Annotated in this window: 50 protein-coding genes (2 of these 50 cut by a window edge); 22 read left to right on the top strand and 28 right to left on the bottom strand. The window is 71.8% G+C overall.

Annotation, left to right across the window (positions count from 1 at the left end; translation table 11 throughout):
• Positions 1-4663: the 3' portion of a diguanylate cyclase gene (locus tag ACGFIO_RS12900; RefSeq protein ID WP_392825812.1), read on the top strand. The gene continues 605 nt to the left of window position 1, outside the view; 4663 of the gene's 5268 nt are visible here — the last part of the coding sequence; its start codon lies off the left edge, out of view; it ends in the stop codon at positions 4661-4663.
• Between the two features lie 13 nt (positions 4664-4676).
• On the opposite strand, the gene ACGFIO_RS12895 is transcribed toward ACGFIO_RS12900, so the two are convergent.
• Both ACGFIO_RS12895 and ACGFIO_RS12890 read right to left on the bottom strand, forming a co-directional pair.
• Complete coding sequence (locus ACGFIO_RS12895; protein WP_392825810.1) at positions 4677-7415, bottom strand: ATP-binding protein; 2739 nt, start codon at positions 7413-7415, stop codon at positions 4677-4679.
• Positions 7382-7585 (bottom strand): hypothetical protein, encoded by a 204-nt coding sequence (locus ACGFIO_RS12890; RefSeq protein ID WP_392825808.1) that lies wholly within the window; start codon positions 7583-7585, stop codon positions 7382-7384. Before ACGFIO_RS12890 ends, ACGFIO_RS12895 begins: the two co-directional genes overlap by 34 nt.
• Positions 7586-7800: 215 nt before the next feature.
• Between ACGFIO_RS12890 and ACGFIO_RS12885 the strand changes: the two genes are divergently transcribed.
• The gene (locus ACGFIO_RS12885) at positions 7801-10755 is read left to right on the top strand and encodes a glycosyl hydrolase 115 family protein (RefSeq protein WP_392825805.1); all 2955 of its coding nucleotides are present in this window, start codon (positions 7801-7803) and stop codon (positions 10753-10755) included.
• Between the two features lie 39 nt (positions 10756-10794).
• On the opposite strand, the gene ACGFIO_RS12880 is transcribed toward ACGFIO_RS12885, so the two are convergent.
• Positions 10795-11508: a polysaccharide deacetylase family protein gene (locus tag ACGFIO_RS12880; RefSeq protein ID WP_392825803.1), complete on the bottom strand. Its 714-nt coding sequence runs from the start codon at positions 11506-11508 to the stop codon at positions 10795-10797.
• Between the two features lie 135 nt (positions 11509-11643).
• Here ACGFIO_RS12880 and ACGFIO_RS12875 point away from each other — a divergent pair, with 135 nt between their 5' ends.
• A complete protein-coding gene (locus ACGFIO_RS12875; protein ID WP_392825800.1) occupies positions 11644-12846 on the top strand; it encodes a glycoside hydrolase family 27 protein in 1203 nt (400 codons plus the stop codon).
• Between the two features lie 63 nt (positions 12847-12909).
• Here the strand turns inward: ACGFIO_RS12875 and ACGFIO_RS12870 are convergent, their stop codons facing one another.
• A complete protein-coding gene (locus ACGFIO_RS12870) occupies positions 12910-13758 on the bottom strand; it encodes an alpha/beta hydrolase family protein (RefSeq protein WP_392826414.1) in 849 nt (282 codons plus the stop codon).
• A 218-nt stretch (positions 13759-13976) separates the two neighbouring features.
• Positions 13977-14447: a type IV pilin protein gene (locus tag ACGFIO_RS12865; RefSeq protein ID WP_392825798.1), complete on the bottom strand. Its 471-nt coding sequence runs from the start codon at positions 14445-14447 to the stop codon at positions 13977-13979.
• Positions 14448-14599: 152 nt separating this feature from the next.
• Between ACGFIO_RS12865 and ACGFIO_RS12860 the strand changes: the two genes are divergently transcribed.
• Positions 14600-17947 carry a TIR domain-containing protein gene (locus ACGFIO_RS12860; protein WP_392825795.1) on the top strand — a complete coding sequence of 1116 codons (3348 nt, stop codon included), beginning with the start codon at positions 14600-14602 and terminating at the stop codon, positions 17945-17947.
• Between the two features lie 221 nt (positions 17948-18168).
• Here the strand turns inward: ACGFIO_RS12860 and phoU are convergent, their stop codons facing one another.
• Positions 18169-18813, bottom strand: coding sequence for a phosphate signaling complex protein PhoU (phoU, locus tag ACGFIO_RS12855; RefSeq protein WP_392825794.1), 645 nt, complete (start codon positions 18811-18813; stop codon positions 18169-18171).
• A 432-nt stretch (positions 18814-19245) separates the two neighbouring features.
• On the bottom strand, positions 19246-19833 hold the full coding sequence (locus ACGFIO_RS12850; protein ID WP_392825792.1) for a hypothetical protein: 588 nt from the start codon (positions 19831-19833) through the stop codon (positions 19246-19248).
• 1499 nt (positions 19834-21332) lie between these two features.
• Here ACGFIO_RS12850 and ACGFIO_RS12845 point away from each other — a divergent pair.
• From ACGFIO_RS12845 to ACGFIO_RS12835, 3 genes are all read left to right on the top strand, one after another.
• Complete coding sequence (locus ACGFIO_RS12845) at positions 21333-22088, top strand: hypothetical protein (RefSeq protein ID WP_392825789.1); 756 nt, start codon at positions 21333-21335, stop codon at positions 22086-22088.
• A 1288-nt stretch (positions 22089-23376) separates the two neighbouring features.
• Positions 23377-23928, top strand: a complete 552-nt coding sequence (locus ACGFIO_RS12840; protein ID WP_392825788.1) for a hypothetical protein — start codon at positions 23377-23379, stop codon at positions 23926-23928.
• Positions 23929-24378: 450 nt separating this feature from the next.
• Positions 24379-24945, top strand: coding sequence for a GNAT family N-acetyltransferase (locus ACGFIO_RS12835; RefSeq protein ID WP_392825786.1), 567 nt, complete (start codon positions 24379-24381; stop codon positions 24943-24945).
• 305 nt (positions 24946-25250) lie between these two features.
• Here the strand turns inward: ACGFIO_RS12835 and ACGFIO_RS12830 are convergent, their stop codons facing one another.
• Both ACGFIO_RS12830 and ACGFIO_RS12825 read right to left on the bottom strand, forming a co-directional pair.
• Positions 25251-26759, bottom strand: coding sequence for an FG-GAP repeat domain-containing protein (locus ACGFIO_RS12830; RefSeq protein WP_392825784.1), 1509 nt, complete (start codon positions 26757-26759; stop codon positions 25251-25253).
• 81 nt (positions 26760-26840) lie between these two features.
• Positions 26841-27842 (bottom strand): RNA polymerase subunit sigma-70, encoded by a 1002-nt coding sequence (locus ACGFIO_RS12825; protein ID WP_392826412.1) that lies wholly within the window; start codon positions 27840-27842, stop codon positions 26841-26843.
• Here ACGFIO_RS12825 and ACGFIO_RS12820 point away from each other — a divergent pair.
• Both ACGFIO_RS12820 and ACGFIO_RS12815 read left to right on the top strand, forming a co-directional pair.
• Positions 27841-28398 (top strand): dihydrofolate reductase family protein, encoded by a 558-nt coding sequence (locus tag ACGFIO_RS12820; protein WP_392825782.1) that lies wholly within the window; start codon positions 27841-27843, stop codon positions 28396-28398. The genes ACGFIO_RS12825 and ACGFIO_RS12820 overlap by 2 nt on opposite strands.
• A gap of 11 nt (positions 28399-28409) precedes the next feature.
• Positions 28410-29123, top strand: a complete 714-nt coding sequence (locus ACGFIO_RS12815; RefSeq protein ID WP_392825780.1) for a class I SAM-dependent methyltransferase — start codon at positions 28410-28412, stop codon at positions 29121-29123.
• On the opposite strand, the gene ACGFIO_RS12810 is transcribed toward ACGFIO_RS12815, so the two are convergent.
• The 5 genes from ACGFIO_RS12810 to ACGFIO_RS12790 all read right to left on the bottom strand — a co-directional run bounded on the left by ACGFIO_RS12810 (position 29095) and on the right by ACGFIO_RS12790 (position 33243).
• A complete protein-coding gene (locus ACGFIO_RS12810; RefSeq protein WP_392825778.1) occupies positions 29095-30312 on the bottom strand; it encodes an RNA polymerase sigma factor in 1218 nt (405 codons plus the stop codon). The two genes, ACGFIO_RS12815 and ACGFIO_RS12810, sit on opposite strands and share 29 nt — an antisense overlap.
• Positions 30309-30647 carry a YciI family protein gene (locus tag ACGFIO_RS12805; RefSeq protein ID WP_392825776.1) on the bottom strand — a complete coding sequence of 113 codons (339 nt, stop codon included), beginning with the start codon at positions 30645-30647 and terminating at the stop codon, positions 30309-30311. Before ACGFIO_RS12805 ends, ACGFIO_RS12810 begins: the two co-directional genes overlap by 4 nt.
• 95 nt (positions 30648-30742) lie before the next feature.
• Positions 30743-31441, bottom strand: coding sequence for an SGNH/GDSL hydrolase family protein (locus tag ACGFIO_RS12800; RefSeq protein ID WP_392825774.1), 699 nt, complete (start codon positions 31439-31441; stop codon positions 30743-30745).
• 1 nt (position 31442) lies between these two features.
• A complete protein-coding gene (locus tag ACGFIO_RS12795; protein WP_392825771.1) occupies positions 31443-32444 on the bottom strand; it encodes an alpha/beta hydrolase in 1002 nt (333 codons plus the stop codon).
• Positions 32434-33243 carry a hypothetical protein gene (locus ACGFIO_RS12790; RefSeq protein WP_392825769.1) on the bottom strand — a complete coding sequence of 270 codons (810 nt, stop codon included), beginning with the start codon at positions 33241-33243 and terminating at the stop codon, positions 32434-32436. Before ACGFIO_RS12790 ends, ACGFIO_RS12795 begins: the two co-directional genes overlap by 11 nt.
• Before the next feature lie 87 nt (positions 33244-33330).
• On the opposite strand from ACGFIO_RS12790, the gene ACGFIO_RS12785 reads away from it, so the two are divergent.
• Positions 33331-35079 (top strand): phosphatidylglycerol lysyltransferase domain-containing protein, encoded by a 1749-nt coding sequence (locus ACGFIO_RS12785; RefSeq protein WP_392825767.1) that lies wholly within the window; start codon positions 33331-33333, stop codon positions 35077-35079.
• Here ACGFIO_RS12785 and ACGFIO_RS12780 read toward each other — a convergent pair.
• Together ACGFIO_RS12780 and ACGFIO_RS12775 are read right to left on the bottom strand one after the other, a co-directional pair.
• Positions 34993-35667 carry a response regulator transcription factor gene (locus ACGFIO_RS12780; RefSeq protein WP_392825765.1) on the bottom strand — a complete coding sequence of 225 codons (675 nt, stop codon included), beginning with the start codon at positions 35665-35667 and terminating at the stop codon, positions 34993-34995. The genes ACGFIO_RS12785 and ACGFIO_RS12780 overlap by 87 nt on opposite strands.
• Positions 35664-36083: a hypothetical protein gene (locus tag ACGFIO_RS12775; protein ID WP_392825763.1), complete on the bottom strand. Its 420-nt coding sequence runs from the start codon at positions 36081-36083 to the stop codon at positions 35664-35666. Before ACGFIO_RS12775 ends, ACGFIO_RS12780 begins: the two co-directional genes overlap by 4 nt.
• A 41-nt stretch (positions 36084-36124) precedes the next feature.
• Here ACGFIO_RS12775 and ACGFIO_RS12770 point away from each other — a divergent pair, with 41 nt between their 5' ends.
• The 6 genes from ACGFIO_RS12770 to ACGFIO_RS12745 all read left to right on the top strand — a co-directional run bounded on the left by ACGFIO_RS12770 (position 36125) and on the right by ACGFIO_RS12745 (position 40638).
• Complete coding sequence (locus ACGFIO_RS12770) at positions 36125-37465, top strand: sensor histidine kinase (RefSeq protein ID WP_392825762.1); 1341 nt, start codon at positions 36125-36127, stop codon at positions 37463-37465.
• 77 nt (positions 37466-37542) lie between these two features.
• A complete protein-coding gene (locus tag ACGFIO_RS12765) occupies positions 37543-37920 on the top strand; it encodes a DUF2089 domain-containing protein (RefSeq protein WP_392825759.1) in 378 nt (125 codons plus the stop codon).
• Positions 37917-38177 carry a hypothetical protein gene (locus ACGFIO_RS12760; protein WP_392825756.1) on the top strand — a complete coding sequence of 87 codons (261 nt, stop codon included), beginning with the start codon at positions 37917-37919 and terminating at the stop codon, positions 38175-38177. Before ACGFIO_RS12765 ends, ACGFIO_RS12760 begins: the two co-directional genes overlap by 4 nt.
• A gap of 263 nt (positions 38178-38440) precedes the next feature.
• Positions 38441-38860 carry a hypothetical protein gene (locus ACGFIO_RS12755; protein ID WP_392825754.1) on the top strand — a complete coding sequence of 140 codons (420 nt, stop codon included), beginning with the start codon at positions 38441-38443 and terminating at the stop codon, positions 38858-38860.
• A gap of 276 nt (positions 38861-39136) precedes the next feature.
• Positions 39137-39895 carry an ABC transporter ATP-binding protein gene (locus ACGFIO_RS12750; RefSeq protein ID WP_392825752.1) on the top strand — a complete coding sequence of 253 codons (759 nt, stop codon included), beginning with the start codon at positions 39137-39139 and terminating at the stop codon, positions 39893-39895.
• A complete protein-coding gene (locus ACGFIO_RS12745; RefSeq protein WP_392825750.1) occupies positions 39892-40638 on the top strand; it encodes an ABC transporter permease in 747 nt (248 codons plus the stop codon). The genes ACGFIO_RS12750 and ACGFIO_RS12745 overlap by 4 nt, the downstream gene beginning before the upstream one ends.
• A 159-nt stretch (positions 40639-40797) precedes the next feature.
• Here the strand turns inward: ACGFIO_RS12745 and ACGFIO_RS12740 are convergent, their stop codons facing one another.
• Complete coding sequence (locus tag ACGFIO_RS12740) at positions 40798-41241, bottom strand: ATP-binding protein (protein ID WP_392825748.1); 444 nt, start codon at positions 41239-41241, stop codon at positions 40798-40800.
• 211 nt (positions 41242-41452) lie between these two features.
• On the opposite strand from ACGFIO_RS12740, the gene ACGFIO_RS12735 reads away from it, so the two are divergent.
• Positions 41453-41839 (top strand): hypothetical protein, encoded by a 387-nt coding sequence (locus tag ACGFIO_RS12735; protein WP_392825746.1) that lies wholly within the window; start codon positions 41453-41455, stop codon positions 41837-41839.
• Positions 41840-41876: 37 nt separating this feature from the next.
• Here the strand turns inward: ACGFIO_RS12735 and ACGFIO_RS12730 are convergent, their stop codons facing one another.
• Positions 41877-43415 (bottom strand): phospholipase D-like domain-containing protein, encoded by a 1539-nt coding sequence (locus ACGFIO_RS12730; RefSeq protein WP_392825743.1) that lies wholly within the window; start codon positions 43413-43415, stop codon positions 41877-41879.
• Between the two features lie 69 nt (positions 43416-43484).
• Here ACGFIO_RS12730 and ACGFIO_RS12725 point away from each other — a divergent pair, with 69 nt between their 5' ends.
• Positions 43485-44357 carry a helix-turn-helix transcriptional regulator gene (locus ACGFIO_RS12725; RefSeq protein WP_392825742.1) on the top strand — a complete coding sequence of 291 codons (873 nt, stop codon included), beginning with the start codon at positions 43485-43487 and terminating at the stop codon, positions 44355-44357.
• Positions 44358-44415: 58 nt separating this feature from the next.
• Here ACGFIO_RS12725 and ACGFIO_RS12720 read toward each other — a convergent pair whose 3' ends face one another.
• The 3 genes from ACGFIO_RS12720 to ACGFIO_RS12710 form a co-directional block, all read right to left on the bottom strand.
• A complete protein-coding gene (locus ACGFIO_RS12720) occupies positions 44416-45246 on the bottom strand; it encodes an SDR family oxidoreductase (protein WP_392825739.1) in 831 nt (276 codons plus the stop codon).
• 71 nt (positions 45247-45317) lie between these two features.
• Entirely contained in the window at positions 45318-45953 is a 636-nt protein-coding gene (gene lepB, locus ACGFIO_RS12715; protein WP_392825737.1) for a signal peptidase I, read from the bottom strand.
• 49 nt (positions 45954-46002) lie between these two features.
• A complete protein-coding gene (locus ACGFIO_RS12710; RefSeq protein WP_392825735.1) occupies positions 46003-46557 on the bottom strand; it encodes a TetR/AcrR family transcriptional regulator in 555 nt (184 codons plus the stop codon).
• An 85-nt stretch (positions 46558-46642) separates the two neighbouring features.
• On the opposite strand from ACGFIO_RS12710, the gene ACGFIO_RS12705 reads away from it, so the two are divergent.
• Complete coding sequence (locus ACGFIO_RS12705) at positions 46643-47830, top strand: MFS transporter (protein WP_392825733.1); 1188 nt, start codon at positions 46643-46645, stop codon at positions 47828-47830.
• 39 nt (positions 47831-47869) lie between these two features.
• Positions 47870-48160 carry a hypothetical protein gene (locus ACGFIO_RS12700; protein WP_392825730.1) on the top strand — a complete coding sequence of 97 codons (291 nt, stop codon included), beginning with the start codon at positions 47870-47872 and terminating at the stop codon, positions 48158-48160.
• A 10-nt stretch (positions 48161-48170) separates the two neighbouring features.
• Here the strand turns inward: ACGFIO_RS12700 and ACGFIO_RS12695 are convergent, their stop codons facing one another.
• Complete coding sequence (locus tag ACGFIO_RS12695) at positions 48171-49661, bottom strand: M1 family metallopeptidase (RefSeq protein WP_392825729.1); 1491 nt, start codon at positions 49659-49661, stop codon at positions 48171-48173.
• Positions 49662-49839: 178 nt separating this feature from the next.
• Between ACGFIO_RS12695 and ACGFIO_RS12690 the strand changes: the two genes are divergently transcribed.
• Positions 49840-50754, top strand: coding sequence for an NADP-dependent oxidoreductase (locus tag ACGFIO_RS12690; protein ID WP_392825728.1), 915 nt, complete (start codon positions 49840-49842; stop codon positions 50752-50754).
• Here ACGFIO_RS12690 and ACGFIO_RS12685 read toward each other — a convergent pair.
• Positions 50741-51205: an Lrp/AsnC family transcriptional regulator gene (locus tag ACGFIO_RS12685; RefSeq protein ID WP_392825725.1), complete on the bottom strand. Its 465-nt coding sequence runs from the start codon at positions 51203-51205 to the stop codon at positions 50741-50743. The genes ACGFIO_RS12690 and ACGFIO_RS12685 overlap by 14 nt on opposite strands.
• Positions 51206-51285: 80 nt before the next feature.
• Between ACGFIO_RS12685 and ACGFIO_RS12680 the strand changes: the two genes are divergently transcribed.
• Positions 51286-52548, top strand: a complete 1263-nt coding sequence (locus tag ACGFIO_RS12680) for an APC family permease (protein WP_392825724.1) — start codon at positions 51286-51288, stop codon at positions 52546-52548.
• A gap of 73 nt (positions 52549-52621) precedes the next feature.
• On the opposite strand, the gene ACGFIO_RS12675 is transcribed toward ACGFIO_RS12680, so the two are convergent.
• The 5 genes from ACGFIO_RS12675 to ACGFIO_RS12655 form a co-directional block, all read right to left on the bottom strand.
• A complete protein-coding gene (locus ACGFIO_RS12675) occupies positions 52622-53332 on the bottom strand; it encodes a response regulator transcription factor (RefSeq protein ID WP_392825722.1) in 711 nt (236 codons plus the stop codon).
• Positions 53333-53659: 327 nt separating this feature from the next.
• On the bottom strand, positions 53660-54178 hold the full coding sequence (locus tag ACGFIO_RS12670) for a LytR C-terminal domain-containing protein (RefSeq protein ID WP_392825719.1): 519 nt from the start codon (positions 54176-54178) through the stop codon (positions 53660-53662).
• A 59-nt stretch (positions 54179-54237) separates the two neighbouring features.
• Entirely contained in the window at positions 54238-55026 is a 789-nt protein-coding gene (locus ACGFIO_RS12665) for an oxidoreductase (RefSeq protein WP_392825718.1), read from the bottom strand.
• Positions 55027-55030: 4 nt separating this feature from the next.
• A complete protein-coding gene (locus ACGFIO_RS12660; RefSeq protein ID WP_392825716.1) occupies positions 55031-55819 on the bottom strand; it encodes an alpha/beta hydrolase in 789 nt (262 codons plus the stop codon).
• A gap of 21 nt (positions 55820-55840) precedes the next feature.
• Positions 55841-56673, bottom strand: the 3' portion of a protein-coding gene (locus ACGFIO_RS12655) for an ATP-binding protein (RefSeq protein ID WP_392825713.1). 1882 nt of this gene lie beyond the right edge of the window; the window shows 833 of its 2715 coding nt (coding positions 1883-2715); its start codon lies off the right edge, out of view; it ends in the stop codon at positions 55841-55843.

Genomic DNA, 56673 nt, shown 5'->3' with positions numbered 1-56673 from the left:
CGGCCAGCCGCCGTACGTGGCCGAGGACGCCGGTGAGCTGATCCGGCTGCACGCCACCGCGCCGATCCCACACGCGCACGGCGCGTCCCCGACGCTCGCCTCGATCATCGTCACGTTGCTGGCCAAGGACCCGGACGACCGCTACCAGAGCGGCGAGAGCCTGGAGGCCGACCTGCGCCGCCTGGCCGCCGACCCGGGTGCGCGGTTCACGGTGACCGCCGGTCGGCGCGCCACCCCGTCGGGCCGCCCGGACCGGATGGTCGGCCGCGACCAGGAGATGGTCGACCTGGCCAACCGCTGGTTGAAGGCCCGGGCCGGAGCCGGCGGCGCGGCCGTGGTGGAGGGGCCGGCCGGTGCGGGCAAGACCCGGCTGGTACGCGAGCTGACCACCGCCGTGGCCAAAGACGGCGACCTGGTCCTCTACGGCAAGTGCGTCGCCGACGACCCGGTGCCGCTGGCCCCGCTGCGCGGTGCGGTCGAACGGTTCCTCCGGACCGTCGAGCGGCTCCCCGAACCCGAGCGGGCCGAGGCGGTCGGCCGGCTGCGCCAGGCGGCCGGGCGAGGCGGCCCGCTCCTGCGGACCCTGTCACCGCTGCTGGCCGACCTGGTCCACGCACCCGAGATCACCGAGCTCAACCGGCACGAGCAGTTCGTCAGCGCGGTCGCCGCGTTCCTGATCGGGCTGGCCGACGAGTTCCAGGCCGCCGTCCTGCACATCGACGACGTGCAGTGGCTGGACGGGCCGACCCGCCGGGTGCTGCAGCTGATGACCAGCCGGCTCACCGGCACCCCGCTGCTGGTCATCGCCACCAGCCGGGACGACGCGGAAAGCCTGGCCGGGCTGGACCGGTTCGGCACCGACATGGACGCCACGCTCGACACCCGGATCAGCCTCGGACCGCTCGCCCAGGAGGCCGTGACCGAACTGATCGCCGAGCACCTGGGCGCCGTCCGGCTGCCCGAGGAGCAGGTGGTGGAGCTGGCCGTCCGGGCCGGGGGCAACCCGTTCACGATCGGCGAGTACGTGCGGGCCGTGCTGGACGCCGGGCTGGTCACGCCGACCTGGGACGGCTGGCTGCTGGACCGGGTCGGGCTGGACCGCATCGAGCTGTCCGGCGACGACGCCGTCGACCTGGTTCTGCAGCGCATCGACGGGCTCGGCCCGGACAGCCGCGGGCTGCTGGCGGCGGGCGCGGCGGGCGGCCGGTGGTTCTCCACCGACCTGGTGGCCTCGGTCTGCTCGGTCGACCCGCGCCGGGCCCGCGGACTGCTGGCCGAGGCCGAGTCCCGCCGGCTGGTGACCAGCGCCGGGCCGGACGGCTACCGGTTCCCGCACGACCGCATCCGTGAGGCGCTGCTGGTCGGGGTGGACGCCGCCGCGCTGCGGCGGCTGCACCAGCGGATCGCCGAGCTCCTGGACGCGGCCGGCGACCCGCGCTACGTCTACGCGACCGCCCGGCACTACGCGCTGGGCGAGACCGGCTCCCGGCCGCAGCGGGTCTACCTGACCGGGTTCGCGGCCGGCCGGCTGGCGCTGACCGAGCACGCGCCGGCCGAGGCCCGCGAGTTCCTGGAGGCGGCGGCCCGGGCCGCCCAGGACGCCCGGATCACCCCGACCTCCGAGTTCCTGTTCGCGCTGGGCACCAGTTGTGCCCGGACCGGGCGGTTCGACGACGCCCTGCAGCACCTCGACCACGCGTTGAGCATCGAGCCCGACCGGGTCCGCCGGGCCGAGATGCTGGCCCACGTGGCGCAGGTGCACAACCACGCGTGGAGCCCGGACCGCGCCTTCGACGCGGTCTGCCTGGGGCTGGCCGAGCTGGGCACGCGGTTGCCGCGCAGCCGGGTCGGGCTGGGCCTGACCACGCTGGCCTCGGTGGTGCTGGGGCTGCTGGCCGGGCGTACGAAGATCGGGTTCGGCACCGCGCAGGGCCGGCAGCGGGAGCGTTACCGGCTGCAGGCGATCCTGTTCGACATCGCCACGTTCGCGCTGTCGATGCGGATGCGCCGGGCCATGCGCGCGCTGATCAGCCTGCGCGCGCTCTATCCGATCAACCGGCTCGGCCCGGGCCGGGAGTACGCGCAGCACATGGCCGGCCTGGGCGTGATCGCCGACGTGGCCGGCCGGCCGGGGCTGGCGACCCGGCTGTACGACCGGGCCGCCACCGTCGCCGCCGGTGTCGGTGACCCGGAACTGGCCGGCTACGTCGAGTGGAAGCGTGGCGCCGGCAGTCACATGGGTGGCCGCGACGACGATGGGCACGTCTGGGGCCGGGCCCTCACCGACCACGAGCGGTGGCTGGAGCTGGGCGACTACCTGACCGGCGTGTCGACCGTGTGCATGCAGTACTTCAAACGTGGCCGTACCGCCGACGCCGAGGCCTGGTACCAGCGGGCCCGGGCCCGGCTCGGCCCGGAGGCGGAGGCCGAGGGCGCGGCGATCCGGGCGGTGGCGGCGGTCATCGCCGCGCAACGCGACCGGCCGGGGGACGCCGCGACGCACATCGAGGCGCTGGGCCGGTTCCTGCGGGCCAACCCGGACAACCCCATGCAACTGATCAATCTGTACGGTGCCCGGCTGGTCGCCCTGGTCGAGCAGGGCCGGCTGGGCGAGCAGTTCGACCGGCTGACGGCCGAGTTCGCCGGTCTCGGCATCAAGCCCCGGGCGATGGTCCCGGAGCAGCGGGTCTACTTCGTCTACGAGGCGCTGGGCCGGTTGGCCCGGTGCCGTCGGGCCGCCGCGGTCCCGGCGGCCGAGTCGGTCGCCCGGGCGACGCCCTCGCCTGTGGCCGAGGCGGCCGAGGCGGTCGACCGGCTGCGGACGATGGCCGACAGCAAGCCGATGCGGGCGTTCTACCAGGTCGCCCGGGCCGATCTGGACGTCCTCGGCGGCCGGCCGGAGGAAGCCCTGCGGGCCCTGGCCGACGTCGAGGTGCGGCTGCTGCCGCTGGACGCGCCGTTGATCGAGTACGAGGCGGCCCGGGTCCGGGCCCGCGCGCTGACCGCCTTGGACCAGCCGGCCGCGGCGGCCCATCAGGCCCTGGTGGCCCGGACGATCGCCGCCGAGCAGCAGTGGCCGCAGCGCGTCCGGTGGGTCGCCGACGAGTTCGGTGCCGGCGCGGACGCCCCGGCCGAGCCCGGCCCGCCCGGGGCCCGCCAGGACTCCGGTGACCGGGCCGAGCCCGGTGCGGCCCGTTACCGCCGCCGGCTCGAGGCGTTGCAGCAGGTCAGCCTGGCCTCGGCGACGATTCTGGACCCGCGCGGGCTGGCCCGGGTCGCGCTCGACGAGACGTTGCGGATCCTCGGCGCGGAACGCGCGTACCTCTTCCTCCTCGATCTCGATCTGAACCAGCTGGTGCCGCTGGTCGGGCAGGACGCCGAGGGCAACGACATCCGGCAGCTGACCGGGTACAGCTCCACACTGGTCGACCGGGTCCGGCACTCGGGCGAACCGCTGGTGGTGACCGGCAGCGAGGAGGGCGTGGCGCTCGGGTCACAGAGCGTGCGGGTGCACGGCCTGCGCAGCATCCTGATCGCGCCGCTGAAGTTCGACGGGCACCTGCGCGGCGTCGTCTACCTCGACAGCCGGGTCGCGAAGGGCGTGTTCACGAGCGACGACGTCGACATCCTCAAGGCCATCACCAACCATGTGGCGGTGTCGCTGGAGACCGCGCGGGCGGCCCAGCTCGAGGTGGCGGTGCAGGCCGCCCGGCGGCAGCGGGACGTGGCCGAGACGCTGCGGGCGGCGATGGCCGACCAGAGCTCGTCGCTGGACCCGGACGAGGTGATGCGCCGCCTGCTGACCAGCCTGACCCAGACGCTCGGCGGCGACTCGGCGGCGCTGCTGACGTTCGCCGGGGACGAGACGTTCGTGGTGGCGGCCACGCACGGCGCCGCCGCTGAGGCCGGGACGGTGCTGCACTCCGTACCCTTCGAACTGCTCGAACTGGCCGGGCCCAGGCTGGGGCGGATGTCGCTGGGCGGGCTGCTCGGGGCGGCGCGGATCTGGTGGGCGATTCCGGTGGCCGAGCGCGGTGCGCCGGTGGGTGTGCTGCTGGTCGGGGCCGGGCGGGACGACGAGATGACCGACGCCCGGACGCAGATCGCGGCCGCCCTGGCCGAGCAGGGCATGACGGCGTACGAGAACGCCCGGCTGTTCAGCCAGGTGCGGCGGCTGGCCACGGTGGACGGTCTGACCGGGCTGTTCAACCGCAACCATTTCTTCAGCGAGGCGGAACGGCAGCTGGACCAGAGCCGGCGCCGGGGCCGGGCGATCGCCGCGATCATGGTCGACATCGATCACTTCAAGCGGATCAACGACACGTACGGCCACCCGGTCGGCGACGAGGTCATCCGGATGGTCGCCGACCGGCTCGGTGCCGCGGCGCACCCCGACGACGTGATCGGCCGTTACGGCGGTGAGGAGTTCGCGATCGTGACACCGCATCCGGCGTACGCGTCCGACCTGGCCGAACGCCTGCGCCACGTGGTCGCCGACGATCCGGTGCCGACGGCCGCGGGCGACCTGCCGGTGACGATCAGCGTCGGCCTGGCCCACCTCGTCGACTCGGACGGCGACCTGCGCCCGGTGCTGGCCCGCGCCGACGGTGCCCTCTACGAGGCCAAGCAGGCCGGCCGTAACCGGGTCCGGACGGCCGCCTGAGTCCCGGCCCGGCTCAGCTTCCGGAGATCGCGCCGCCGACCTCGGTGCGGGACGAGACGCCGAGTTTGCGCAGGATGTTGGAGACGTGCACGGCGGCCGTCCGGGGGGAGATGTAGAGGCGGCGGGCCAGCTCGGTGTTGGTCAGCCCGTCGCTGATCAGCACCGCCACCTCGCGTTCGCGCGGGGTCAGCGCGGCCGGCCCGGTGACCGCGGCCGGCGTTCCGGCCGGGGCCAGGCCGAGCCGGGCGCGGACCTCGTCGAGTGCGGCCACCCGCCACCCGGCCCAGTCGGCCAGCAGGGCCTCGGCCGCCTCGACCTGGGCGGTGGCCTCGGCCCGCCGGTCGGCCGCGAGCAGGCAGCGGGCGGCGCCGACCCGGACCGTGCCGCGGGTCGCCGGTCCGAGGATGTGCGCCTCGGTGATCGACAGGTAGCCGGTCAGCGCCTCGGCGGGCCGGCCGTGCGCCTCGGCCACCTGCGCCTCGACCAGCGTCCGGTAGCTGTCGTAGACCTCGGCGTCGAGCAGGGTGGCGGCCATCGCGTCGAGCCGGTCGACCGGCAGGCCGAGGGCCAGCGCGGCCGAGATCAGGTCGTGGGCCTGTTCGCCGCTGCGCCACGGCTGCTCGGTCAGGGCTTCGAGGAACTCGCCCAGGGCGGCTTCGGCCCGGGGCCGGTCGGAGCGGCGGCAGGCGACGTTGAAGGTCAGGCCGGGCAGGGTCGGGGCCGGGTTGTTGGGCACGGTGGCCAGGTCGGCGATCAGGTCCTCGACCCGGTCGAGTTCGCCCGCCTCGAGGCAGAGGCCGGCCAGGAACACGCCGTGGTAGTCGGCCCAGCGGCCCCGGCGCAGGTAGCCGCGGTCCTGCTGGCGGCCCTCCTCGAGGGCGGCGATGGCGCCGCGCAGGTCGCCGGCCCGGATCGCGAGCCGGGCCCGGCCCTGGAAGTAGGTGGCCACCGCCAGCGTCTCGAAGCCGGCCCGTTCGGCGTCGACGCGCATCCGTTCCAGGATCTCGGCGTGCTCGGCCGGGTCGGCCGGCGGCTCGCCGTGCACCAGCGTGTTGAGGGCCCGGGCGGCCAGCACCCACTCGCCCGCCCGCTCGGCCTCGTCGACCAGCCCGGAGAGGATCTTGCGGCCCTCGGCGGCGTCCTGCGGACGCTCGGTGAGCGTCGAGCCCTTCTCGACCAGGGCGGTCAGCCGGACGCTGGGCAGGTCGAGCTGCTCGGCCAGGGCCAGGGCGCGGTCCGACCAGAGCAGCGCGGCGTCGAGGTCGTCGCGCAGGTAGGACGACTGCGCGATGGCGGTCATGGCCCGGGCCTGGTCGGCGCCGGGCGGCAGCTGGGCGATCAGTTCCTCGATGTCGTGGGTCAGGGCGACCATCTCGGCGAACTCGCGGGACTCCCAGGCGATGCGGACCAGCTGGTAGAGCGAGCGGGCCCGGTCGGTGGTGGTGGACGCGAGGTCGCGCCAGCGCCGGCCGTAGCGCAGGGCGTCGTCGAGCAGGCCGGCCAGCCAGGCCGCGCGGGCGGCGCCGGCCAGCAGGTCGGTGTCCTCGGGCACCTCGTCCAGGTCCATCTCGGCCAGTTGCAGGGCCTGGTAGGCGGAGCCGATGGAGAGGTAGAGCTGGGTGCCGGCGCGGGCGGCGGTGACCAGGTCGTCGTAGCGGCCGGCGCCACGGGCGTGGTGGGCGACCATGGCCGGGTCGGATCCGCCCTCGCTCAGCAGTACGTCGAGGGCCGTCTCGTGCAGCCGCCGGCGCTGGCGGGCCAGCATCTGGTCGGCGATCGCCTCGCGTACCAGCGCGTGCCGGAACGCGAACTCGTCGTCGCCGGACTCGACCAGCACGCCGCGGGTGACCAGGTCGCGCAGCACGGCGATGAGCTCGTCCTCGCCGGCCCCGGTGACGCCGGCCAGCAGATCGAACGGGACGCGCTGGCCGAGCACGGCGGCGGCCTCGACGATCCGGTGGCTGACCGGCTCGAGCTCGTCGACCTGGCGGCGCAGCACGTCGGCCAGCCGCCACGGCAGCGGTTCCGCGACCAGCGCCTCGAGGTCGTGGGCGGACGTGGCCCGCAGCAGCTCCTCGAGGAAGAACGGGTTGCCGCCGGTGCGGTGGTGCAGGGCCGCGGCGGCGCGCATCGGTGCCAGGGTGCCGGTGGCCGCGGCCAGCATCGCGGCGGTCTCGGCCGGGGTCAGGCGGTCCAGGCGTACGTGGGTGACGGTGTGCCGGCGTTCCATCCGGGCCAGCAGCCCGGCCACCGGGTGGCGGTGGGTCACCTCGTCGGGCCGGTAGGTGCCGATCAGCAGCCGGGCGCCGGGCTGGTCGGCGATCCGTTCGAACAGTGCCGCGCTCTCCGAGTCGGCCCAGTGCAGGTCCTCGAAGACCAGGATGGCGGGGGCGTCGCCGATCAGGTCGGCCAGCAGGGTCAGGCCGGTGTGCAACCGTTCGACCGGGCTGCGCCGGGCGTCGGCCAGGGCCGCGAGCTGGCTTTCGTCCACCTCGGACCGTCCGTCGATGGCGTCGAGCAACACTTCGTACGGCCGGGACAGCGACCCGGGTTCGGCCTGGCCGACCAGCACCACGGTGTCGGCCGGCACGGTGGCCAGCAGTTCGCGCACCAGCCGGGTCTTGCCGATGCCGGGCTCGCCGGCGATCAGGGCGACGGCCGGTTCCCGGGCCGAGGCGAGCCGCGCCAGCCGGCGTAGCTCGCCCTGCCGTCCGATCATCACCGGGCCGGCACCGCCGCGGATGGTTCGCACGAGGCCAGGTTACCGGTGGGCCGCCGTTGGGCGGTCGTCACTCGGCCGGGGCGCCGAGCCCTGCGGGCGTCGCGGGCGCGGGCCAGCAGGCGCCAGCGGTCGGCCTCGTCGACCAGGTCGCGGTGCCGGTCGCCGGCCAGCGTCAGCATCAGGTCCGGGTGGGTCATCATGGCACTTCTCCTCTGTCCGCCGTTGATGTCCCAATCCTCGGCCGGCGGGGGAGTCGCCACATCGGAACCGCCTACGTATCTTGCCTGGTCAGAGTGCTTTAGGCGGGGCGCTCAGGCGGTCTAGGCATACCTATGCGGAGCCTTGACTGAATCGACATCGGTCTCTACCTTGCGAAGGGTGTCCGGAATGTTTCCGGAAGTTTCGGGGAGGCCGCATGCCCACCGTCGCGCCGCTGCTCGCCCTCACGCTGATCGCGCCACTGCCCGCGGTCCCCGCCACACCCACCGGCCACCCCGGTCCCACCGGCGGTTACGTCGCCTTTCGGGACGGGCCCGGCCACTTCCCGGTGGTCGCCGGCCGGCGGGCCGCCCCGATCGTGGTCAGCACCGCCGACCACGCCGGCGTCATCCGGGTCACCGACGACCTGCGGTCGGACCTCGGCCAGGTCAGCGGTGTGCGGCCGGCCGTCGCCTACGACCGGGTGCCGGCCGGCGCCGAGCCCGTCATCATCGGCACGCTGGGCCGGAGCCCGCTGATCGACCGGATCGTCGCCCGCGGCCGGCTCGACGTCCGGGACCTGCGCGGCAAGTGGGAGACCACTATCGAGCAGGTGGTGACCGACCCGCTGCCGGGCGTAGGCCGGGCCCTGGTGATCGCCGGCAGCGACCAGCGCGGCACCATCTATGGCGCCTACGACCTGTCCCGTGCGATCGGGGTCTCGCCCTGGTCGTTCTGGGACGACGTACCGGCCGCCCGGCACGACGCGATCTACGTACGGCCGGGCCGGCACACCCAGGGCACCCCGGCCGTGAGGTACCGCGGGTTCTTCATCAACGACGAGAACCCGGCCACCGGCACCTGGGCGCCGCGCTACTTCGGACCGGGCAAGGAGCCGGGCCACCCGGGCGGGCTCAACGCGGCCTACTACGCCAAGGTGTTCGAGACCATGCTGCGGCTCAAGGCCAACTATCTGTGGCCGGCCGTCTGGGGCCGCGCGTTCGCCGAGGACGACCCGCTCAACCACGCCACCGCCACGCTGTACGGGGTGGTGATGGGCACCTCGCACGAGGCGCCGATGATGCGCGGCATCGAGGAGTGGAACCGGCATCCGAGCGGCACCGGCGAGTGGAGCTTCGTCCGCAACGCCGCCGCGATCAAGGCGTACTGGCGGGACGGTGCGCGGCGCATGAAGGACGAGAACATCGAGGGCGTCATCACCCTCGGCATGCGTGGCAACGGCGACGTCAGCCTGCCCGACGGCGACGGCATCGAGCTCATGTCGTCCATCATCGACAGTCAACGGCAGATCCTGCGGGAGACCGGGCTGATCGACCGGCCCCAGGTGCAGACCCTCTACAAGGAGGTGCAGCGTTACTGGGACCAGGGCTACCGGCCGCCGGACGACGTGACAGTGGTCTTCTGCGACGACAACTGGGGCAACCTGCGCAAGCTGCCGGACGCGTCGCTGCCCGCGCGCGGTGGCGGCTACGGGATGTACTACCACTTCGACTACGTCGGGGCCGGCCGCAACTACAAGTGGGCCGACACGGTCAACCTGACCAACAACTGGGAGCAACTGCACCGGGCGTACACCTCGGGGGTCGACCGCCTGTGGATGGTCAACGTCGGCGACCTCAAGAACGAGGAGGCGCCGACCCAGTTCTTCCTGGACTACGCCTGGAATCCGGCCGCGGTCCCGGTCACCGGCATCGAGAGCTGGCTCCGGGCGTACGCCGCGGAGAATTTTGGTCCTGCTCTTGCTCCGGTGGTGGCCGATCTGCTGCACGAGTACGCCACGCTGCAGTCCCGCCGCAAGCCCGAACTGCTGAACCGGCGGATCACCGGGGAACCGCCGGAGGTCGTCTTCGATGATCAGGGCAACCCGTTCAGCCTGACCGCCTACCGCGAGATGGATCGGGTGACCGGGCAGTGGCAGGCGCTGGCGGCCCGGGCCGACCGGGTGCGCGGGCTGGTCCCGGCGGCCCGCCAGGACGCCTTCTACCAGCTGGTCTATTACCAGATCAAGGACACGGCGCTGGTGTACGCGTTGCGCCAGGCCCAGTTCACCAACATCGAGTACGCCGAGCAGGGCCGCGCCGCCACCAACGCGCAGGCCGCCCGGGCCGAGGCGCTGTTCGCCCAGGACCAGGCGATGAGCGACTACTACAACACCCGGCTGGCCGGCGGGAAGTGGGCGGGCTGGCAGACCCAACCCAAGATCGGGTACGGCGACGTCGAACGCTACGGCCCCAACGCGCCGTGGCAGCAGCCGGAACTGAACAACGTGGCCCTGCCCGACGCGATCTACCCCCACCTGAAACGGATCACCGTGCCCGCCGCGGCCGCCCTGGGCGTGGCCCTCGACGGCGGCGACCGGACCACCCTGCCGTCGTTCAGCCCGTGGCAGGCGCAGCCCGCGCAGTACATCGACGTCTACAACAAGGGCACGACCCCCTTCGCCTACCGCATCGTCCCGGGGCAGCCCTGGGTGCACGTCACACCGTCCTCGGGCCGGGTCACCGACCAGGTCCGGGCCACTGTCACCGTCGACTGGCTCCGGGCTCCGCGCGGCCTGACCACCGTGCCGCTCACCGTGACCGGCGCCGGTTCGCCGGTCGTGGTGCGGGCGCCGGTCAACCATCCGTCGCTCCGGCCGTCCGGGTTCCTCGAGGCCAACGGCTACGTGGCCGTGGAGGCCGACCACTACAGCGGCAAGGCCGGCGACTGGCAGCTGCTGCCCGGCATCGGCCGCACCGGAAACGGTCTGACGCCACTGTCGAAGGGACGCCTCGACTACACGATGACCCTGACCTCGGCCGGGCCGGTGAAGGTGGCGGCCTACCTGTCGCCGCGCAACAACACCCTGCCGACGCCCGGGCTGCGTTACGCGGTCTCCATCGACGGCGCCGCACCGCAGGTCGTCGACATCATCGGGGCGACCGGATCGAACGACACCACGATGAACAACCAGTGGGCCCGCAACACCTCGGACAACATCAACGTCACCCGGACCACGCACACCGTCGACCGGCCGGGCCGGCACACGCTGACCTTCTGGGCGGTCGACCCGAGCGTGATCGTGCAGCGGCTGGTCGTCGAGACCGCGCCCCAGCCGTACAGCTACTTCGGGCCGCCCGAGAGCAGGCGTGCACCTCGACCCGGGCGGTGACGCGGCCTTGGCCGCGGCCGTCCCGCGATCACTGTCGCGTCAGGGGCGGACGGCCCTGGCGTGGAAGACCTGGCTGCCGAAGGGCACGTCGGCGGAGGTGCGCGCGATGCGGCCGGCGCACAGCCCGCGGGCGGCCAGGTCCTGGGCGATGAGCGGGACGGCGTCGATGGTGGCCGGCGGCCAGTCGTGCATCAGGATGATCCCGCCGGGCTGCAGGGTGTGCGCGGCCGCCGCGATCTCCTCGGCCGTGGTGCCGGCCCAGTCGCGCGAGTCGACCGTCCACAACACCTCGAGCACGCCGATGCGGGCGGCGTCCGCGCGGACCTGGTCGTCGGTCTCGCCGTAGGGCGGCCGGAACAGGGCCGGCTCGCGACCGGTGAGGTCTCGCAGCACCCACTGCGTGCTGGCGATCTCCTGGAACGTCGCGGGCTCGCCGGCCTGGGGCAGGTGCGGATGGGTGAACGTGTGGTTGCCCATCCACATGCCGGCCCGGACCTCGCGGCGGACCTGCTGCGGCCGGTCGAGCGAGTTGTTGCCCTGGTTGAAGAACGTGGCCCGCAGGTGGTTGGCCCCGAGGGCGGCGAGCAGCTGGTCGGTGGTCGCGCTGGGCCCGTCGTCGTACGTCAGCCCGACGTACCCGGCCCGGCACTGCTTCCTCGGCTCGGCTTGCGCGGCGCCGGCCAGGCTCAGGACGACGAGGGTGCAGACCGCGAGCAGGGCGGTCACCCGGACACGGAAACGGCGTTCGCTCATGACTCCGCCAATCGAAATGTTCCGGAAGTGGAAACCTCTCCGTAACACTAGAAAGGGCAGCGACAGGCGTCAATGCGTTGAAACTTCCGAGACTCCTGACAGCCTCCGCACAGGGCCGGCGGGAATGCTGACCGGGTGCGGATCCGAGCGGCGTTGCTGATCCTGACCCTGGTGCTGGCCGGCACCGTCGCCGGGGAACGGCCGGTGGCCGGGGCGCTGCCACGGGCCTACAACGGGCTCGCGGCGACGCCGCCGATGGGCTGGAACGACTACAACGCGTACGGCCTGGAGGTGACCGAGGCGCTGATCGAGCGGACCGCCGACGCGATGGTCGCGAACGGCATGCGCGACGCCGGCTACGCGTACGTGACAATCGACGACGGCTGGATGGCGGCCGGCCGGGACGCGGCCGGCAACCTGCGGCCCGACCCGGCCCGCTTCCCGCACGGCATCGCCGCGGTGGCCGGCTACGTGCACGCCCGCGGCCTGAAGCTCGGCCTCTACGCCGACGCCGGCCTGCGTACCTGCGGCGGCCTCGCCGGCAGTCTCGGGCACGAGCGGGCCGACGCCGCGCTGTTCGCCGCCTGGGGCGTGGACTACCTCAAGTACGACAACTGCTACGCCGGGCCGGGCTGTGATCAGGTCGACTGTCCCGGCGGCCGGGCGGCGCCGGCCCGCGAGCGGTACGCCGCCATGCGCGACGCCCTGCTGGCCACCGGCCGGCCGATCGTGTTCAGCCTGTGCGCCTGGGGCACCGAGGACGTGGCCCGCTGGGGCGCCGGCTACGGCAACCTCTGGCGGACCACCGGTGACATCTCGCCCACGTACGCCAGCATGCTCTCGATCTTCCGGCAGACCGTCGGCCTGGATTCCCGGGCCGGTCCGGGCGGCTGGAACGACCCCGACATGCTGCAGGTCGGCAACGGGATGACCGCCGTCGAGGACCGCGCCGAGCTGACCCTCTGGGCCGCCCTCGGCGCGCCGCTGATCGCCGGCACCGACCTGGTCCGGGCCGGCCCGGACACGCTGGCCCTGCTGACCAACCGGGCGGTCATCGCCGTCGACCAGGACCCGCTCGGCCGGGTCGCCCGGGAGGTCTCGGCCGCCGGTGGCCGGCACGTGCTGGCCCGGCCGCTGTCCGGCGGCGACGTGGCCGTGGTGCTGTTCAACGAGACCGGCACCACGGCCACCATCGGCACCACCGCCGAGGCGGTCGGCGCGTCCCCCGGCCCGCACCGCCTGACCGACCTCTGGGCGGGCACGTCCACCACGACCGGCGGCGACATCGAGGCCACGGTGCCGCCGCACGGCGCCCTGCTCTACCGGGTCGCGGCCTGACCGCGCGGGCACCGCCGGACCTCCCGGTCGCAGGGGCGGTGCCGCCGGGGGGATCGGACCCGGTCAGGCCAGGGGGCAGGTGCTGCGGTACTCCTCGATCGCGCTGCCCGAGGGGCCGGGGCAGAGGAACTGGTCGTAGCGGGTGTCGTCGTCGACGAAACGCTTCAGCCAGGACACCGTCTGCTTGGCGGTCGGGGTGTTGACGGTGTTGGGGAAGGAGTGGCCGGCGTTGTTCAGTTCCAGGTACGACTTCTCGGTCGCGGCCGGGATGCTGTTGTAGAAGAGGATCGCGTGGCTGTCCGGCGGCGCCGTGGTGTCGGCCTCGCCGCCGATGATCGCCGTGGGTACCCGTACGGTGCTCCAGGACTTGGTCGTGTGCCACGGGGCCAGCGGCACGGCGGCCTGCAGGGACGGCCGGGTGCGCGCGGCCTCGAGGCTGCCCCCGCCGCCCATCGAGTGGCCGGCCACCGCGAGCCGGGACGCGTCGACCCGGGTGCGGACCGTGCTGCTGCCGGTCAGGTAGTCGAGCGCGGCCAGCAGCTGGCGGCCGCGGGCGGCCGGTTGGTCCAGCGGCGACAGGGTCTCGATGCCGATCACGACGAAGCCGTGCGAGGCGATCCTCGGCCCGAGCCAGGCGAGGCTGGACCAGCGGGCGGTGAAGCCGGGGGAGATCGCCACCGCACCGAAGGTGCCCTGGCTGGTGTCGGTGGGGTAATAGACCACGCCGCCGCCGAAGGTGCTCTGGGCGGGGACGGTGACCTGGGCGACCGCGAACGGCCCGCGGGCCGCCTCGAGGATCGCGTCGGTGGGTGCGGGACCGCGCTCGTACGGGTTGACCGCGAGCGCGTGGGCGGGGGCGGCGCCGATGGCCGTGCCGATGATCAGGGCCAGGGCGACGGCGGGGGTTGCCATCCAGCGACGGAGGCGGGTGGAGGTGTGCACGCCGAACTCTCCTTCGTACCGACTCAGAGATCGACTGTTGCCAATCTCTGAGTCGGTACGATACCGGTCGGTAACCGGCCCGTATACATCCTGTAACAATCAGCGCGTTCTGGGCCTCTGGGCCGGCACGGGCGGCGAAGGCGCCAAATTCTGGCTCAGCGTGCTCGGGCGAGGATGCGCCCCGGGAATCAGGTGCAGTCGGTGAGGTTCAGCGCGGTGGCCGACGAGGCGACCGAGCCGCCGCTCGCGCTGTTGTAGATGTACCACTTGTCGCTGCCGCCGGTGTTGTTGGCGCAGAGCAGGTAGCTGCTGCCCTTGTTGATGAAGGCGAGCTGCGTCTTGTCCGACAGCGTGATGTTCTGGTTGGCGGTGCCGTTGGTGAGCGTGACGACACCCGAGCCGGCCGTGCCGTCGTTGGTTCCGCTGGCGGTGTTGGGGTACGTGTTGTTGTTGCTGGTGTAGAACTGTTCCACCGCGCTGATCGCGCCCCGCACGTCGGACTGCGCCGACTTGTCCGCCGCGCCCTTGCGGTAGTTCAGGTAGACGGGTACGGCGATCGCGACGAGCACGCCGATGATCACCACAACGACCAGCAGTTCGATGAGGGTGAAGCCCTCGTCGTCCTTCTTGGTGCGGAGCCGCTGGATGGTCTGCTGCATGAGGTCCTCCGTGTCGGTGCGGCAGCCCGGGGTTTGGCCGCCGTGCCGCCACTGATCGGTTCCCGGACCGCGGACTTGAGCCGAAGGTTTGGCTCTACCGGCGGGGCCGTGCAGAATTCATCGACGCCGATGCTGTTTCGCGGGGGGCTGCTGTGTCGTTCAACGGGTTCATCTCCTACAGCCACGCGGCCGACGGGCGGCTCGCGCCGGCCGTTCAGCGTGGCCTCCACCGGCTGGCCAAGCCGTGGCACCGGCGCCGCGCCCTGTGGATCTTCCGGGACCAGACCGGCCTCTCGGTCACCCCGGGGCTGTGGACCTCCATCCAGAAGGCCCTGGACAACTCCGAGTACTTCGTCCTGATGGCGTCCCCGGAGGCGGCCCGGTCCCCATGGGTGAACCGTGAGATAGAACACTGGGTGGCCAACAAGCCCCTGGAACGCATCCTGCCGGTGGTCACCGACGGTGAGTGGCGCTGGGACCCGGCCGCCCGCGACTTCGACCCGGAGTCCAACTCGGTGCCGCCGGCGCTGCGCGGGGTGTTCGCCGAGGAACCGCTGTACCTCGACCTCCGCTGGGCCCGCGACGACCAGCACCTGAGCCTGCGGCACTCCCGCTTCCGGGACGCGATCGCCCAGCTGGCCGCGCCGATGCACGGGGTCAGCAAGGACGATCTTGAGGGCGAGGACGTACGCCAGCACCGGCGTGGCCGACGGCTGCGGCTGTCCGCGGCGGCGTCACTGGTGGTGCTGACCCTGCTGGCCACCGCGACCGGGCTGTCCGCGATGCAGAACGCCGCCCGGGCCAACGCGTCCGCCGTCGAGGCCCGCCGCCAGCAGCAGGAGGCGACGGCCCAGCGCGGGCACGCCGCCCGGTTCGCCGACGAGGCCCAGCGGCAGGAAGAACTGGTCCACGAGAAGGAGGCGCGGGTCCGGTCGGCCGCGGCCGAGGCGGTGCGGCAGGAGCAGGCCGCGAAGGCCCAGAAGGCCCTGGCCGACAAGGCCTCCGGCGAGGTCAAGGTGCAGCTGGACAAGGCCGGCAAAGCGGCGGACCAGGCCCGGCGGCAGCAGGCGCTGGCCGAGCGGCAAGCCAAGCTGGCCGACGAGTCCGCCACCGCGATGCACGCTCAGGAGAAACGGGCCAAGGAGATGGAGCAACTGGCCCGCGAGCAGGAGAAGGCAGCCGGTGAGGCGGGCGCCGAGGCGGCGAAACAGCGGGCGATCGCCGAGGAGCAGCAGAAGCTGGCCGCCCAGGCCCGGGAGATGGCCGCCGCGCAGGAAGCGATCGCCCGCGAGCAGGAGAAGAAGGCGAAAGAGGCCGCCGCCGAGGCGGAGCGTCAGCAGCGCGTCGCGATCAGCCGCCGGCTGGTCAACGAGGGCAAGGCCATCGTCAGCGACGACTCGCGGACGGCGTTCAAACTGGGCATCGCCGCGCAGCGGATCAACCCGTCGCCCGAGATCAAACGCGAGGTGACCGGCCTGGTCACCTCCACCCGGCGGATCACCGGCCTCGACGACGTCTTCGAGACCAAGTACGGCCCGGACGGCCTGCTCGTGACCGCCGCCACCGGGCCGGCGATCACGCTGTGGAACGTGGGCGTGCCGGCCAAGCCGATCCGGGTGGCCACCATCGAGACCGGCGGCAGCTTCCCCCGGCTGGCCCTGACCCGGGACGGCAAGACGCTGGCGGTGGTCTGGGACGAGGGCGGCGGCCTGTGGAACGTGTCCGACCCGGCCCGCCCGGTCCACACCGCGAACCTGCCCGGGGACCGGCACTACGCGGCCGTCGAGTTCAGCCCGAACGGTCGCGTCCTGGCCACCGGCGACCGCTCCATGCCCGGGCCGGACGGGCTCGCCGCCTACGCCACCCTGTGGGACGTCAGCGACCACGAACGGCCGGCGGAGCTGTCCCGGCTGCGCGGCAACGGTGACGGCTGGCACCCGGCGGTGGACGTGTCGTTCAGCCGGGACGGGCGGACCCTCGCCGCTTCGTACCTCTCGGCCGTCGTCTGGGACGTCAGCGACCCGCGCGATCCGGTCAAGCGCAGTCAGATCGACCCGCTCTCACCGTCGTTCGGCCTGGCGTTCAACCCGGCCGAGCCGGTGCTGGCGATCGGCGACCAGAGCGGGACGATCACCGTGTACGACATGAACGATCCGGCCGCCCCGCGGGCGTGGTACACCATCCGCAGCGGCAGCCAGAGCAACCTGTCGCTGGCGTACAGCCTGGACGGGCGATATCTGGCGGCCGGCTTCGTCAACGGCACCACGATGGTCTGGGACACCACCGCGGGCGACCATCACGAACTGGCCACCATGGTGGGCCGGGTCAGCGTCACCTCGGTCGACTTCAGCCGGGACAACCACACCCTGGCCACGGTCGAGTCGGCGGAAACCGCGGTGCTGTGGAGCCTGGACGACTTCGCCGCCCCCGAGCGGCGCGTCGACCAGGTGGCCCACGACCGTGGCCTGCTGCTGAACGCGTTCTCACCGGACGGCCGTACGCTGGTGACCGCCGGCGGCGACGGCCGGGCGGTGTTCTGGAACGTGCCGGCCGGCCCCGGCGGATATCCGGCGCCCACAGCCGACATCGCCCTGCAGAACGGCGAACCGGCCGACCTGGTGACGATCAGCTCCGACGTGCGCACAATGGTGTCGGGCAACCAGGACAGCCGGCGGGTCATCCTGCGCGACACCACCAACCCGGCCGCGTCGGCGCCGTTCGCGTCCATGACCCTGCAGTTCCGCCCCGAGGTCCTGCTGCTCAGCGCCGACGGCCGCCGCCTGGCCATGGCCGGCGACAACCAGCTGCAACTGTGGGACCTGAGCAACCACGCCGTCGTGCGCCGCCTCGCCGTCGTTGCTCTCGACATCGGCCGGACGCCGCGGCTCGCCCTTAGCCCCGACGGCGGGCGGCTGGCCGTCACCTCGGGCAAGAACGTCCACCTCTACGACCTCAGCAACCCGGCCACCCCCGTGAAGGTCGCGACCCTGTCCGGCCACGCCGACGACACGATGGCCGTGGCCTTCGCACCGGACGGCCGCACCCTGGCCACCGGCGGCGAGGACCGGACGGTGATCCTCTTCGACGTCTCCGACCCCACCGACCCGCAACGCCTCGCCACCCTGAACGGCCACGTCGAGGGCGTCTCGAAGCTCCTCTTCAGCCCCGACGGCACCACCCTGGCCGTCGGCGAGTTCTCCCGGTGGGTGACGCTGTGGGACGTGGCCGTGCTCAACCGGCCGGTCCGGCTCTCCCGCGTCGCCAGCGCGCACCTGTGGGGGCCGGGCGCGATCGCCTTCAACCCCGGCGGGACGACGCTGGCTCTCGGCCGGGACGCGAACTCGCTGGGCTACCTCGGGCTGTGGGACCTGACCGAGCTCAGCCGCCTCCGCACCGACCCGGCCACCTTCGGTTGCACCCTGGCCGGCCGGGGCCTCACCTCCGCCGAGTGGGCGAGACTGATCCCCGAGATTCAATACCAGCCCACCTGCACCGGCTGACCGGTGGTCTTGCTTGCGGCGGCTGGCTGGCGGCCCTTCCGGCACCGGCTGGCCGGAGTCTCACCTGTAGCGGCTGGCCGGTGGTCTTGCTTGCGGCGGCTGGCCGGTGGTCTCATTTTCGGCGGCTGGTCGGCGGCCCTTCCGGCACCGGCTGGCCGGAGTCTCACCTGCAGCGGCTGGCCGGGGGTCCTTCCTTCCGGCACCGGCTGGCCGACGGCCGGTCAGCCGGTCATCGTGCCGGTGGAGAGGAACACGACGTGCCGGCCGATATTGACGGCGTGGTCGGCGTACCGCTCGAAGTAACGACCCAGCAGCGCGCCGTCGACCGCCGCCTCGACCCCCAACGGCCAGTCCGGGCGCAGCATGGCGGCGAAGAGCTCATGGTGCAGCCGGTCCATCGCGTCGTCGTCGCCGTCGAGCTGGGCGGCCAGTTTCGCGTCCCGGTCGGACAGGGCCGTGACCAGCTTGCCGGACAACTCGTCGGCCACCGTCGTCATGCTGCGGAACAGGTGGGTCAGCTCCGCCGCGGCCGCGGCGGCCGGATAGCGCCGAAGCGTGGCCCGGGCGATGTGCACGGCCAGGTCACCCATCCGGTCGAGGTCGGCGGCGACCTGGAACGCGGTCAGCGCCATCCGCAGATCGGTGTCCACCGGGCGGCGCAGGGCGACGAGCTCGTAGACCCGGTCGTCGACGACGCGGTGCAGCACATCGATCTCGGCGTCGCGCAGGGTCACCTGGGTCGCCAGCGTGGGATCGGCGGTGAGCAGCGCGACGCCGGCCTGCCGCATCGCTTCCCGGACGGCCTTGGCCATGGTGACCAGCGAGCTGCTGACCGCAGCGAACTCGTCGTGGAGGTCCGCACGCATGAGCACTCCCCGCCCTCGGCCACCGCGGGACCCCCGGCTCGCGTTTCAGCCGGACCCTGCCTACCGGAGCAATCCTACGCGGAGCGGCGGTGGTTCATGACACGAGTCACCCAGTTCGAGCCGCGGGCCGTCCACAGTGGCTGGCCGCGTTGTTCAGCCGGGTCGGGTCCGACACTTACGGTGGGTAGTTGCGATCGTGGTCCCCAACCGCTGTTCTCGCCTACCTGCGCTCGGGAACGGTGGTCGTAGCCTCTGCGGGCTATGCGGTCGGCCCAGACCAAGCGGCAGCTGCTATAGCAGAGAAGCCATGAACTGTAATCGCTCCGGGACATCAGACTCGGGAAGCGTCAGCCACTCGGCCTCTTCCTGAACCCGAACCGCAAGCCACAGGCATTGAACGCAGCGACGAATCTCCCGGACCGGCAGGAAATTTCAATCAGGGTGGACCGTAGCCGAGTCTCTGCCGGCTCGATCTGACTCATACTGAACTCGGGGCGACGGTTCGGTGACCCGTGGCGAGAACTCCCCGGAAACATCGACATCAAGGCGCGAGCATTCGGTGAATACATTGATTGCCGCATGATAGGAGCGGAAGGCGTGAATCCAGCCCTCACGGTCCGAGTCGTCCAGAAGTCCTCGCGCGAACCACTCAAGACGCCAAACTGCCCGGTTTAGGAGCCGACCAGCCTCTACCACGGGTCTGCCGCCAACGAGATTGACCGTCTCAAACGACACGCTTCGCGCCATGTTCGCCTCGGCCATTTGCTCTAGACCAGCGTCGCGCCCCAGAGGCGGAGCCTGATCATCGAGCCCAACCGATGCGGCCACACGCTCCGCCAGATCGCGCAGGCGTTTAACGTCGGCCAAATAGGTGCCATAGGCCTGCAGCTTGCGTTCTCGCCATTCCCGGGCGAGGTTCCAGTGTTCTCTCTTCCTTTCCACCGTAAGCGTCATCATGATGGAAAGACAACCTCCGACAATTACACCGGCCAGTGCCATGATCGGCGCCAAATAGGTCATCCAATACCTCCGCCCGAGGTAATCAGTTTCTCATCCTATATCCGACATCAGTATCTCGGCGCAAGTGAGTGTCGTTGATCCGGCTCGACGCATCATTGTTGAAACCTGCAACAGTCATGATCCAGTGCGTTCATCGGCATTTCCGAAAGCGTGGGGCTCAGCCCGATCCCCTTCCCTCGAATGCCGTTGATGCGGGCCGTGCCGCTGTTCGGTAGGCATCGCGATCAGGGCGAAGTCGTTGCGGTTGGCGAGAGCCGCGCGGTCGTCAGCAAGGCTTCGAATCGCAGGTGCCCAAGGCCGAGGGTGGGCGACTCGGTCGGCGTAGGTGACCGGCGTACGTAGTCGGCGGGCGAAGCACCAGCGTAGCGGGAAGCCCGGCGGGGCTTCGGGAGGTCAACGGTGGGCTGGTAGTGCTCGGGCGGCGTCTGCCTGCCCTTTGTCGATGAAGCGCGTCTCATCACCTTGGTTCTGGAAGACGATCAGTCGTTCGTTAGATGGCTGTCCTCCCCTGAAGCGGTCGCTCCACTCCCGGCAGATCGGTGCCGCCGCCATAACAGCGGCTTGGACCGGTTCTCGTCCGTAAAGCTGGATGAGACGCCGATGCCGCCGATTGGCGGCGAGGATGTCCGGCAAGTGAGCAAGGGTCGGTTGAACGTCCTGCTGTCGAGTGCCGAGCCAGCGCTGGTGCCGCAGGCAGACGACACCTTCGTGGGTTGTCCAGACCTGGGGCCGCGCGGGACCGCGTCGGGTGGCGCCGCGTCGGGTCGCGCAGTGATCGCAGGCGAACCGGATCCGGTTTGTGCGGCCAGCGCCAACCCCAATCGGTGGAACCAGGCCGCGGCCGACCGGCGATCTGCATCCTCGCGAGGTCGGCGGGCGTGCAAAGTTCCAGCATGGCGTAGCGCAGATGAGGAAGACCCTCCGGACCGCCTGACACGGTCCGTAAGTCCGATGGTTCCAGGGTTGCGGGCCTTTAATCTGGGGGTTGGCTGCAATCCCGGTGCTGCACAGACGGGCGATCGGGCAGCGTCGACCGGGAGTTTCCGCTGCTCGCGCCCGTACCAAACATCCGCATCGCGGCGTCGGGTCAGTTCCTGACCTACCAGCGCTGCCGAGCATGCCTTATCGGCGGCAGATCAGTGCGTCGGATCCGGCCCGCCAACGTTGGACACGGGAGGACGAGGCGGGAAAACATCGATGTTGAGCGCCTGGGCAGACTGAAGTCGTTCCCGACTTCGATGCATGGACGTTGCTGGCGTGGAGGTCATTGGGGCCAGGGAGCTTCTTGGCCCACTGTTTCTCGACGCCGCCGACCGACTCTCACCCAGTCGCGTTGCTGGGTTCGCCGTGCGCTGTCGGCGGCAGCAGGTTTTGTCGCTGAAACGCGTGGCGGAAGCGGCAACGACACGTGTAGAAAGCGGCATGGGATCCCGGTGCGTCGGCGGATGACCACCCGAAGAGCTGATCAAGCTGCGGTTTTATCGTTCTAGGCTGCGGCAATGTCTGCTCGAGTTGCCGTGCTGATCGCCGTGCCGTTCGCGGTGCTCGCGTTCGTGTTACGGCTCGGCGGCGTGCTGTGGTGGCAACCCGTCACCTGGCGGTTGGGGATGGTACCCGGAATGCTGGCCTTCCTCGGCGCGTTCGCCGCCAGCATCGGCATCCCCTTGGCCGCGTATCTGCTGGCGACTCGGGCTGCCCGACGCAAACCGGCCACGTGGCAACTCGATACCACTAACCGCCGATTCTTCGCGCCCGTATCGCCTGCCAGCGCGGGGCCACGCGCGATCCTGCTGGGCTGGATCGCGGGTGCGGCCATCCCCACCGAGCGAATGCCGGGCCACAACGCCATGCGCATCGCCCACCTCGGCGTCGTGACCACGATCGGCACCGTCGTATCAGCGCTGCTCCTTTTGGCAGCCATGCTGATCCTGTTGCTGAACCGGCCGTCACTGAGCCTCGACCCCTGCGGCCTCACCCTGTACCGGCTCGTGGGCCGTACCTCGATCCCATGGACCAACCTCGTTCCCAGCGGACCACGAGTGCCCGGCGAACGCAACCCCGCGGCGTTGAAGCTTCTCCTGCGCCGGCCCGGTGAGGCGCCGCCGCAGCAACACCGGCTACCGGTGCGTGCCCTACACATCGACACCGCATACCTCGCCACCACGATTCGCCACTACACCAGCGACGCCAGTCACCGCCCATCCATCGGGACGGTCGAAGAACTTGCAGCGCTGAAACCCAATTCGGGCAGTTGACGGTCCCTCATTTGCATGCGCGTAAAGACAGCGCGGCTCCACAGTATGATCGCACACTATGCGGCATGAGAGTGCGGCTCGCAGCGCAAGATCGTCCCGTTGCGTTGGCGTGGATCGCGGCCAGATGAGGGGCGCCCTTCTTTGCACGAAGGCGGGCCCTGTGGCGGCTGAGTCTGTGTGCGGTGGTGAGAATCGTCGCTCTTTCTGGGTGATCGTTTAGTGTGATGGTTCGGGTGGCGTGCGGAACAATTTTTGGTATGCGGCAGCTTCAGTTGTTCACGTCGGCGGGATTGGCCGCCATGCGTGATCGGGCTGCGTCGCGTCGCTATTCTGTCGGGGGCGAGGAATTTCGCCGGGCGCATGCTCGTCATCGGGTCTGGGGCTTGTCGCAGAGGCATGCCACGAAGCTGCGCCGGTTGCGGTCTGGAGCAGACGCAGATCGGTCGCCGCGGGTGCCGGACCCAGCGCCGCCGGCTCGACACCGGGCGGCGGTGGGGTCGCCGGTCCTGACCCATACGGCCGAGGCACACGTCGGGGCGCCGATAGGAATGGGGCCGTCGGAGCAATCGGCCGCGGCCGGCGACGCGCCGACCGTGGCAACCGCCGCCGTGACTGATCCGGCGGCCACAACCAGCGTCCCTGTGACCGACCCGGCGGTCGCGCCCCACCTTGCCGTGACTGATCCGGCGGCCACAACCAGCGTCCCCGTGACCGACCCGGCGGTCGCGCCCCACCTTGCCGTGACTGATCCGGCGGCTGCGCCTCACGTCGCCGTGACCGATCCGGCGGCTGCGCCTCACGTCGCCGTGACCGATCCGGCGGCTGCGCCTAGCGTTGCTGGGGCTGGACCCGCAGTGCCGGACGTCGCCGTGCCGGATCCAGCGACCTCACCTGCGACGTTCGCAATATCCGGCGGCAACGGAAATGTCTTGCCCGCCCGCACAGGGCGAACCCCCTCCGGCCTGTATCGGAGAAAAGCTGTTTCGTGTATCCGGAACCGCGTCAAACGTCGAACTGGACCCGTCCGAAATTACAGAAGCGATCTGACAACCGGAATCCGCCGGCCGGCTTCGGGCGGCGTGTATTGCTGTCATCGCCGGCAATTGCTGAAACCGGGAAGGAGCGAAGTCCGCCTCATCACGGCTCGCGGCGAAAGCGACTCACATCGGCATGAGCGCGCAGCCGGCGATACGGGCCGACGCTACGCCGCGTGACCGGTCTCGGCGTTCTGTCGCGCACGGACGGCGGCCGATGAGAAAGCGTGATCATGCGACGCTATTCTGCGCCTGTGGCATTCGCCTCTGGTGAATATGAGCGCTTGCTGACCTACTACCGGGCTCGCGTCGATGCCTTTGCCGGCGTGGATGCGCGGTACGGAGAACGCTGGCGGAGGTGGTGCCGGACGCTGCGGTCCGTTGGCGGGTCCCTTGTTGTTCCACCTCGTGAACCGGAGCCGGACCTTGAGGCTCTTCTTGCCGAAGGGGTGGCTCTGACCTCGCCCGTTCAACTGTCGCCGGGAGAGCCTGGCGATTGTCACAGCAACGTCGCCGCACGCTGGATCGACGGGACGATTGCAAGGATCGGCACGGGTTGCGCACTCTCGGGCGACGACCTGTGGCGCCAGCACTCGTGGGGGCTGAACTCCAGCGACGAGCTGGTGGAAACTAGCGACCAGCGGCACGCCTACGTAGGCATCACAGTTGCAGCCGGACCGGCGAGTATGCAGTTCGCCGGCAGCAACGCCCCGGATCACCTCAAGACGGTGTTGCGGCGCGGCCCGCGAGCCGCTGAGCTGGCCCGTATGATCCACGAGCTGGCGGGGCTGAGCTCGCGGCAGTGACGGCCGACGGTGTCCGACCGTCAGCGTCCGAATCTGGCAGCGCATGGACGACCGATATCCCAGCGCTCGCGGACCGCGGCAGATCAGTACTTGTGAACTGCTGCCATTCAGCCGAGGTAGTGCGGATATTCCAACGCTCTGGATGAGTCGGACCGGGTGGCCGATCCTTCGTCGGGTCGGAGTGCTCCGTCGGCGCGAGCAAGGCTTCTGTAGCCGAGGTGCGACTGCGGGCCGCGGCCGGCGGACCGGCTCCACGCCCGGCGATGCCGCAAGTCTGCGTCGCCGTGGGAACCAGTGCTACTCGACCTGCGTCTGTTCGCCGGGGCGATCACGTTCGTAGCGCCGGATCGGATGCCCGGTCGGGTGGTCCGGGCCAGGCTAGAGCCGTGACCACGAACGTTCACGATGTTGGGACCCCAGTGCTTTTGGCTGACGGGTGGGCGGCTTGCCATGGATATTCGGTTCTGTGAGTGTCTTGGTGGCGCCTACGATTCGATGGTGGGCTTCTCATTTGCTGTTCGTCCGCCCCGAGTCGAGGATGTCGCCGAGATGGCATGGGTGCATGTTCGGTGCTGGCAGGAGACATATCGGGGGCTGATGACGGATGCGGTGCTCGATGATCCGGGCTTCTCGGCTGCTCGAGAGCGGTTCTGGACAGCTGCTTTGACCGATAAGCGATACCGGGAGAACCGAATGGCTGTGGCCGAGCGGGATGGCCAGTTGATCGGGGTTGCGATGTCGGGTCCGCCGCTGGACGTTGCGGCGCAGTGGGCAAGGCAGCTGTATTTGCTCTACGTAGTTGCCGCTGAGCACGGTACGGATGCTGGACGCGCTTTGTTGCAGGCCGTCATGGACCCTGCAGAGTCGGCGGCGCTGTGGGTTGCCGATCCCAACCCTCGCGCGCAAACGTTCTACCGCAAGCATGGTTTCATTGCCGACGGGACGACCCAGGTCGAGGACGGCGTGCGGGAGATTCGCATGGTTCGCGCGGTGCAGACACCGACGACGGTGCGGTAAATAAGAAGATTGAAGGGTCCGGGTTCAGGCTGCCCGGGTGGCGGGCCGGCCCCCAGCGTCGGTGGCGTTCGCCGCGTATGCGGGCGCGTTCGCGGCGCTCTTGCGGCGGTGTACAACGCCCCAGAGTTGGTCATCGACGACCGAGAGGCAGCCGTGGAACTGCCGGACACCGTGCAGCTTGTGATAGTTCGCGGGCAGCCGATGTGGGCGTCCCTCGGGTGCCCAGCCGGAACCGGCCGCCCGGCCGCCAGCCCCGAAGGCGTGTCAACCAACACCGTGAACGTTCGTGGTTCACGGCACTACAACTAGCCGGCCAGCACGTGGGCCTCGGCGCGGCCGCTCGGTGCGCCCGATTTGCGGACGGCCAGCAGGTCGGGGCGGCCGTCGTCGTTCCAGTCGGTGGTGGCGAACGCGTACTTGTCGTCGGTGGCGCCGAGCGCCGTGCCGGACTGCAGCAGGTAACGCTGGAAGGTGGTGGCGCCGCTGAGGACGCGCAGCTCGGTCTTGCGTGACCGGTGGACCGCGACCAGGTCGAGGCGGCCGTCGGTGTTCCAGTCGGCGACCGAGAAGGCGTACGTGTCGTCGGCCGCTCCCAGCGCCGTCGGCGTCTCTAGCAGGAAGTGCTGGAAGTTGGAGGAGCCGTCGATGATGCGTACGTTCGTCCGGGCCGACCGCTCGACCACCACCAGGTCGAGGCGGCCGTCGGTGTTCCAGTCGCCGACGGCGAAATCGTAGCGTTTGTCGGTGGCGGCGAGGACGGTCGCCGTTTGCAGCAGGTAGCGCTGGAAGCTGGAGGCGCCGTCGATCACATTTACCTCGGTCCGCCCGCTCGCCGTGCCCGAGCGCTGGGTCACGATCAGGTCGGGGCGGCCGTCGGCGTTCCAGTCGGCCACCGCGAACGCGTACCGGTCGTCGGTCGCGCCCAGCACGGTGCCCGTCCGCAGCAACGGCCGCTGGAAGTTCATCGCCGCGGTCGGCAGCGTCGAACGCCCGTCGAAGATCGAGACGGTGGTGCCGCCGGTGACTGTGCCCGAGCGCTGCACCACGAACAGGTCGGGGCGCTGGTCGCCGTTCCAGTCGGCCAGCAGGAAGTCGTGCCGGGCGTCGGCCGGGCCCTGGCTGGTCGCCGACGTGAACAGGGAATGCTGGAACGGGCCCCGGGCGGCCTTGCGGGACGGCGTACCCGTCGCCGTGCCTTTGCCGGTGGCCAGCGCGGCCGCCACGTGCGGCCACAGCGTGGTCACCAGCAACTGGGCGTCGTGCACCTCGGGCGTGTACGCCCCCGGATAGGCCGACCGCTGGACCCGCTGGCAGATCTGGCCGATGTCACCGACCCGCCAGGTGCCACCCGGATGCTTGCTGACCATCGACGACAGGAAGGCGTTGGTGGCGAACCGGGGGTCGACGAGCTGGCCGGGCCGCCCCCAGCCCTGCGACGGGCGCTGCTGGAACAACCCGAGGCTGTCCTTGTCGACCGCGGTGGTGTAGTTGTGCAGCGTGCTCTCGGTGATCGCGGTGGCGACGGCGATCACCGCGGCCCGCTGTTCCATGCCGCGGTTCTGCACGTTGCTGACGATCGCCCGTGCGCAGGAGACGCTGTAGCCGGTCAGTGACGAGCCGAGGCGTACGCCGGTCATCAGCGGGCGCAGCCGGCCGGCGATCTCGGTGTCAGCGGGGGCGACGCCGTCGGGCTGGCAGGGCGCCGAGGGGATTCGGGTCTGCGGGTCGGCCAGGGCGACACCCGGCGCGAAGAAGAGCCCAGCCACCACCGCGGCCGCGACGACACCCGTCGCGCCCCACCACCTACACGTCATTGCTCAGCCTCCCCGCTGAGAAGAACCTGCCATATGTCCTTTCGGGAGGGAAGACGCCCTTCGCTGGCAAGAAGCTGACAGTCAGCCGAATCGGGACAGTACGTCCGGGTCGGCGAACGTGACGTTGGCGCGGATCAGCCCGCCCGCCACCGTGAAGACCTGCAGCGAATGCGGCCGGCCGTCGACGTGTGCGGCCAGCGCCGGGCTGCCGTTGGCACGCACCGGGCGTAGCCGCCAGTTTGTGCCGCGCATCGCGAACACGCGCTCCATGAACGCCCGGTAGTGGTCCGCCCCGGCCAGCCACAGCGGCACCGGCGGCATCTCCAGCACGACGTCGTCGGCCAGCAGCCGGGTCAGCCCGGGCACGTCGCCGGCCTCGAACGCCGCCGCGTACCGCTCGACCACCGCGCGTTCGCCCGGGTCGGCGGGTTCGCTCAGCTCCTCCAGCACCGGTCCGGCCGACCGCAGCGTGGCCCGGGCCCGTTGCAGGCTGCTGTTCACCGACGCGACGCTGCTGTCCAGGATCTGCGCCACCTCGGCGGCCGGCAGCCGGAGCACCTCGCGCAGCACCAGCGCCGCCCGCTGCCGGGCGGGCAGCAGCTGCAGCGCCGCGACCAGGGCCAGCCGCAGGCCGGCGCGCTGCTGGGCGGCGTCGGCCGGGTCGCCCAGCCGGTCGTCCGGGAACGGCTGCAGCCAGGGGATGTCGAGGCTCGGGGTCAGCGGGGCGTCCGGGTCGTCGCCGGCCGCGCCCAGCCCGCTCGGCAACGGCCGCCGGGCCCGGCCCTCGAGCGCGGTCAGGCAGGCGTTGGTGGCGATGCGATGCAGCCAGGTACGCACGGAGGCGCGCCGGTGGTCGTACTGGTCGGCCGCCCGCCAGGCCCGCAGCATCGTCTCCTGCACCAGGTCTTCGGCCTCGTCGAGCGAGCCGAGCATCCGGTAGCAGTGCGCCAGCAGGTCGCCGCGGTACGCCTCGTGCCGCTGGTGGAGATCCTCGGACACGCGGGCGAGCGTACGCCGATGAGTTCCGGCCGTACTGCCGGTATGTGGTGGTGACCGCCTTTCCGACCCGAAGGAGAACACCATGGGCGACGTCATCGTCATTCAGTTCAGCACCCTCGACGGCGTGGTCTCCGACCCCGACGGAAGCCTCGGCACCGGCTACGGCGGCTGGGCCTTCCGCTACGGGACGGGCCCGGTCAGCGACGACAAGTTCCGCCTCGGCGCGCGGATGGAACAGGGCGTGCAGCTCTACGGCCGGCGTACGTGGGAGCACTTCGCCGAGCGCTGGCCGGCCCGGGACACCGATTACGCCAAACTGATGAACACCGTGCCCAAGCGGGTCGCCACCCGCACCGGCATCGACGCGGCGGCCTGGTCGAACTCGGCGGCGATCGACGGCGACCCGATCGCCTGGGTCACCGAGGAACGCACCCGGCGCGACATCGTGGTGATCGGCAGCCTGAGCCTGGTCCACGCCCTGGCCGCCGCCGACCTGGTCGACGAGTACCGGCTGATCACGTTCCCGCTGGTCACCGGCGAGGGCGACCGGCTCTTCGCGGCCGGCGTCCCGGCCGACCTCCGCTTCACCCTGATCGAGCCGATCGACCCGGCGACCCTGACGGTCCTGCGTCGCGCGTAGTTTGACGCGCGATGACATCCCACGAGCGGGTTTCCGACGAGCAGCTGGCCGAGCAGCTCTCCTACTACTCGCGCCGGGCCGGCGAGTACAACGACTGGTGGCTCCGGCGTGGGGCCTTCGACCAGGGCGAGTCCGAGAACGCGGTCTGGTTCCACGAGTCCGGGGTCGCCCTCGACGCGCTGGCCGCCCTCGATCTGGGTGACGACGTGCTCGAGCTGGCCCCGGGCACCGGCAACTGGAGCGTCCACCTCGCGCCCCGGGCCACCCGGCTGACCCTGGTCGACGGCTCGGTCGAGATGCTCGCGCACAACCCGGCCGCCGGTCAGCCGCATGTGCGGACCGAGATCGCCGACCTGTTCACCTGGGACTCGGCCGAGCGGTTCGACAGCGTGGTCTTCGCCTTCTGGATCTCGCACGTGCCGCGCGAGCGGCTGGCGTCGTTCTTCGCCCGGGTCGGCTCGTGGCTGCGGCCGGGTGGGGCGGTGTTCTTCGTCGACGACCTGCCCCGGGCGGTGACCTCACCGCACGTCGCCGGGGTGGCCGGGCAGACCATGACGCGGCGGTTGAACAGCGGCGACACCGCGACCATCGTGAAGAACTTCTTCACCGCCGGTGAGCTCACCGGCGCGGCCGCCGCGGCCGGGATCACGATGAGCGTTCACGAGACCGGCCGCCTGTTCCAGTACGGAGCGACTGTCACCGCAGCTGGTCGCGGCGCTGGGTGAGGTATGCGGTCTCGGCGCTGTTTCCAGCCAGGGCGATGGCCCGGTCGTACGCCGCACCGGCCTCGTCGTCGCGGCCGAGCCGGCGCAACAGCTCGGCCCGGGTGGCGTGGAAATGCCGGTAGCCGGTCAGCGGAAGGTCGTCGATCAGGGCCAGGGCCGCCGCCGGCCCGTCCCGTTCGCCGACGGCGATGGCCCGGTTGAGCCGCACGATCGGTGACGGGTCGAGGGTGGCGAGCTGGTCGTAGAGGGCGACGATCTGCGCCCACCCGGTCTGCCGGACGTCGGCGGCGTCGGTGTGCACGGCGTTGATCGCGGCCAGGATCTGATAGCGGCCGGGCGCCTCGCCGGCGGCCAGCCGGGCGCGGACCAGGGCGTGGCCCTCGGCGATCAGGGTCCGGTCCCAGGCGCCGCGGTCCTGGTCGCCCAGGGTGATCAGCTCGCCGGTGGCCGACAGCCGGGCGGTCCGCCGGGCCTCGGTCAGCAGCATCAGGGCCAGCAGCCCGGCCACCTCGCCGTCGGCCGGCATCAGTTCGCGGACCAGCCGGGTCAGCCGGATCGCCTCGGCGGTCAGGTCGGCGCGGACCGCCTCCCGGCCGGGGTCCGAGGTCAGGTAGCCCTCGTTGAAGATCAGGTAGAGGACGGCCAGCACCCCGGTGATCCGGCCGGGGAGGTCCTCGTGCGCGGGCACGCGGTACGGGATCCGGGCCGCCTTGATCTTGTCCTTGGCCCGGGTGATCCGCCGGCCCATCGCCGGTTCCTGCACCAGGAAGGCGCGGGCGATCTCGGCCACGGTCAGCCCGCCGACCATCCGCAGGGTCAGCGCCACCCGGGTCTCCATGGCCAGCGCGGGGTGGCAGCAGGTGAAGATCAGCCGCAGCCGGTCGTCGGTGATCGCGCCGACCGGCTCCGGGTCGTCGTCCGGCGTCATCATCGCCTCCCGTTGCTTCTCCGCGCGCTTGGCCTCGCGCCGGAGCCGGTCGATGGCCTTGCGGTTGGCGGTGGTGGTGAGCCAGGCGGCCGGATTCGGGGGTACGCCGTCGGCCGGCCACCGTTCGACGGCGGTGGCGAACGCCTCGGCCGCCATCTCCTCGGCGATGTCGAGGTCGCCGTAGCGCCGGGCCAGCGTCGCCACCAGCCGGGCCCACTCCGCACGGTGGACCCGGACGATCACGTCGTCGGCAGCGGTCACGCCACCCCGCCGAACGGCCGGAGCTCGAGCCGGCGGTTGCACGCCTTCGACCCCTGCGCGCACAGCCGCAGCGCCACGTCCAGGTCGGGCGCCTGGATCACCCAGAAGCCGGCGATGAACTCCTTGGACTCCAGGTAGGGCCCGTCGGTGAGCACCGGTTCGCCGCCGCGGTTGTCGACCACGGTGGCGGTGTCGGGCCCGGCCAGCCCGCCGGCGAAGACCCAGTGGCCGTCGGCCCGGAGCTGGTCGTTGTACGCGTCGATGGCCGCCATCTCCTCGTCGTCGCCGGGGGTGGGCGGCCGGGTGTCGAGCACGGACATCAGGTAGTGCGCCATGGGATTCGTCTCCTGCGGTCGTGGGCGGACTCTGACCTTTCTACGAAGACCACGGACCGGTTCCGACACACCGCGCCGGGACTTCCGGAATTTATCTACCCCGGCAGGGCGGCGGCGATCGCGGCGTGGCCCTGGGCGTTCGGGTGGTCGCCGTCGGCGGCCAGCAGCCCGGTCGGGTCGGCCGAGCCGTCCGCCCCCTTGAGCGCGGCGCGGGTGGACACGTAGGTCGCCCAGGACGCGCGGGCGGCCGCGGCCAGGTGCTCGTTGAGCACGGTGGTGGCCTCGGTGGCCTCGGCGGTCTCGGCCGCGTCGTAGTCGGTGCGGGCGACGGCGCCGTCCTCGACGACGTTCCAGTAGCCCAGGACGAGCACCCGCACCTGGCCGCCGTCGAGGTCGTGCAGCCGCCGCACCATGGCGGTGACCTGGGACTGCACGTCGCCGGCGATGGTCCGGTAGGCGGCCGGGGCGCCGCCCGGGAAGGCCTGCGCGGCGTCGTTGGCCCCGACCATGATCAGGACGGTCGAGGCCTGTCGCACGGCCGACTGGGCCGTCGGGGTGTCCAGCAGCCGGGCCACGTCGGTGGTGGTGGCCCCGCCGGCGGCCAGGTTGACGGAGCGGGCGCCGAGGTGCCGCGCGTACAGGTCGGGAAAGGGGCGGCAGCCGCAGGCGTTGCCGGCCGGGACCGAGTCGCCCAGGGTGACCACGACGGCCGCCGGGACCGCGGTCGCGGGCGGCGGGGCACAGGCGCCGAGCAGCGCCGTCGCCAGCATCAGGGCCGGCCCGCGGCGGCGCACGTCAGCGTTCCGGACGGCTCAGCCAGGTGGAGAGCCAGTCGAAGGCGGGTGCTTCCATCGCCTCCCAGGTTGCCAGGTTGTGGCCGCCGCCGGCCATCCGTGTCGTGGTCACCGTCATGGGCGCGCGGGCCAGCCGGGCCAGGGCCGCGGTGTCCCGGGACGAGTTCCGGTCGGCGGGGGAGGAGGCGAGATAGAGCGCGACGGCGGGTACGGGCAGGTGGGTGAGCCGCCAGCAGTCGTTGTACGTGGTGCGTTCGGAGCCGTCGCCGACCTTGATGCCCGGGGTGGCGTAACTGGACAGGCCGGCCGCCGCCCGGTACTGCCCCGGGTGGCGGAGCAGCAGGTCGGTGGCGCAGTAGCCGCCGGCCGAGTAGCCGATCAGGCCCCAGCTGCCGGGAGTCGTGCGTACCCGCAGACGGGTCTTGGCGAAGGCCGGCACGTCGACGGTCAGGAAGGTCTCGGCCTGCGGACCGCCGCTGAGGTTGGTGCATTCGGTGTCCAGGCTGGTGCGGGTGGTCTGCCACGGGAACAGCACGATGGTCGGCGCCATCCGCCCGGCCGTGATCTCGGTGTCCAGGGTCTTGGCCACGTGCAGCCGTTTCAGCCACTGCAGCGGGGACGCCGGGTAGCCGTGCAGCGCTTCGACGACCGGATAGCTGGTGCGGGTCGCGGTGTCGTAGCCCGGTGGCAGGTAGGCGTACATCGGCAGGGTGAGCCCGCTGGCGTGGCCGGGCACGGTGAGGTCGAGGATCCGGCCGCCGCCCGGGGTGGTCGTGGCCGTCACCGGCGCCGCCTCGGCCGACGAGCCGGTCAGCGTGGCCCACGTCGGGTAGGCGTCCACCTGCCGGTTCAGCCAGACCAGGGCGGTTGCGGCGGCGGACAGGAGGCAGAGGGCCAGGGCCAGGGCGCGAACCAGACGAGTACGGACGAGCCCGGCGCCGACCGGTGCCGTGACGGCGACCGCCGCGACCACGATCTCGAGGGCGAGGCTGTCAGGCGGCACCACGACGTCCCTTCGCGTGGTGGGCCGGCAGCCGGTGGACCGGCGGACTGGTCATGGCCAGCGGCGCCGGCGTCTGCCCGGCCGCCCAGGCCAGCGCCTCCCGGGCGGTGAACCGGCGGCGGCTGGTGGCGATGCCGGCGGCCACGCGGCACGCGGGTCCACGGCCGACCTCGGCCACCGCGACGAACCGGCCCGGAGCGGCGGTGAGCACGCGCTCGGCCAGGGCGGCGCTCGCCGCCGGCGCGACCAGCGCCCAGCCGTGCCCGCTGACCCGCAGGTCGTGCGGCAGGGCGGTGGCGACCGCGTCGACCGCCTCCGGACCGGTCGCGGGCAGATAGACGACGACCGAGTCCCGGGCCGCCGGTGGCCGCGCGGGCGGGGGGCCGAGCACCACGATCACCGGGTAGCGCAGCGACGGATGGGTCAGGTAGCCGTCTGGCGGCACCACCTGCGGCGCCCGGCCCAGACGCCGGGCCGGCCAGGCCGGATCGGGCCAGGCGAACGGACCGGGACCGCGGGCCACGAGCCAGCCGTCCCAGCCGCCGGCAGCCGGCCGGGTGACGGTGGGCGGGGGATCGGCCGACGCCGCCAACGCTGCCCAGGACGGATAGAACTGCTCGTGCCGATTCGCCACCAGGCCGGCCGTGACCAGCAACAACGCCTCGGTGAGGAGGATGCCGAGCGGGCGTAGCGGATATCTCAGGCGGCCGCCGCGCGACCACAACAGGACCGTCGCGGCGAGCACCGCCACCGTGCCGGCCGCCGCGAGCAGGATCAGCGGCGTACCCGTCAGAGCCATGCCGGCGAGCGTGCCAACCTGTTGATGAGACACCCATGAGAACGAATTTCATCGTTCTCTCATCGACCCGCTCCTACCGTCCGGGACGTGTCCGAACCCGACCTCGCACCGAGCTGGCGGTCCCGGCCGCCGCTGTCACAGGCCGCGATCTCCCGGATGACCCAGCTGGCCGGCCTCTTCGACCTGCTCTCGGTGCTGGTCCCGCCGCACCGGTGGCGGGTCGAGGCGCTGGCCGAGTTCCTGCCCACGGCCGGGATCGTCTCCGCTCGCGCCGCCATCGCGGTCGCCGGCGTGCTGCTCATCTATCTGGGCGCGGGCCTGCGGCGCGGCAAGCACCGGGCCTGGCAGGTGGCGGTGGGCGTGGCCGCCGCCGGGGTGGTCCTGCACCTCGCGAAGGGGCTCGACCTGGGGGCCGCCGTCGTCTCGCTGGCCCTGCTGAGCACGCTGATCGCCACCCGCCACCGGTTCCACGCCCGCGCCGACCGGCGTAGCCGCTGGCGCGCGCTGGGTGCGCTGCTCGGCTTCGGCTGGGCCGGGTTCCTGCTCGGGTTCGTGGAGATCGCCATCCGGCAGAACCGCCTGATCGGATCGCCCGGGATCGGCGCCTGGGCCGAGCACGCGGCGCTCGGCCTGATCGGGGTGGACGGCCCGGTCCACTTCGCCTACCCGATCGGCGGCGAGGCGGTCAGCCTGACCACCGGCGCGTTCGGGTTGATGGCGGCCGCGGCGGCCGTCGTGCTCCTGCTGCGGCCGGGGTCACGACGGCCGGGGCGGACCGCGGTCGCCGACCGGCGGCTCCGGGCGTTGCTCGAGCACGACGAGGACTCGCTGGGCTACTTCGCGCTGCGCGAGGACAAGTCGCTGATCTGGGCGCCGTCCGGGGCCGCGGTGATCGCGTACCGGGTGATCAACGGGGTCAGCCTGGCCGCCGGCGACCCGATCGGGCCGGAGTCGGCGTGGCCCGAGGCGATCGGGGCGTGGCTGGCCGACTGCCGGGCCTACGGCTGGACCCCGGCCGTGCTGGGCTGCGGGAACGCGGCCGGGCGGGCGTACCGGAAACGGGGTCTGGATGTGATCGAGCTGGGCGACGAGGCCGTCCTCGACACGGACGCGTTCGCGCTCGACGGGCGGGCGATGCGGGGCGTACGGCAGGCGGTCAACCGGGCGCGGCGGGCCGGCTACCGGGTCGAGGCGGCCCGGCAACGCGACCTGGCGCCCGCGGTGCTGGCCGGGGTACGCCACGCCGCCGACCAGTTCCGCGACGGCTCGGTCGAGCGCGGCTTCTCGATGGCGCTGTCCCGGCTGGGCGACCCCCGCGACGGCGACTGCGTGATGGTGATCGCCCGCGACGGCGACGACCGGATCCGCGGCGTGCTGCAGTTCGTGCCGTGGGGGAGCGACGGGCTGTCGCTGGACCTGATGCGCGGCGACCGCACGGCCGGCAACGGGCTCACCGAGCTGATGGTCACCGGGGCCGTGGACGCCGCGCGGGAGCTGGGCGTACGCCGCCTGTCGTTGAACTTCGCCGTGCTCCGCTCGGTGTTCGCCCGGGCCGAGGAGCTCGGTGCCGGCCCCGGTGTGCGCGTGCTGGCCCGGACCCTCCGGTCCGCCTCCCGGCTGTGGCAGATCGAGTCGCTGTACCGGGCCAACGCCAAGTACCAGCCGCGCTGGCAGCCCCGCTACCTGTGCTTCCCGGTGGCCCGCGACCTGCCCCGGATCGCGGTGGCGGCGCTGTCGGCGGAACTGTGGTCAGGCGTCCGGATCGAGCCGATAGCCGGCCCCGCGGATGGTGCGGATGGTGTCCCGGCCGAACGGGCGGTCGACCTTGTCCCGTAGATACTTCACGTACACGTCGACCACGTTCGACCCGCCGTCGTAGGCGAAGTCCCAGACGTGCTCGATCAGGTACGAGCGGCTCAGCGTCTCGCCGGCCCGGCGCATCAGCTCGTGCAGCAGCGCGAACTCCTTGGCCGACAACGGGATCCGGGTGCCGCCCCGGTGCACGGTCCGGGCCGCCGGGTCCAGGACCAGGTCGCCGGCGGTCAGCTCGGCCGGGCGCTGGGCCGGTTCGCGGCGGGTCAGCGCCCGGACCCGGGCCAGCAGCTCGTCGAACGCGAAGGGCTTGGTGAGATAGTCGTCGGCGCCCGCGTCGAGCCCGCGGACCCGGTCGTTGACGCCGTCCCGGGCGGTCAGCATCAGCACCGGCGCCCAGCGGCCCTCGGCGCGGATCCGCCGGCACACCTCGAACCCGTCCGGCGGCGGGATCATCGCGTCCAGCACGACGACGTCGAAGCCGGTCTCGGTGATCGCCCAGATCGCGTCCGCGCCGGTGGCGACCGTGTCGACGGCGTACCCGGCCCGCCGCAGTCCGCGCTCGAGCATCGCCGCCATGGCCGGATCATCCTCGACGACCAGCACCCTCACCGTTTCAGCCTAGGGCGCGCGTTGATGTCGGTGGCCGCCACGACCCGGGCCAGGTCGGCCCGCAGCAGCTGCAACTCGGCCCGCAGCTCCTCGGCCACCGCGCCGGCCCGGCGGGACTGGTCCAGGTGGAACAACGCGAGCTCGGCGGCGATGCGTTCGGCGCGGCGCGCGGCCAGCAGGACGGCGGCCAGCTCGACCACAATGAGTACGCACAGAGCGGCGACCAGATCGGCCACCGCCGGCGCCCGGCCGTCGCGCACCAGCACCGTCACCGCCACCAGGAGCGCCACCGAGGTCACGGCGGCCAGGTGGGAGCCTGACCCCAGCACCCGGCCGGCCCGGTCGGCGGCACGCTCACCCGGGCGCAACCGGCCACCGGTGCGTACCCCCGGATGCACGTCCCAGCTGGTGCTCATGCCGGCCATGGTGGCCGATCCATCATGAGAGGATCGTGAGGGTGCCGGCTCTGCCTCGTTCCCTGCGTGCCCGCCTGACCCTGGTCTTCGGCGTCGGCACCTCGGTGGTGCTGCTGGTCTCGCTGACCCTGCTCTACGCCGCCCTGCACCGCCAGCTCGACGGCGCGGTGAACGCCGACCTGGCCGGCCGCAGCGCCGACCTGGCCGCCAGCGTCCGGGCCCACGACCTGACGGCCGTCCGCGGCGACCCGATGGCCCAGCTCTTCGCGGCCGACGGCACGCCCGTGCAGAGTTCGGCCGCGCTGGCCGGCCGGCGCCTGCTCAGCCCGGCCGAGGTCCGGGCCGTGCACCGGACCAAGGTCACCGACGCGAGAGTGACCCTGCGCCCCGGCGACGCACCCACGCCGGTCCGGTTGCGGTCCCACCCGGTCGGCGGAGGCCAGATCCTGACCGTCGGGCAGCCCCTGGACGCGATCGACCGGGCCGGCAGCCGCCAGCTGATCGTGCTGGCCGTGGCCACGCCGCTGCTGATCGCCATCCTGATCGCCATCGGCCATCGGCTGCTGCGGGCCGCGCTGCGCCCGGTCGACATGCTGACCAGCGAGGCGGCGGCCATCTCGACAGTCGATCCGGGCCGCCGTCTGCCCCCGGTGCCCGGCGACGACGAGATCGCCCGGCTCGCCGCCACCCTCGACGCGATGCTGTCCCGGCTGGCGGTGGCGTTCGCCCGGGAGCGCGCGTTCGTCGACGACGCCAGCCATGAGCTGCGTACCCCCATCGCGGTTCTGCGGGGCGAGATCGACCTGGCGCTGACCGCGATCGACGACCCGGCCGAGGTGCGGCAGTCGCTGCTCGCCGCGCAAAGTCAGGTGGCCCGGTTGAACCGCCTGGCCGAGGACCTGCTCCTGCTGGCCCGGGAACGCGCCGGGTCGCTGGCGGTGTACCGCGAGCCGGTCGACCTGGCCGACCTGGCCCGCGCCGAGGTGCGCACGCTGGCCCCGATCAACGGCCTGTCCTTCGAGGTACGCGGCGAGCCCGTGATCACCGAGGCCGACGCCGGCCGCCTGCGCCAGGTGCTGGCCAACCTGGCCGCCAACAGTGCCGCCGCGGGCGCCACCGAGGTCCGCGTCACGGTCGCCGCCGCGCAGGAGTCGGCCACTGTCGAGTGGGCCGACAATGGCCCCGGCTTTCCGTCCGGCCTGATCGACTCCGCCTTCGAACGCTTCGTCCGCGGCGACGCCTCGCGTACCGCCCCCACCGGCGCCGGCCTGGGCCTGTCCATCGTCCGAGCCGTCGCCGCGGCCCACTCCGGCTCGGCCGATCTGCGCAACGGCCCGCCCCTCGGCGGCGCCGTGGTCACCGTCCGCCTCCCGGCGACCTGACCTGCCCATCGCGCCAAATTAAGAAAATCAAGATCGAGTTCTTGAAAATCAAGGTTGGTACGCGTAGAACTTTAAATATGACCGACGGTGCCATGGACTGGCAGGAACTCACGAACCTCACACGGGGCCGGCCCTTCGCCGTCGAGCGGGTGCGTCTGGCCGACACCGGGGTCGCCATCGAGGGGCGGTTCGAGCTTCCCCAGCTGGCCCAGCTCAACGTCGAAGATCAGGTGTTCGTGACGGCGTTCGTGCGCTGCCACGGGTCGATCAAGCAGATGGAACGGATCTTCGGGGTGAGCTATCCGACGATCAAGTCGCGGCTCAACCGGATCGCCGAGGTCCTCGACTTCGTCGACGTCGATCCGGCACCCTCGCAGTCCGAGGTGATCGATCGGCTGCGCCGGGGCGAGATCACCGCGCAGCAGGCGGTGGCCGAGCTGGAGGGCCGGTCATGATCCCGCAGCTGCTGACCGTGCGCGTCAAGCACCCCGACGGCCGCCCGATCCGCATCTGGCTGCCGGTCCTCCCGCTCGTCCTGCTGTTCCTGCCGCTCGTGCTCCTGGCCGCCCTGGCAGCGGTCGTGGCCTGCGCCATCTATCGCGTCAACGTGCTGCGGGCCGCGGTCACGGGGTGGCGGGTGGCGTGCGCGCTCCCCGGCACCCGGATCGACGTCGAGCAGGGCCGCACGGCCGTGCTCGTGGCCATCAGATAGCCGCGCTCCGCGGCACCCGCATTCAGCGGCGAACAGGGCCGAGTGGCCGTGCTCGTCGCCATCACCAGAAATCCCACCAGGCAGTCGCCGCCAGGCGGTTGCCATCAGACAGTCGCCGCCAGGCGGTTGCCACCAGACAGTCGCCGCCAGGCGGTTGCCACCAGACAGTCGCCGCCAGGCGGTTGCCGCCAGGTGGTTGCCGCCAAATGGTCGCCGCCAGGCGGTTGCCGTTGGGCAGTCGCCGTCAGACAGGAGAGATTCCGATGGGCGAACCACGCAAGGACATCCTCGAGATGCTCGCCGAAGGCAAGATCACCGCCGACGAGGCCGACCAGCTCATCGCCGCGCTCGAACCGGGCCCGCCCCCGGCGACCGGCGTCGAGGCCCGGCCGAAGGGCAAGGTCAAATATCTGCGGGTGGAGGTGAAGTCACTTGAGAACGGCGAGGAAGGCCGGGTCAACGTGCGGGTGCCGCTCCAGCTGCTGCGGGCCGGCGTCCAGCTCGCCGCCCTGATCCCGCCGCAGGCGCTGGGTGCCGCCAACGCCGAGTTGAGCCGCTCCGGCGTTCCGTTCGACCTGACCCAGATCAAGCCCGAGCAGCTCGAGGCACTGGTGGAGCACCTCGACGAGGTCACCGTAGAGGTCGACCAGCCCGACGCCAAGGTCCGCGTCTTCTGCGAGTAGCCCCACCGCGCCGCTGACACCGCATTGTGTTTACGCCGGCATCGTCCTGCAGGTAGCAGCGCTCCGCGGACGGTGTCTCAACAGTGGTAGCCCACCGCGCCATCGGGCCGGCGGATGCCGCCTGGGCTACCACTGAGCTTTCGCGCCGCCGGGCCCGCCTGCGGCGTACCTCGAAAAATCACCGTGACGCCACATGGCACCGCTATGCCCTTGCAGTGGTGCCATGATGGTGCCATAGTGGTGTCGCAACGGCAGCAGGACAGGGAGAATCGAAACATGGAAAAGCACGCCACGGCGATCCGGGTCAGCGGGTTGCGAAAGTCCTACAAGAACGTGCCGGTGCTCACGGGGGTCGAATTCGAGGTGGCGCGGGGCAGCATTTTCGCGCTGCTCGGGTCGAACGGCGCCGGCAAGACCACGATCATTCGAATACTTTCCACGCTGCTTCCGCCGGACGAGGGCGCGGCGGAGGTGAACGGTTTCGACGTGCGCGCCGACGCGGCCCAGGTGCGTGGGTCGATCAGCCTCACCGGGCAGTTCGCGGCGGTCGACGAGATCCTCACCGGCCGCGAGAACATGGTCATGATCGGTCGGTTGCGGAGGGTCGACAACCCCGGCCGGGTCGCCGACGAGCTGCTCGGACGCTTCGGTCTGGCCGAGGCCGCGGGTCGTCGGGTGGCCACCTACTCCGGTGGCATGCGCCGCCGCCTCGACATCGCGATGAGCCTGATCGGCGACCCGCCGGTCATCTTCCTCGACGAGCCGACCACGGGACTGGACCCGGAGGGGCGCATCGAGGTGTGGCAGGTCATCCAGAAGCTCGCGCACAGCGGCACGACGATTCTGCTCACCACCCAATACCTGGACGAGGCCGAGAAACTCGCCGACCGGATCGCCATTCTGCACGACGGCACGATCATCGTTTCCGGCACTCTGGCCGAGCTCAGAGAACTGCTTCCGCCGGCCACGGTGGAATACGTGGAACGGCAGCCGACCCTCGAAGAGATCTTCCTGGCGATTGTGGGGCAACGATGAACGACGTCAAGGTCATGCTCGGCCGTTCGGTGAAGCACGTGACCCGGAGCATGGACACCATCATCACGGTCACGATCATGCCGATCGCGTTCCTGCTGCTGTTCCGGTACGTCTTCGGCGGGGCCATCCAGACCGGCTCCGACAACTACACCAACTACCTGATGCCCGGCATCCTGCTGATCGCGATCGCCAGCGGCATCGCGTACACCGCCTTCCGTCTGTTCATGGATCTGAAGAGCGGCATCTTCGAACGCTTCCACTCGATGCCGATCGCCCGGTCGGCGGTGCTGTGGGGTCACGTGCTGACGTCGCTGGTGTCGAACGGCATCTCGGTGGTCGTCATCATGCTGGCCGGTGTCGTGATGGGTTTCCGCTCGTCCGCCGGTGTGCTCTCGTGGCTGGCCGTGGCCGGCATCCTCACGTTGTTCACGCTGGCCCTGACCTGGCTGGCGGTGATCCCCGGGCTGACCGCCTCGACCGTCGACGGCGCGTCCGCCTTCTCCTACCCGCTCATCTTCCTGCCGTTCGTCAGCTCGGCCTTCGTGCCGACCGCGTCGATGCCCGGCCCGGTCCGCGCGTTCGCCGAGAACCAGCCGGTGACCGCCATCGTCGACGCTATCCGGTCCCTGTTCGAGCGGCAGCCGGTCGGCAACGACATCTGGATCGCCCTCGCCTGGTGCGTGGGCATCCTGATCGTCGCCTACGCCTTCGCCATGGCGGCCTACCGCCGCAAGATCGCCTGACCGCCTGATGCCCCGCCGGCCTCGCGAACACCGATTGCCGTAGCAGGTTCGCCATAGCAAGTTGCTACAGCAAATCGGAGGGCTGTCTGGGTCACCGCGCACCTGGCGAATTACATGGCGACCAAGCGCGGACTCAGCGACGGGGCTCAGCGCCGGGGCTCAGTGGTGGGGCTCGGCTTCGATCGGGAAAGCGGCCCAGATGTGTTTGGCCTCCTCGGTGGCGTACCAGCCGACCTCGAGCGCGAAGGCCTGGGCCAGCCGCAGCCCGCGACCCCCGGCGTTGATCGGCCGCGTCTCGGCCAGCTCCGGAAAGGAGGTCAGGTCGTGGTCGGCGACGTCCAGGACGAATTCCTCCCTGGTACGCAGCAGCCGGACCGTGGTCGGCGGCAGCCCGTGCCGGATGGCGTTGGTCGCGAGTTCGGTGGCGACCAGCACCATCCGTTCCGGGATGTCGTCGAGCTTCTCGGCCGGCACCACGGTGTGCTCGTTCAACGTCTTGATCAGGCCGGCCCGCAGTTCCCGGAGTTGTGAGCCGGAGTGCAGCATCCAGACGTTGAGCTCTTCCGCGTTCAGCGGTGGCGGCGAGGTACGTAGTTGGGTCACCGACGCACTATGCCCAGATTGCCGCTCCGCCTCACCAACGGAGTCTTCGATGTCCCGGCGACCAGGTACGGATGAGGGCGCCGACGTCCACCCCTACGATCCCGCGGTGATCTCGATCCGAAGGTCAAGAAGCAGGTGCGCGACCTCGAGGAGCTGCGCGACTTCCCCAAAGGGCGAGTATTGGACGCCGCCGGCCGGCGCGCCGTCCACAGTGGCCGGAATCGACCTCACCGACACGGACGCGACCGGGGTCAAGCGGCTGCTCGGCCGGGTGCGTACCGCCGCGGGCACGTCGCTGATCATCACCGGCACGCTCGACGCGACCGGGCTGAACGACGATCCCACGATGCTCGGCAGCCTGGCCAAGAAGCACCTGCCGGTCGGGGATCTCAGCGCGGTGCCGTTCCGGGCCACGCTCGACGCCAAGGACCGCATCGCCGGCATCGACCTGACCATGCCGGAGAACGCCGGCACCTGGTCGGTCAAGGTGCAGGACTACGGCGTCGTGCGGAAGCAGGTCCCGCCCGACCCGAGCCAGGTCCGAAAGCCCTCGGCGGCGGTGCTCAAGCTGCTGTCCGGCCGCGGCGTCCCAGTCTGACCGGCCCGGTCCGGCGGCGCCGGATGACCGGTGCCGGTCAGGGCGGCCCGACCAGGGTGAGCACCGACTCCAGCGGGTCGAACCCGGTCGGCAGCCCGGGCGTCCGCCACGACCCGGCCGGCTCCAGCGGCGGCAGCCACTCTGCCCGGAACATGCCGATCGCCAGGTCCAGATCTTGCAGGTACGGCCGCAGCTCGTCGCTGATCGGCGTACGCAGATGCTCGGCCCACAGCCGTACCCGCAAGTCCCGCACGTCGTTGCCGGTGGTGACCACGGCCGTGGTCAGCTCGGTGTCGACGCCGGCCATGGACCGGCTGAAGAAGTTGGCCGAGCCGACTGCGGCGAACCGGTCGTCGACGATGACCACCTTGGCGTGCACGGTCAGGTGCTCCACCCGCCACAGCCCGATGTTGCGGCGCAGCCGTTGCGGCAGCGGGTCGATGACCTTCTTCTGCAGGTCGGCGTTGACCGTGCCGTTGATCAGGGGCGCCGACTCGGCCGGGTCGCGGGTGCCCGAGCCGACCAGGATCACCTTCACCCCGCGGGCCGCCGCCGCCCGCAGGTACGGGTACAGCTCGAAGCGGTGGTCGCCGCCCGGATACTCGCGGAAGTACTGGTCCTCGATGTAGATGTAGCGTTCCGCGGCACCGAGCGCCTGGACCAGGGTCAGGTAGATCTCGTGCAGGCCGTCCGGGGACACGTCGCTGTAGTGCCGGCGTTCCCACGGCAGCAGCGAGTCGATGTACCAGGGCCCGACCGACCGCAGCACCTGGCACGCCGAGCCGGGCGCCGGCTGCGCGACCTGCGGCGGGGGCGGGGCGATCTCGGCCGGCAGGCCCGCCGGGTTGAGTACGGGCAGGCCCTTCACCGACGGCCACAGATACCGCCGCCGGGGCAGGTTCACCGCGCCGATCCAGCGCATCCGCATCGCCCGCCAGACGTCGGTGGTGGCCGGCCCGCGGATGATCGTTCCCGCGTCGTGCCAGCCCCACCGGCCGCCGCGTACGGCCAGCCGCCGGTGCGGGGTCTCGTCGACCCGGCTGGCGGCGTAGTCGATGCCGCCCACCGCGGCGGTGAGCTCGGTGCCCCGCCGGACCAGGGTGATCTTCTGGTGGTTGGAGCCGACGCCGGAGCCGGACCAGTCGAGCAGCACCCGGTCGGCCAGGGGCGGCGGATCGGTCCGCCGGTCGCCGTCCCGGCGCCAGCGCCGCAGCCGGTGGGCCGAGCTGACGTTCTGGTGGAACGGCCCGATCGTCGGCCGCGTGATGCTGCTGCTGACCACCGCACCGGCCAGGATCAACCGTACGTCCACGCCGTCGGCGGCCAGCCCGGCCAGCAGGTCGCCGAGCGCCTGGTAGCCGGGCTCGCCGGGCCGTTTCCCGGTCAGATCCATGTCCGGTTCCAACTGCAGACCGCAGATGTACGCGGCGTCGCCCGGCCCGAGCGACGTCAGCAGGTCGCGCATCCGTCGCATCCAAACGCGCCCGTCGACGACGAACTCGACTGTCGAGTTCTCGCAGTGTGGCTCGGCCGCCGGTGACAGATAGCGGGCGACAAGATCGTCGATCGATGCCATGGCCAAGACCATAGGTTGTCGGGGCGCCCGGGTGGGAGCCCCAGCCGCTCCGCGAGCTACAAATGAGCGGTGACGGTCGACCTGGGAGCTGATCACCGGCGGGTGGCTCGGGCGGTCTTCGACAGCCGTGCCGCCGGCTGGCACTCGATCGACCTGCAGGTGCTGTCGATCGCCGGGGTGGCCGAGCGGGTCGAGTTGCCGGGTGTCGGCGCGCAGCTGATCGACCTGCAGGTGGCCGGCACCCGGGCGGTGGCCAGCCGGCGCCGGCACGGCTGGGCCGAGGGCCTGGTCGGGCCCGGGTCGCTGTCCACCACCGCCCCGCACACCGCCAGCCACCTGCGCTGGAGCGCTCCGGCCGGTGACCGGCGGATCACCCAGATCCGGCTGCTCATCCCCGACCGGACGATGACCCGGGTGGCCGAGGAGGTGTGGGGCGCCGCGGACGCCGTACGCCCTCCGGACGCGCTCGGCTTCGACGACGACGTCCTGCGCTCGCTGCTGACCCGCCTGCACGGTGCCGCCCGGGCCGGGGTCACCGACCAGTACGCCGCGACGGCCGCCGAGTTCATCGCCGTGCACCTGCTGACCGGCCACGGGACGGCGCCCGAGCCGGCCCCGGCGCTCCGCGACGACGCCCGTGTCGCCCGGGTGATCGACCTGCTGCACGCCAAGGCGCACACCGCGGTGTCCCTGGCCGAGCTGGCGGCCGCGGCCGGTCTGAGCCGGTTCCACCTGTTGCGCCTGTTCAAGCAGCACACGGGGGAGACGCCGGCCCAGTTCCACCTGCGCCTGCGGCTGGACCGGGCGCGGCGGCTGCTGCGGACCGGCACGGCCAGCGTGTCGGAGATCGCGGTGCGGTGCGGGTTCGCCGACTCGTCGCATTTCGCGCGCGCGTTCCGCCGCGCGACCGGCGTCTCCCCGACGTCCTACCGGGCGGGCTGACCGCCCGGTATCCAAGACCCGGCCGCAAAATCCCGGGGGAAGGGCCGGGGGAAAGGGCCTACTGGTCGCTGACCACGGAGTAGGCGACCTCGCGGGCGGCGTCGTGCTCGGCCAGCCGGGCCACCAGCGACCGGCGGATGTCGGTCCAGGTGTCCGAGCCCAACGGCAGGCGCAGCGGCGTGCGCCCCGACTCGACCAGGTCGATCATCGCGGCGGCGATCCGGGCCGGGTCGTTCGGCAGCGGGAACTCACCACCGGCGAGGGCCCGCCGGACCGCGCCGGCCGGAGTCCGCTCGTACTCCGGCATGATTTTCGCGGTGTCGAGGGCGCTCCCGAAACCGGTCGGCGTCGCGCCCGGCTCGACGATCGTCAGGCCGATGCCGAACGGGGCGATCTCCTGGGCCACCGTCTCGCAGAAGCCCTCGATGCCCCACTTCGAGGCGTGGTAGTAGCCGAAGCTGGGGTAGGTCGTCTGGCCGCCGGCCGTGGACACCTGCAGGATGCGCCCGCGGCCCTGGGCGCGCAGGTGCGGCAGCGCGGCCCGGATGACGTGGATGGAACCGAGCAGGTTGGTGTCGACGACCCGGCGGATCTGCTCCTCGGACGCCTCCTCGACCGAGGCGAAGACGCCGTATCCGGCGTTGTTGACCACCACGTCGATGGGGCCGAGCGCCGCGAACGCCTCGTCGACGACCCGGCCGGCCTCGCCGGGTTCGGTGACGTCGAGCCGCGCGACCCAGAGCCGGTCGCCGTACTTGCCGCGGAGGTCGTCCAGGGCGTCCGGCCGGCGCAGGGTCGCCGCGACCCGGTCACCCCGGTCGAGCAGCTGCTCGGTCAGCAGCCGCCCGAAACCGGAGGACGTGCCGGTGATGAACCATGTCGCTGTCATGCCTCGAACGTAACGACGTGACCGGCGCCCGTCCGGCCCCTGATTGCCCTGGCGATCGCCGGATGTTGCGGTCAGGGGGCGGGTACGCCGGCGAACGTCGGTGGCACGGACAGCCACGTCGCCCGGTCGAACGGCCAGAAGACGGTGAAGGCGCGGCCCACGACCGAGTCGGCCGGGATGGTCGCCCCCTGGATGTCGTGGCCGGTCCGCCAGTGTTCGAGGGAGTCGGCCGACGCCTCGCGGTGGTCGCCCATCACCCAGATCCGGTGGTCGGGGACGGTGATGTCGAAGGGCTCGCTCGCGGCCTGGTTGGGCACTCCGTCGGCGTCCCGGTAGAGGTACGGCTCGTCGAGGGCGTGGCCGTTGACCATGATGCGCTGCTGGGCGTCGCAGCACTGCACGTGGTCGCCGCCGACGCCGATGATGCGCTTGATGAAGTCCTCGCCCTCGTCGCCGCTCTGCCACTCGCGCGGCGCCTCGAAGACGATGATCTCGCCCCGCTCGGGGTCGCGGAAGTCGTAGACGAGTTTGTTGACCAGCAACTTGTCGTCGACGTTGAGCGTGTGCTCCATCGAGGGGGAGGGGATGAAGAAGGTCTGCACCACGAACGTCCGCACCACGACGGCGACGAGGATCGCCACGCCGACGAGGATCGGGAGCTCGCGCCAGAAGGAACCGCGGCGTTTCTCGGTCTTCTCGTCGGTCACGCCCGGAGCCTACGCGCCCGGTGCACGGCTCCACATCGGTGAGTGCCGGTCACAGCCGTTGCGCGAGCGCGGTGATGGTCGTCCGGACCAGTTCCCGGTCGAGCGGCTCGTGCTCCCAGGCCTGGTGCATGGGCCAGCCCTCGATCAGCGCGTCGATGGCCCGGCTCGCCCGTTCGGAGAAGTGGGTGGTGAGGCTGGTGCGGCTGCGACCCAGCCACTGCCGGCAGGTCTCGGCGACGGCCTTGTTGTGGTTGGCGTACGAGTACATCTCGTGCAGCAGCGTCAGCTCGCGCGGCGTCGCGTACTCGTCCCCGCAGATCAGGTCGGTGACCGCAGCGCACGCCGCCGCCTGGTCGGGTGCCTCGGTCAGGGCCCGGCCGTACCGCTCGGACATCAGGTCGGCGAGCCGCTGGAACGCCTGCTCGATGATTCCGTCGAGGCCGTCGAAGTGATAGGTCAGAGATCCGAGGGGTACGCCGGCCTCGGCGGCGATGCGCCGATGGGTGGTCCCGTGCACGCCCCGGCCGGCGATCACGGTCAGGGCGGCGTCCAGGATCCGCTCCTTACGCAGAGGGTCGTTGGCCACCCGCCGCGTACCGCCCATGTGATCCTCCTCGCTCCCGCCGCCGGATCCATTCTAGGAGCGCCCCCAAAGTGTGTACGTTCGTACGCACTAGAGGGGGAAGCCCATGGACAGTGCCATCGACCGCCGCCGCCTCGCGCTCCACGCGTTGTTCTTCCTGCCCGGCCTGAACATCGCGTCCTGGGTGACCCGCACTCCCGACATCCGTGATCAGCTCGGCGCCTCCACCGCCGAGATGGGCCTGGTGCTGTTCGGGCTGTCGGCCGGTTCGATGATCGGCATCCTGAGCTCGGCCAGGCTGGTCGCCCGGTTCGGCACCCGGCTGGTGACCACCGCCGGCAGCCTCGGTGCCGCGCTCAGCACCCCGCTGATCGGCCTGGGCGCCGCGCTCTCGCACAGCCCGCTGGTCGCGGCCGGGCTGCTCCTCTTCGGCCTGGGCATCGGCGCCAACGAGGTCGCCCTCAATATCGAGGGCGCCGACGTCGAACGGATCCTGGCCCGGCCGGTGCTGCCGACCATGCACGGCTTCTTCAGCCTGGGCACAGTCGTCGGCGCCACGGGCGGCATGATCCTGACCGCGGTGACCTTCCCGGCGGCCTGGCACCTGCTGGTGGTCGGCCTGGTCAGCCTCCCGGTGGTGCTGCTGGCGGTGCGCCACCTGCCGTCCGGCCTCGGTCTCGGCCGCGGGCCGGCGGCCGGGCCGGAGAGCCGGGGGAGCGGTCGGCTCTGGCGCGATCCCCGCCTGCTGGTCATCGGCGCCATCGTGCTCGCGATGGCCCTGGCCGAGGGGGCCGCCGGTGACTGGCTGCCGCTGATCATGGTCGACGGTCACGGCTTCGCCCCGGCCTGGGGCTCGGCCGTCTTCGTGGTGTTCGCCGCGGCCATGACACTGGGCCGGTTCACCGGCAACGGGCTGCTGGAGCGGTACGGCCGGGAGAAAGTGTTGTCCGCCGGCGCGGTCATCGGCGGCGTCGGCGTCCTGCTCGTGGTCCTCGTCGACAGCCAGGTCGTGGCGTTCGCCGCGGTCCTGCTCTGGGGCCTCGGCGCCGCCCTCGGCTTCCCGGTGGCGTTGTCCGCGGCGGGCGACTCCGGTGACCGTCCGGCCGCCCGGATCTCGCTGGTCGCCACCGTCGGCTACGGAGCCTTCCTGGTCGGCCCGCCGGCGCTCGGGTTCCTGGGCGACCACTACGGCCTGCGTCGCGCCATGATCGTCGTCCTGGTCCTGCTGACCGTCGCCGCCGCCCTGGCCGCGATGCTCGCCCGCCGGGCGGAAACACTCGATACAGTCCGGTGACCGTCGTTCCGGGTCGGCGGCGACGCCGGCTGGCTGCCGGTGCACGACACGCCGGCCCATCCGAGCGGGCACAACACGTACGCCGGCGCGGCCGAGGGCGTGCTCACCGTTCTGGCCGGGCCGCGCGCCCGGGAGCCGTACACCATCGGCAGCCCGACCGCTCCCGGCGTGACCCGCATCTACGCCGACTGGCACCAGCCGAGCCGGGACAACGTCGACGCGCGGGTGTGGTCGGGAATCCACACCCGCAACTCCGACCTCGCCGGCATCCGGCTGGGCTCGGACGTCAGCCGCTACGTGCTCGCCCACGCGGACACGCTGCTGCGCTGACCGCCGGGCCTCAGTGCCGGTGCGCCGCCTCGTGCGCGGCCACGATCTTCGGCCACGACTTCGGTTCCGCGGGGTTACCCAGGGCGGTGACCCCGCGGGCTGGGCGGCCCGGCGTGTAGAGCCAGGCCTGGAAGAAGGCGTCCAGGTCGTGGCCGTAGATCTGCTCGGCCAGCGCCTGGAACTCCGGCGTCGTACCCGTGCGGTAGCGGTGCGACGCCGCCCACTCCTTCAGGATCGCGAAGAAGTCCCGGTCACCGACCAGCACGCGGAGGTAGTGCAGGGTCAGGGCGCCACGGTCGTAGACGGCGTCGTCGAACAACCGGTCCGCGCCCGGGTCGCCCGGCCGCACCAGCCAGAACGGGTCGTCGGCGGGGTGGACGTCGGAGTAGACGTAGTCGGCGATCTCCGCGGCCGTGCCCTCGCCCTGATCCTCCGACCACAGCCACTGCGCGTACGACGCGAAGCCCTCGTTGAGCCAGATGTCGCGCCACTGACCGACCGACACCGCGTCGCCGAACCACTGGTGGGCCAGCTCGTGCACGATCAGCGAGTTGTTCGAGCCGCGGGCGAACGAGCCGCCGTCGTACACCGGCCGGGTCTGGTTCTCCAGCGCGAAGCCCTGGTCGCCGGCGCCGGTGACCACGCCGCCGCGCGCGCCGAACGGGTACGGCCCGAACAGGCCGGCCTCCCAATCCAGGATTTCGTCGGTGCGCTCGACGCTGGTCCGCGCGGCCTGGGCGGTCGCCGGATCGAGGCGCCGGTTGTACGCGGTGACGATCGGGCTGCCGTCGGCCGAGGTGTCCTGATAGGTGTCGAAGTCCCCGACGGCCAGGAAGGCCAGGTACGTGGCCTGCGGCCGGTCCTGCCGCCAGGACCACCGGTTCCAGCCGCCGATCACGGGCTGGGCCCATCGGGTCGGCACGCCGTTGGAGAGCGCCTCGAGCCCGTCCGGCACCAGGACGGAGACGTCGAAGGTGGCCTTGTCGGTCGGGTGGTCGTTGCTCGGGTACCACCACCACGCGCTCTCCGGCTCGTTCACGGCCAGCGCGCCGTCCGGGGTCCGGTTCCACGAGGTGAATCCCGAGGCGACCACGTTCGACGGCACGTCGTCGTAGTCGACCACGACGGTGATCGGCGAACCCCGCGTGATCGTGCGGGCGGGGGTGACGACGAGCTCGTGGTCACCCTGCCGGTGGTAGGTGGCGGGGCGGTTGTTGACCCGTACCGAGGTGGCCTGCAGTACGAAGTCGAGGTCGAAGGCGGACAGGTCCTGGGTGGCGGTGGCCAGAATGGTGGTGGTGCCGGTCAGCCGGTCCGAGTCCGGGTAGTAGCGCAGCCGGATGTCGTAGTGCTCGACGTCGTACCCACCGTTGCCGTAGTCCGGGTAGTAGACGTCGCCCGCGCCGGGGCTGCCGGGCGCCGGTGCCGCCTGGGCGCCGGTCTGGAGGCCGAGGGTGGCGACGAGGACGGCCGCCGTCACGGTCATGGCTCTGCGGAGCACGTGTGTCTCCCTTCTCTGCGGCCGCCCGGTCATCGGGGGCCGACCGCGGGAACCCTATCGACAGATCTACAACAATCGATTACAAACCGTTCTTGACGGGTACGCCGTTCCGAGGCGATTCCGCGCGCTGCTTTCTCACTTCGCGCCGGTCGGCGGCCGGCCGATCTAGGTTGCGTGCATGTTCGCTGTGCTCTTCGACCGGTTCGGCGGTCCCGAGGTACTTCAGATGGGTACGGCCGAGACGCCCGCGCCCGGCCCCGGTCAGATCCGGGTGCGCGTACGCGCGGCCGGAGTCTCACCGGTCGACGCGGGTCTCCGCGCCGGTGGCACGCCGATGAGCGCCCGGCTGGCCCTGCCGCACATCCCCGGCGTGGACGCGGCCGGGACCGTCGACGCGGCCGGTGCCGGCGTGACCGGTGTGGCCGTGGGCGACGAGGTCTTCGGCTCGGTCGACGTCGCGCGGCTCGGCGGCGCCAGTGCCGAGTTCGCGGTGCTCCAGCTGTGGGCGCCCAAGCCCGCCGGGATGCCGTGGGAGCAGGCCGGTGCGGCCGGGACCAGCGTCGAGACGGCCACCCGCGCGCTCGACCGGCTCGACCCGGCGCCGGGCACGACGCTGCTGATCGACGGCGCCGCCGGTGGCGTGGGCAGCGTGGCCGTCCAGCTGGCGGTGGCCCGTGGCGTCCGGGTCCTCGGCACCGCCCGCCCGGAGAACCACGGCTTCCTGGCCGGCCTCGGTGCGACACCGATCACGTACGGGCCGGGCCTGGCGAACCGGGTCGCCGGTGTGGACCGGGCCCTGGACGTCGCCGGCGCCGGGTCCCTGCGGGAGTTGGTCGCGCTGACCGGCGATCCGGCGGCGGTGCTGACGCTGTCCGACTTCACCGCCGCCGAGCACGGCGTGCGCCTGTCGATGGGCCGGCTGGCCGGTGAGCCGGACGGCGGTCACGGGCTGCACGCCGCGGCCGGCCTGTTCACCGAGGGTCGGTTCCGGGTCCCGGTCGAGGCCTCCTGTCCGCTGCCGAAGGCCGCCGACGCGCACACGGCGATCGAGCGCGGATCCCGCCGCGGCAAGATCGTGCTCACCGTGGACTGACGATCAGCCCCGGCGCCGGGTTGGCCACCTGCTGGAAGATGACCGAGGTGCGGAAGTTGGTGACCTCGCGGCGCTTGCTGAGCCGGTCGAGCAGGAAGCCGTGCATCGCGTCGAGGTCGGGTACCCCGATGTGCAGCAGGAAATCGTCCCCGCCGGCCAGCACGAAGACGTTCAGGACCTCGGGCATCCGCGTCGCGGCGGCCTTGAACTTGTCGATCACGTCCCGGTCGAGCGGCCGCACCTGCACCGAGATCATCGCCTGCACGCCCCGGTTGAGGGCGACCGGGTCGATGTCGGCGTGATAGCCCCGGATCACGCCGCGCCGGGTCAGCGAGCGGACCCGTTCGAGGCAGGTCGACGGCGAGACCCCGATCAGCCGGGCCAGCTCACGGTTGGAGAGCCGCGCATCTGACTGGAGTTCGCCGATGATTCGCGCGTCAAGTTCGTCCATTGGGTCATCCTGCCATCGAATTCCGTTCAAACGTTCGACTGAGACCCATGATCACCGAACGTCTGCCTACCTTTTCGGGCATGACAGAACATCGGTTGGGACTGTGGCAGGGGACGGCGACAGTGCTCGGGGGCGTGCTCGGGCCGGGCATGCTGGTGCTGCCACACCTGGCGGCGGAGGCGGCCGGGCCCGGGTCGGTGCTCGCCTGGGCCGGGCTGATCGTGGTCAGCGTCCCGGTGGCGTTCACCTTCGCGCTGCTCGGGCTGCGGCATCCCGGCGCGGGCGGGGTCGCGCACTTCGCCGGGACGGGGGTGGGGCGGTGGGCGTACGCGGCGGTCGGATGGTGGTTCTTCACCGCGGTGCCGGTCGGCATCCTGGCCGGGGCGCTGGCCGGCGGCCTGTACGCGGCCGACGCGTTCGGCTGGGACGGCCGGGCCGCGACCGCCGTCGCCGGGGTGCTGCTGGCGGCGGCGTTCGGCGCCAACGCGGCCGGGTTGCGGACCAGCGGCCGAGTGCAGGTGGTGCTGGTCGGCCTGCTGGTCGCGGTGCTGACCACGGCGATCGCGGCCAGCCTGCCCGAGGTCCGGGCCGACCGCTTCGCGCCGTTCCTGCCACACGGGCTCGGCGGGGTCGGCAGTGCCGTCGGGGTGCTCGTCTTCGCGTTCGTCGGGTGGGAGGCGGCCAGCCACCTGTCGGCCGAGTTCGCGGGGCGGCGGCTGCTGACCGCGACCGGGCTGACCCTGGTGGCGATCACCGTGATCTACCTCGGGGTGGCGGTGGCCGGGGTCGGCTCGGGCGCGGCGTCGTCGCCCGTACCCCTGACCGCCATGATGGCCACCCGCATCGGCGCCGCCGCCGAACCGGTGACCGGGGTGGCCGCCCTGGTCCTGACCTTCGGCGCGATCAACACCTACCTGGCCGGCGCTTCGCGGCTCGGTGCCGCGCTGGCCGGCGAGCGCCTGCTGCCGCGCCGGATCAGCTCACCCGGGCGCGCTCTGGTTCTGCTGGGTACGGCGACCGCCCTCGTCGCCGTACCCACGCTCCTGTTCCCGATCGGCCTGGACCCGCTGCTCCGGGCGACCTCCGCCTGCCTGGCCCCGGTCATGTTCGTCGGCACCCTGGCCGCCGTCCGGTTGCTGCCGGCCGGCCGGTCCCGGGCCGTCGCGGTGGCCGGCAGTGCCCTCACCGGGGCGACACTGCTGCTCAGCGGCGCCTACCTGATCGTGCCGGCGGCCATCGTCCTGACCGGTTTCGCCGCCCGCGCGGCCCATTCCACGATGATCACGTGGTCCCCCGTCCAGCGAACACGCGGATCCGCGTCAACAACCAGCCGACCCGCCTGACGGGCTGGGCGCCGGCTTGGCGACTTTCAGTGGTAGCCCCGGGCGGTATCCGGGGCCCGAATACCGCCCGGGGCTACCACTGTGTTCGCGGCTGGGCGCCGGACGGTGACCCGCTCGGGCCGGGCATCCCGAGCCGGTAGCCCGCCCGGGGCACGGTGTGCAGCACCGGCGGGTCACCGAGCTTCCGCCGCAACGTCATGATCGTCGTGCGGACGGTGTTGGTGAACGGGTCGATGTGCTCGTCCCAGGCCTGCTCCAGCAGATCCTCGGGGCTGACCACCCGGCCGCCCGCCCGCAGCAGCACGTGCAGCACGGCGAACTCCTTGGGCGACAGCGACAGCGCGAGCCCGTCCCGGGCGGCGGTGTGCCGGGCGACGTCGAGCTCGACGCCGTCCTGCTGGAGCACCGGCGGCAGTGCGGGCGCCGTGCGGCGGGCCAGCGCCTGCAGGCGGGCGACCAGCTCGGCGAAGGCGAACGGCTTGGTCAGGTAGTCGTCGGCGCCGAGGCCCAGGCCCTCGACCCGGTCGCGGATCCCGACCGCGGCGGTCAGCATCAGCACGCGGGTCCCGGCGTCCGAGCCGGCGATCCGCCGGCACACCTCGTCGCCGCTGCGGCCCGGCATGTCCCGGTCGAGGACGGCCACGTCGTAGCGGTTGACGCCGAGCCGGTCCAGGGCACTGTCGCCGTCGTAGACCACATCGACGGCCATGGACAGCCGGCGCAGCCCCTCCGCGACCATGTCGGCCAGCATCCGCTCGTCGTCGGCGACCAGCACTCGTACCACCGTGACCTCCCCACACATCAGTGGTAGCCCCGCGCGGCATCTGGGCCCCGGACGCCGCTCAGGCCTACCACTGTTGTTCTCAGTGGTAGCCCCGCGCGGCATCCGGGCCTCGGACGCCGCTCAGGCCTACCACTGTTGTTCTCACTGGTAGGCCCGAGCGGCATGCGGGCCCTGGATACCGCGCGGGGTTACCACTGTTTTCACTGGTTGGCCTGAGCGGTATTCGGGCCTCGGATGCCGCTCGGGGATACCACTGTTTCAGGGGCATCAGGCTGGCACGGCAGGGATAAAAGTTTGGTAAGGAGGCCCCGGGAAGGCGCGCGGCGGTCAGGCGGCGCAGGTGCCCGGGGGCAGCTTGGGGTCGCTGAGCTGGGCCAGCGACTGGTTCACCTCGGTGGTGGTGGCGAGCTGTTTGTACTGGTCACCGACCACGATGTCGATCACGTCGGTGGTCCGGGTGGCCTCGTACTGGGCCACGCCCTCGCCGAGGAAGTACGCCCGGATCCACTGGGCGGCGCCGACCGTCTTCGGCCCGAACTTGATGACCGCGACCTTGGCGACCTTGCTCCGGCTGTCGGCCGGCCGCTGCATCTGGAAGCCGCGGTTCTTGAACTCCTCACTGACCTGCTCGGCCCGGCCGGTCGTGCGGGTCCCGTTGAGGATCCGCAGTTTCACCTGGTCGGAGTGCTCGGGCAGCTTGACGTTGACGGTGGTCGCGCCGGCCGGGCACCCTTGGGCGGCGGCGTCGCCCTGGGTGTCCCGGACCAGCGCGACCGCCACGCCGGCGATCGCGAGAGCGGCGAGGACGGCGAGCACGATCAATGCTCGGGTACGCGTGAAGCTCATGCTGGCCTGACGTACACCGAGCCGATCTCGTGCACCGGATCTCCCACTAGGGACGAAGGTCACAGCGTCGTGATGAGCCCTCCGTCGATCACGAAGTCGGCGCCGGTGACATTGCCGGCCCGGTCGCTGGCCAGCAGCAGGACCAGGTCGGCGACCTCGTCGGGCTGGGTGAACCGGCCGGTCGCGGATTCACCGGCGGCGGTGCCGGCGACCCCCTCCGGATTGGCGCCGCTGGCCTTGGCCACGGTGGCGGCGACCCCGTCCGGCCCCAGCCACAGCGCCGTGGCGACCGGGCCGGGGCTGACCGTGGCGACGCGTACGCCGTGGTGCGCGACCTCCCGGGACAGCGACTTGCAGAAGCTGGCGAGGGCCGCCTTGGCCGCGCTGTAGTCGATGACCAGCGGATCCGGAAGCCGGGCGTTGACCGAGCCGACGGTGACGACCACCCCGGCGCCCCGGTCGATCAGGTGCGGCAGGGCGGCGCGGGTGGCGCGTACGGCGGAAAGGAAGTTGATCGTCAGGGCCTGGAGCCAGTCGTCGTCGGTGACGCTGAGGAACCCCCCGGTGCGGGGCCGCACACCACCGACGTTGTTGACCAGGATGTCCAGGCCACCGTGGGCGGTGACGGCGGTCTCGACCAGCTCGGCCGGACCGGTCGGCGTGGCCAGGTCGACCGCGACCGGGTGGACGGTGGTCCGGGCGGCCAGGTCGGACAGCTCGGTGGTGACGGTACGGGTGCCGGCCACGACGGTGACGCCCTCGCCGGCCAGCGCCCGGGTGACGGCCAGGCCGATGCCCTTGCCGGCGCCGGTGACGACCGCGGTCCGCCCGTTCAGATGCAGGTCCATGGCGTCAGAGGGAGTGCTGCCGGAGCCAGGCCAGCGCGGTGTTGGCGACTTCACGCCAGCCGTGGTCGATGGTCAGCGAGTGGGCCCGGTCGGCGAACTCGACGATGTCGGTGACCGCGTCGGAGTGCCGGTACTGCTTGAGCGTGGCCCGGGTGATCGCCTCGGGCACGGTGTGGTCGCGGCCGCCCATCATCAGCAGCAGGGGCCCGCGCAGCTCGTTGGCCGTGTCGACCTTGGCCGGCGAGTGCGGGTCGAAGTTGGCCGCCGCGGCCTCGAAGAGTGGCTTGCCCGGCGACGGGATGGCCCACCGTTCGAACAGTTCGTCCGACTCCTGCTCGCTGATGGCGTTGCCGAAGCCGTACCGGAACTGCTCGGCGGTCAGCGAGACGGCCCGGTGCCGGTTGGCCGGGTTCTTGAACACCGGGAAGGTGACCCGCAGCGAGGACAGCGGCACCGGCAGCACGCCCTTGATCTGGGCCGCGTCGATCGCGACGGCCGCCGCGGCCAGGTCGAGGCCGAGCAGTTTCTGGGCGATCATGCCGCCGAAGGAGTGCCCGACCAGGATCGGCTTGCTGTCCAGGCCCTCGATGATCTTCGTGTAGTGCGCGACCACGTCGTCGATGCCGTGGTCGGCGACGCTGTCCGGGTTGGTCCGGGCCGCCTCGACGGTGTCCGGTTCGCCCGGCCAGCCGGGCGCCGAGGTCTGGTAGCCGGCCTGCTCGAAGAGTTCTGACCAGGCGCCCCACGAGGTGGCGTGCAGCCACAGGCCATGGATGAAAAGTACGTTCGTCATGACCGGAAACCTAGGCGGTTGTCACGGCGCTTCGCTTGCGTCAGATGACGGTAACGCGGTGCGCAGCTGGGCCCGGGAGGTGACGCCGAGCTTCGGGAAGATCCGGTGCAGGTGCGAGCCGATCGTCCGGTGCGACAAGTAGAGCCGCTGGCCGATCTCGCGGTTGGTCAGGCCGTCCGCGGCCAGCTGGGCGATCTGCAGTTCCTGCGGGGTGAGCCGGTCGCGGGCGTCGGGGGAGCGGCCGCGGCTGGTCTCGCCGGAGGCGCGCAGCTCGGACCGGGCCCGGTCGCCCCACGGGGTCAGGCCGAGCGCGTCGAAGGTGTCCCGGGCCGCTCGCAGGTGCGCCCGGGACTCGGCCACCCGGCGCTGGCGGCGCAGCCAGGAGCCGTACCCGAGCTGGATCCGGGCCCGCGGGAAGGGCCACGCGGCCGGTCGCAGCGCCTCCTCGTAGAGCGGCTGGGCGTCGGCCAGCAGGGCGCGGGCATAGCGGAGGCCGGTGTGCAGCGCCGGGGCGGAGGTACGCCGGCCGACCTCGGTCATCTCGGCCACCACGCCCCGGACCTCGTCCGGCTGTCCACCGCGGACCGCGGCCTCGGCCAGGTCGCCGACCGCGTGGCACCGCAGCGCCCGGTGAAAGGCGGGATCGGCCGGGTCGAACATGCGCCGCAGGTCGGTCAGCGCCTCCTCGTGCCGGCCGGCGGCCAGGGCGGCCGAACCGCGGGCGAACTGCACGGCGGCCAGCACCGCGTTGGTGGCGCCGGGCATGGCCGCCCGTTCGGCCCGGGCGGCGAGCCGGTAGGCGTCGTCCTGTTCACCGCGCAGGGCCGCGAGCAGGGCCTGGGCGGTCTGCGCGG

The sequence above is a fragment of the Actinoplanes sp. NPDC049265 genome, from assembly GCF_043197135.1.
Lineage (GTDB): Bacteria > Actinomycetota > Actinomycetes > Mycobacteriales > Micromonosporaceae > Actinoplanes.
The sequence above is the reverse complement of the archived record's forward strand: the minus strand, read 5'-3'. Positions and strand labels throughout refer to the sequence as shown.

Excerpts from the sequence above, each read along its gene's own strand:
- ACGFIO_RS12890 (WP_392825808.1), bottom strand. The coding sequence starts at position 7,585 with ATGATGACCCACCCGGACCTGATGCTGACGCTGGCCGGCGACCGGCAC.
- ACGFIO_RS12885 (WP_392825805.1), top strand. The coding sequence starts at position 7,801 with ATGCCCACCGTCGCGCCGCTGCTCGCCCTCACGCTGATCGCGCCACTG.
- ACGFIO_RS12880 (WP_392825803.1), bottom strand. The coding sequence starts at position 11,508 with ATGAGCGAACGCCGTTTCCGTGTCCGGGTGACCGCCCTGCTCGCGGTC.
- ACGFIO_RS12870 (WP_392826414.1), bottom strand. The coding sequence starts at position 13,758 with ATGGCAACCCCCGCCGTCGCCCTGGCCCTGATCATCGGCACGGCCATC.
- ACGFIO_RS12865 (WP_392825798.1), bottom strand. The coding sequence starts at position 14,447 with ATGCAGCAGACCATCCAGCGGCTCCGCACCAAGAAGGACGACGAGGGC.
- phoU (WP_392825794.1), bottom strand. The coding sequence starts at position 18,813 with ATGCGTGCGGACCTCCACGACGAGTTCGCTGCGGTCAGCAGCTCGCTG.
- ACGFIO_RS12850 (WP_392825792.1), bottom strand. The coding sequence starts at position 19,833 with ATGACCTATTTGGCGCCGATCATGGCACTGGCCGGTGTAATTGTCGGA.
- ACGFIO_RS12845 (WP_392825789.1), top strand. The coding sequence starts at position 21,333 with ATGTCTGCTCGAGTTGCCGTGCTGATCGCCGTGCCGTTCGCGGTGCTC.
- ACGFIO_RS12835 (WP_392825786.1), top strand. The coding sequence starts at position 24,379 with ATGGATATTCGGTTCTGTGAGTGTCTTGGTGGCGCCTACGATTCGATG.
- ACGFIO_RS12830 (WP_392825784.1), bottom strand. The coding sequence starts at position 26,759 with ATGACGTGTAGGTGGTGGGGCGCGACGGGTGTCGTCGCGGCCGCGGTG.
- ACGFIO_RS12820 (WP_392825782.1), top strand. The coding sequence starts at position 27,841 with ATGGGCGACGTCATCGTCATTCAGTTCAGCACCCTCGACGGCGTGGTC.
- ACGFIO_RS12825 (WP_392826412.1), bottom strand. The coding sequence starts at position 27,842 with ATGGTGTTCTCCTTCGGGTCGGAAAGGCGGTCACCACCACATACCGGC.
- ACGFIO_RS12815 (WP_392825780.1), top strand. The coding sequence starts at position 28,410 with ATGACATCCCACGAGCGGGTTTCCGACGAGCAGCTGGCCGAGCAGCTC.
- ACGFIO_RS12805 (WP_392825776.1), bottom strand. The coding sequence starts at position 30,647 with ATGGCGCACTACCTGATGTCCGTGCTCGACACCCGGCCGCCCACCCCC.
- ACGFIO_RS12790 (WP_392825769.1), bottom strand. The coding sequence starts at position 33,243 with ATGGCTCTGACGGGTACGCCGCTGATCCTGCTCGCGGCGGCCGGCACG.
- ACGFIO_RS12775 (WP_392825763.1), bottom strand. The coding sequence starts at position 36,083 with ATGAGCACCAGCTGGGACGTGCATCCGGGGGTACGCACCGGTGGCCGG.
- ACGFIO_RS12765 (WP_392825759.1), top strand. The coding sequence starts at position 37,543 with ATGACCGACGGTGCCATGGACTGGCAGGAACTCACGAACCTCACACGG.
- ACGFIO_RS12760 (WP_392825756.1), top strand. The coding sequence starts at position 37,917 with ATGATCCCGCAGCTGCTGACCGTGCGCGTCAAGCACCCCGACGGCCGC.
- ACGFIO_RS12755 (WP_392825754.1), top strand. The coding sequence starts at position 38,441 with ATGGGCGAACCACGCAAGGACATCCTCGAGATGCTCGCCGAAGGCAAG.
- ACGFIO_RS12750 (WP_392825752.1), top strand. The coding sequence starts at position 39,137 with ATGGAAAAGCACGCCACGGCGATCCGGGTCAGCGGGTTGCGAAAGTCC.
- ACGFIO_RS12745 (WP_392825750.1), top strand. The coding sequence starts at position 39,892 with ATGAACGACGTCAAGGTCATGCTCGGCCGTTCGGTGAAGCACGTGACC.
- ACGFIO_RS12730 (WP_392825743.1), bottom strand. The coding sequence starts at position 43,415 with ATGGCATCGATCGACGATCTTGTCGCCCGCTATCTGTCACCGGCGGCC.
- ACGFIO_RS12720 (WP_392825739.1), bottom strand. The coding sequence starts at position 45,246 with ATGACAGCGACATGGTTCATCACCGGCACGTCCTCCGGTTTCGGGCGG.
- ACGFIO_RS12710 (WP_392825735.1), bottom strand. The coding sequence starts at position 46,557 with ATGGGCGGTACGCGGCGGGTGGCCAACGACCCTCTGCGTAAGGAGCGG.
- ACGFIO_RS12705 (WP_392825733.1), top strand. The coding sequence starts at position 46,643 with ATGGACAGTGCCATCGACCGCCGCCGCCTCGCGCTCCACGCGTTGTTC.
- ACGFIO_RS12690 (WP_392825728.1), top strand. The coding sequence starts at position 49,840 with ATGTTCGCTGTGCTCTTCGACCGGTTCGGCGGTCCCGAGGTACTTCAG.
- ACGFIO_RS12685 (WP_392825725.1), bottom strand. The coding sequence starts at position 51,205 with ATGGACGAACTTGACGCGCGAATCATCGGCGAACTCCAGTCAGATGCG.
- ACGFIO_RS12680 (WP_392825724.1), top strand. The coding sequence starts at position 51,286 with ATGACAGAACATCGGTTGGGACTGTGGCAGGGGACGGCGACAGTGCTC.
- ACGFIO_RS12670 (WP_392825719.1), bottom strand. The coding sequence starts at position 54,178 with ATGAGCTTCACGCGTACCCGAGCATTGATCGTGCTCGCCGTCCTCGCC.
- ACGFIO_RS12665 (WP_392825718.1), bottom strand. The coding sequence starts at position 55,026 with ATGGACCTGCATCTGAACGGGCGGACCGCGGTCGTCACCGGCGCCGGC.
- ACGFIO_RS12660 (WP_392825716.1), bottom strand. The coding sequence starts at position 55,819 with ATGACGAACGTACTTTTCATCCATGGCCTGTGGCTGCACGCCACCTCG.